This window comes from Rhodococcus sp. ACS1 (assembly GCF_002300155.1).
Taxonomy (GTDB): Bacteria; Actinomycetota; Actinomycetes; order Mycobacteriales; family Mycobacteriaceae; genus Rhodococcus_F; species Rhodococcus_F koreensis.
The window spans coordinates 574598-632268 of sequence record NZ_NSDZ01000004.1 but is presented as its reverse complement, the minus strand read 5'-3'; the positions used below and the strand labels follow the sequence as shown (position 1 = coordinate 632268).

Here is a 57671-nt window from a genome sequence, read left to right as displayed (position 1 = left end):
CCGAGTGTCTTGGCCGTGCTGTCCGATCTTGTGCAGGATTCGGCCGCGCTCGAAGCCGGGTAGGTCGGCGGTTTCGGCGACAAGCAGTGAGACGCCCTTCGCGTCGAGGCTCGGGTCGGTCTTGGCGACGATGATCAGCAGGTCGCAGTGGGAGCCGTTGGAGATGAAGGCCTTGGATCCGTTGACGACGTAGCTGTCGCCGTCGCGGATGGCGGTGGTGCGGATGTTCTGCAAGTCCGATCCGGTGCCTGGCTCGGTCATGGCGACCGCCAGTACTGCCTCACCTGTCGTGACCTGTGGTAGCCAGCGCTTCTTCTGCTCGTCTGTACCGAAGGTCGAAAGGTATGGCGCGCAAATTGTCGAGTGGATGTTGAAACCGAAGGCTGTGTCGTGCGCGTGGGCGAGCTCCTGCAGAATGACGGCTTCATGACCGAAATGACCACCGCCCCCGCCGTAATCCTCGCCGATTTCGAGGCCGAATAGGCCGGCGTCGCCTGCCTTTCGCCACAACGTTCTGTCGACCTGATGGTCGGCCGCCCACCGATCCTGGTGCGGGGTTACCTCCTTCGCGAAGAATTCTGCGGCGTGCTTACGCAGCGCGATGTGATCCTCGGTCTCCCACGCGCTGTGATAGTTGGGGAACAGTGTCGGCATAGTTCCACTTTCTGGCGATCTCGTATTCGATGTTGGGTTCGAACAGCGGGAGACTCGTCGTTCGGAATACTGCAGTGGGTTGCGATGCGACCGGCTCTCGACCCGTTCGAGTGTTGTTGTCGTGCAGCCGGCTTCTCGTTGAAGCCGGCTGCACAGGTCATCGCGCGCTACCGAGAGAGCGATCGCACGTGGCCCGACTACGAGGTACCGGCCCGCACACTCTGGGTCATACCGTCTGCGACTCCAGTGCGACCTCGTATGTGCCCGCTCGGCCTGGATCGGACTTGTCGAAGAACTGTGCGGAGCGCTCGCTGATGGCCGGGTTGTCGCCGCAGAGCGCGTATCCGAGCAGAGCCTCGAGCTTCAGCTGGTCGTCGAGTGGTCGGCCGATGACCTCGAAGATCGTTTCCTTGGCCGATTCCATTGCTTTCTGGTCGTTGCGGAGGATCTTGGCCACGAGGTCGTTGGTCGCGGACTCGAGGTCGTCGTGGGGAACGACGCGGGAGACCAGGTTCGCATGCAGCGCGCGCTGGGCGTCGATCGGCTCACCGGTCAACTCCATCTCCAGTGCGATCCCGACACCGGCGGTGTTGACCAGCCGCACGATCCCACCGTCTGCCGGGTGCATCCCGCGGCGGAGTTCGAACGAGCCGAACTGAGCCTTGTCCGAGGCGATCCGGATGTCACAGGCCAGGGCCAGCTCGAGTCCTCCGCCCAGGACCCAGCCGTTGAGCGCGGCGACGATCGGCTTGTAGATGCGGTGCTGTCCGCGGGTAATGCCCCCGGCAAACCCGTCGGGAAGCTTGTTGCGGGCGAGCATCGGGCCGCCGTCGCTCCACGTCGGCACGTGAGTCTTGAGGTCGGCGCCGGCGCAGAAGGCGTCGCCGGTTCCGGTGAGGACGGCAACGCGGAGGTTGTCGTCGGCGGCGAAGTCCGCCCAGATGGCGCGCAGCAGTTCGTGGGTTTCGACGTCGATAGCGTTCTTGACCTCGGGGCGGTTCAGCCGGATGTGGGCGACGGGACCGCGCTTGTCGTAGACGACCTTGGACATGATTGTTCTCCTTGCAGGAATTTAGGCCGAGACCGCGGTGAGGATCTCGGGGGCCGTCGAGCGGTGGAATCCGTCGAAGGGTTCGTTGTGGACAGCAGGCTGCAGTTGCCACCAGCCGCGGCGGGCGTTGGGGGCGCCGCCGTCGATGCGCAGGCAGGATCCGGTGACGAATCGGGACGCCGGGGAGAGCAGGTAGACGATCGCGGCGGATACTTCGGCTTCGGTGCCGAAGCGCTGCAACGGGATACCGGGAGTGACCTCGTTCTGAATGAACTCGCGGTCCTTCTCATCGTAGGTGTCCAGGCCGCTCGAGGCGATCGACCCTGGCGCGACGGTGTTGACCCGGACGCCGGCGGCGGCCCACTCGGTGGCGGCGCTCTCGCTCAGGGTGAACATGCCACCGCGCGCTGCCGCGGAGTGGGAGAAGTGGGGCCAGCCGTGCCAGATGTCGGCGATCATGTTCACGATCGACCCGCCGTGCTGGGACATCGAACGAGTGAACACCTCTCTCATGACGATGAAGCCGCCGGTCAGGTTGTTGCGGACGACTGCTTCGAAGCCCTTGGTGGAGATGTCCTCGAGCGGTGACCGGTACTGGCCGCCGGCGTTGTTGACCAGACCGTCGATGTGTCCATGATCTCCGATGATGGTGTCGATGACCGCGCCGACGCCGTCCTCGTCCCGGATGTCGGTGACATGTGTCGACACCGATCCCCCGTCCTCGGTGATCTCACGGCGCACATGGTCGAGCTTGTCCTGGTTGCGCCCGACAATGGCCACGTGCGCGCCGAGCGAGGCGAGTTCGTGCGCGGTGCAGCGCCCGATTCCGCTACCTCCACCGGTGACGACGATCGTCTGCCCGTCGAACAGACCTGGTGCATAAACAGATTGGTAAGGCATGGTGACTCCTCTTCAGGCGCGGTCGCTGTACTTGGCGCGCAGTGCAAACTTCTGGATCTTCCCGGTTGCCGTGCGGGGAAATTCCCCGACGTACTCGATGCGTTCGGGGACCTTCCACATGGCGATCTTGTGCTCGTCGGCGAGATGGTGGCGCAGGTCCTCGATCGTGAGACGGGTGTCGTCCCGCGCCACGACCACGGCGCACGCGCGTTCTCCGACCGCATCGTCGGGCAACCCGACCACGGCGACGTCCGCGATCGACGGGTGCAGCAGTAGGGCCTCCTCGACCTCACGGGCACTGATATTGAATCCGCCTCGGATGATGATGTCCTTGATCCTGCCCGTCACCCGCAGGTAACCGTGCTCATCGATCCGCCCGAGATCACCTGTCCGCCACCAGCCTGCGGAGTCCTGCCCCTCGGCCGTGAGCTCCGGGCGTCGCCAGTACTCGAGCATCCGGCCCGGCCCGCGGTATCGGATTTCGCCGTCGACCCCGGGATCGGCCTGCTGCTCGTCGAAATCGACGATTCGCAGTTCGACACCGGGTACCGGTGCGCCGTCCGAGGACGCAATCCGCTCGATGGAGTCCTCTGGCCGGCAGACCGTGGCCATCATGACCTCACTGGACCCGTAGGCACTCACCACCCGGCACCCTGACAGTCGTTCTTGGGCTTCCCCCACCAGCGAGGCGGGGATCGCGGCGCCCGCGGTGAGCCAGAACCGCAGCCGGGACACGTCGTGCACCGCCGGGTCGTAGGCGTCGAGCAACATTCGAATGAACGGCGCGGGACTGGCCGTTCCCGTGCACTTGTAGGCGTCGATGCGTTCGAGGGCAGCGACCGGGCTGAAGATGTCGAGTAGATGCGCCTGGGCTCCCGCGATTGTGGGGGCCATGACACCGAGGGTGAGCCCCAGAGTGTGGGCCACCGGTGAGGGCACGAACATCACATCCGACCGTGTCATTCCGAGAACGGGCACCGCCTGCTTGGGCAGGAAAGACGCGGTGTTCCAGGTGTGCAAGCACCCTTTGGGACGCGACTCCGTACCGGAGCTGTAGAGGATGATGTGTGCATCGTCCGCAGCCGATACCGGCGGGAGGGTGTTCGTATCATGCTCGGCGGCGAGCAGCGTGCCGAGGTCGACTCGGCCGTCGCCGTCTCCCGCACGGGCCGTCACGTGAAAAGACACACCGGGGACCGCGGCGGCGATCTTCTCCCCCATCGCCGCATGGTCGAACCCCCGGAACTCGCCGGCGGTGACAAGGCCGACGGCCTCGGAGTTCTCGACGATGAACTGCACCTCGTGCTCGCGGTAGACCGACACCACGGGGACCATGACAGCGCCGATTCGCGCGAGCGCCGCATAGACGAAAAAGAACTCGTTCCAGTTCGGTAGCTGGACGACGACCCGGTCCCCCGGCCGCACTCCAAGCCCGATCAGTCCCGCGGCGAGATTCCATGCTCTCTTGCGGAATTCGCCGTAGCTGTAGGTACTGGCGCCGTCGGAAATGTACGGGTGGCCGGGATCGACCTCGGCCCAATGGTCGATCGCTGTGACAAGCGTCGAGTGATCCCAGTAGCCGGCCTCGTAATAGGCACGCACCTGGTCCTCGAATCGCGGATCTGCGCTGACAGTCATTGATCAAGCCCCTTCGGCTCTGACGCGGCTCGCATCCGCCGCGTAGAAAAAGTTATACACGATTAACTATCGGACCAAAAGGGGTCACTTCGGAGCGCCTCGTACATGAGGCGATTTCTGACGTCAACGAGAGGTACGAGGCGTGCGTAGACAGGCGGGTAGTGACCGTCGACCGGGCAATTCGGCCGCTGTCACACCTACAAGTTAATTAGCGTTAACAATCGCCGCCAGGGGTCACGGCTCCATGGGGAGACCGACGACGGCGCATGCCGCTCGGCGGAGCATCGCCTTCAGGCGATCGTCCGGCATACCGACGTTGTGGACGAGCGCCGATTGGATCGCGCCGATCGTGGCATGGACGAGAACACGAGCAGAGGACTCGTCGAGCGCTGGGTCGAGTTCACGCACCACGTGCACCCACTCCTCCACGTACTGCCGCTGCTTGCGCCGCAGACGAACCTGGTCGTCGGGAGAGAGGTGCTCGACTTCCCGGTAGTAGACACGTGCGAACTCTCGCTCGTCGACCACGAAGTCGACCTGCCGGTCGATGAGAGCCCGCAGAGCATCGGGGATGGCTTCCCGACGGTCGACAATTGCACTCTCCTCGCGAAGCAGACCATCGAGAGACCGATCGAACAGCGCCAACAGGAGTGTGGCCTTGTTGTCGAAGTGCCGATAGACCGCGGCTCCACTGATTCCGACCTGGGCGCCGATGTCTGCCATCGACACCGCGTGGAACCCACGCTCCGCAACCAGTTCCGCCGCCGCCGCAAGGATCTTCTCCTTACGGTCAGGATCGCGGCGCCGTGCGAACGGTTCAATTTCGGTCATCGACTCCAGCTCTTCCAGATTCCTCGATCGTCGGAACAGTGCACTCGAAGCATATGACCGTGAGCCCGTCGACACTGCCCGGCCCCCTACCTGCAACGCTACTCGATGAGGAACCGCTCCTTGGCGTAGCGAACCAGCCCGGCGCGGTTGGATTCTCCGGTCTTCTTGAGCATCTTCCCGATGTGGAATTTCACCGTGTGGAACGTGAGGTTCATGCGCTCCGCGATGGCGTAGTTGTCCAGCCCGGCGGCGATCATGGTCACGATCGAGAGCTCGCGCTCGCTGAACGCCGGTTTCTCGGTGGTTACCCGGCGTGCGTCCACCCACTCCTTCAGGAGTGCGGGATCGATGTACTGGCCGGAGCGGACGACTGTTCTCAGCATGTCCGGGAGCGCCGACATGCTCGCCGCTTTGAGGATGTATCCCGATGCGCCCAACAGCATTGCCCGGTCCACGAGTTGGGCATTGCCGTATCCGGTGTAGAACACCACTTTGGTGGTGGGCGAGGCGGCGAGTAGGTCGCGGCACAACGACCACCCCTGCTCTTCGCCGATGAAGAGGTCCAGCATGACGATATCCGGGGAGCAGCGCAGGGCGTCCTTCTCCGCGCTCGCGACACTTGCCGCTGCTCCGAGGAAGACGAAGTCGGGTTCCCTCTCCGCCAACCGCTCGAGGCCGGCGTGGACTATCTCGTGGTCGTCGATCGAGAAGACACCGATCCGGCGCGGTTCCGGCACGTCGCTCAACTTGATACCGCCTGATCGGAGCCGATCGGGAAGCTGGCCGTGACGGACAGTCCTCCCGACGGGGTGCGATCGAACCTCACCTCGCCGCCGACCTTGCGCGCTTCACGTTTCATGAACTCGATTCCGTAGTGGCCCTCGAAGGGTTCGTGTGCGTCGAAGGATCGACCGTCATCGCTCACCGACATGACGCACACCCCGGGGTGGACCTCGAAGGACATCGAACATCGGTCTCCCTTCGAATGATTCTCGGCGTTGAAGACAGCTTCCTGGCCCACCTTGCACATCGCCTCGCCGATGTCTGCAGGCACCCGCACGTGCATGCCCGCCCCGCTGACACCGCCCGACGAGAAGTCGGCAGTTCGGCTCATGCCCGACACACTCGGCACAGCGAACACTCGCTCCGCGACGTCTTCGAGGGTGCACTCACTCGCCCGTTCGCTCTGCAGGAGGTGACGCAGTTCGTCACGCACCAACGACATGCACTCGTCGACACTCGCGCTGATGGACGCTGCACGCGATCGACTGTCACCGGTCGACTGGTATTCGAGTTCCTCTGCCGCGAAACCGATCTGGGTCAACCGGCGTACCAGATCGTCGTGGAGTGATTGCGCGAGCCGGGCACGTTCCTGGTCTCGAACGACCTCCCGCCGGCTCTCGTCCAGATTGGACCGGTCCAGACCCAGCAGTGCCGCGTTCGCGAAATCCGCCAGTACGCGTTCGTCGTCTTCGCTGTACGCGCGCGGCCGCCGGCTCGCGACGTAGAGCACCGCCTCGACGTTGCCGCCGTCACGGACGGGAACCGCCAGTGCCGAGTTGATTCCCTCGCCACGCGTCTCCTCGCGCATGGCGGCGCGAAGGTTGCGATCTTCCTCGTAGTTCAGCGAACGAATGGGGTGCCCGGTCTCACGCGCCGCCCCGCCGAGCCCCTCGCCCGACCCGACCCGGAGATCACGGAACGGGTCGGTGTTGATCCCCAGCGTTCGAGTAAAGACGAAGTAATTGTCATCGACCGGCAACGACAGATACGCGACATCTCCTTCGAGCAGATTGCGCGCGGCGGCGAGAGTGATGTCGAAAACGCGGTCCAGTGAGACGTCGGACGTTGCCGCGCGCGCGACAACCCGGTAGGCACGGTCGAGGTCGCGATGCCTGGTCTCGTGGACACGAGTACGGAGCGCGTCGATATCCCGAGCAAATCGCCGGACTGTCGCGAGCGTCTCCGCGTCCAGTGCGGCCGCCGACCCCAGGATCACCTCGCCGTGCCCGTGACCGTCCGCGAACGGGAGGATCAGTGCACGGTCGAAATCGAGTGAGACCGGGCGCATCAACGACGTGAGCCGCACGTGCCGGGCCGTGGCCGCGACAGGTGACCACTGGATGTTGCTGCGCACGGGTTCCTCCGACGTGAACACCGAGCCACCCAACGGCTCCGATGCAATCACCCGCAGGGGCCCGCCACTCGGTGCGTAGATGATGACGGCCTCGCGCGCCTTCATCGAGACACGGAGAAGCCGCAGCGGCTCGGCGAGCTCCTCCGCGAGCATCGAGAGCTTCCACCGAGGCGAATCTTCCGGGAGACCGACCATGTCATCGAATACTACGGAGATTTGCGTCGCTAGCCATATGGCTAGCCCAGGTCTAGCCGCCTTACGGCGCGTTCGTCGTTAGCGTGAATGCATCCGTAATGGTCGTCACAACCGAGGCAGGGTTCATGTCAGATTCGATCACAATTTCCGCCGCGAGCTTCGCGATCCGTCCGGTGAGTAGTTTCGACGAGTTCGCCGACCATTCACGGAGACTCCTCGACCAGGCGGCCGGCAGCGACCTGGTTCTCTTCCCGGAGTTGTTCACGCTGGAGTTGTTCACCATCGCCGATTCGTGGCAAGACGATCCGGTCACCGAATTGACGCGTATCGGTGATTACACCCGGGAATACCGTTCTTTGTTCAGCTCGGAAGCGCGCAAGCGCAATCAATTCATCGCGGCGGGATCGCACCTGGAATATCGCGAAGACGGATACTACAACATCGCATACATTTTCGGCCCCGACGGGGAACAGTACGAGCACCGCAAGACGCATATCTTTCCTGCGGAGGCGGATTGGTCGACGAGGGAGGGCGACGACATGGACGTCTTCGAACTTCCGTTCGCCACGGTCGGTTTCAACGTCTGCTACGAGACCGAAATTCCCGAATGTGCGTCGTCGCTCGCCGAACAGGGCGCGGAGATAATTCTCTGTCCGTCGTACACCTTCACCGAGTACGGGTACTGGCGGGTGCGGCACTGCGCGCAGGCCCGCGCCATCGAGAACCAGGTCTACTTCGCGCACTGCGCCACCGGCGGCGCACCCGGTGGCCCCATCCCCAGCGGGTGGACCCAGAGTTCGATTCTCTCGCCCTGCGACCTCCCGTGGACCCCCTCCGGGGTCGTGGCGCAAGCGCCCGTAGCGAACACCGAGAATGTCGTCACAGGCGTCGTCGATCTCGATGTCCTGCGCCAGAACCGTCTCGACGGTGCCGCGACCACGTTCCAGGATCGCCGCCGGCGCGTGGAGTCCTACCGCCGCTGGCCCTCCCACACCACCGCACGCCAGCTCGGCTAGGACGCTCCGCCGATCTCGACGAGCCTCACCCCACCACAAGCACGCAACCGATATCAGGAGAAGCGACAATGGGTCATCTCGAACTGCCCGCGGGCAAGAAGATTGCAGTCAATCTCGGAACCGACTTCGACGCACAGTCACTCTGGCTGGGCGGGTTCAACAAACCCAGCCCGTCCTTCATGTCGCGCGGCGAGTTCGGCGCCAAGGTCGGCGTCCCGCGCCTACTCGATCTCTACGCCCGCTACGACATCAAGACCACCTGGTTCACGCCCGGGCACACCGTCGACACGTTCACGAAGGAATGTGAACAGATCGCCGAGAAGGGTCACGAGTTCGGCCACCACGGGTATTTCCACGAGAACCCCACCCTGATCGATGCCGGGACCGAGGAGGAGCTGGTCGAGCGTGCCTTCGCCACCTTCGACAAGCAACTCGGTGTTCGTCCGACGGGGTACCGCTCGCCGTACTGGGACTACTCCGACAACACCCTGGACATCGTCGAGAAGATGGGGTTCAAGTACGACTCCTCCCTGATGGGCCGCGACCTCGAGGCATACCGTCCGCAGCGGTGGGCCATCGACTGGGAGAACGGCAACAAGCCCGGCAAGGCGAGCCACGTCCTCGAACTGCCGGTCAGCTGGTACCTCGACGACTTCCCGCCACTCGCCTGCATCACCGGAGTACAGGCCGGCCAGCAGGACAGTCGTACCGTCTTCGAACGCTGGCGCGACATCTTCGACTACGGCTATCAGAACGTCGAGGGTGCCGCGTTCGTCTCGTGTGTGCATCCGCAGATCGTCGGCCAGGCCCATCACATGATGTGGTACCAGAAGCTGATCGAGCACATGGTGTCCCACGACGGTGTCTGGTTCGCGACCACCGACGAGATCGCCGACTGCTGGGTCGATGACGAGGAGGACAAGCGGAACATGGAGCTTCCCGACATCCGGACCACGGCGCCGCGTCCGAGCTACTACCCCGACTTCTGATTCCGACCGAGAGTTCCGTGTGGCCCGCTCCCCGAGCGGGCCACACGGCGTTCCCGTGATGGCCACCGCTGATCATTCCTGCAGGTTGCACGCCTACCGACCACTGCGGCGCACGTCACCTTGTCAATTTTGTGATCACAGATTACATTCAGGTAAGAATCGCGTAACGGTCGGGTTCCCTCGCGCCGATGTACGCCGATTCGTGGTGCCCACGACAACTCGATCCACAGACCTCTCAGGTGTGCCGCGGGACGAACTCCCTCCTCGCCTGCACGTCACGGTGTTCGGGTTCGACAATCCCTGAGCTCAGCACGAAGGAGGATCATCTTGGCAAGAGTGGCGATGACTGGCCGGAACGCAACCTTGGCCGGCCTGGCAGCGATTGTGTTGTGGAGCACCATGGTCGGCATGATCCGACTGGTCACCGAGAGTCTCGGCGCCATCGGCGGCGCGGCCATGATCTACACGTGCTGCTCCGTTTTGTTGTTCCTCACCGTCGGGTGGCCCAAACTTCGCGAGTTCAACCGCGTCTATCTGCTGACCGGTGCGCTGATGTTCGCCGGATACGAAGTGTGCTTCGCTCTCGCGATCGGACTGGCAACCGACGCGCGCCAGGCGATCGAGGTCGGCATCGTGAACTACCTGTGGCCGTGCCTGACAGTCCTGTTCGCCATCCTGTTCACCGGTCAGAGATCCTCGCTCTTGTTCATCCCCGGCATCGGGTTGTCCATTGCCGGGATCGCACTGGTCCTCGGCGGTGACGCCGGACTCGACCTGCCCGGGACCATCGAGAACATTCGCACGAATCCCCTCAGTTACGCCCTCGCACTCCTGGGTGCCGTCATCTGGTCCGCGTATTGCACCGTGACAAAGCTGTTCGCCAAGGGCAACAACGGGATTACTCCGTTCTTCATGCTTACCGCAGCATCGTTCTGGGTCCTGTACCTGTTCAGTGACACCGAACCCCTCCACCTGACGCTGACCGGGGTGGTAGCGACACTGGTAGCGGCATGCGCCATCGGCTTCGGCTATGCCCTGTGGAATGTGGGCATTCTTCACGGAAACATGACCTTGCTCGCTGCCGCTTCCTACTTCACACCGGTACTGTCGGCTGCGTTCTCTTCGCTGATGTTGGCTACCGCGCTCGGAGTCACCTTCTGGGTCGGTACCGCGATCGTGTGCGTCGGAGCAACGGTGTGCTGGGTCGCAACGCGCGAACCGAAGAAGGCCGGCGAAATTACTCCTCCAGCACCGGCGACGTCCGACAGCACCGTCACAGAGAAACGACCGCGGGATCGTGCGTCAGTGCGCGTCAGCGGTCGACGTCACTCGTCGCGAGGCCCGAGCGCGCTGGAAATTCGCCGGCGCAAGCACGAAGCCGACGCGATCGACACCCACTGACTGTCGCTGACCTTTACGTCAGGGCGAAGCGATAGGCCTTCCCGACTGCTCGCAAGTTCACCGTCGGAGTGGTGCCATATGTCTGCCACCGCAGAGACACCGAATCCCGCAGCAAGCGTTCGCCGGTCGAGTGCCGGCCTGTACGGTTCGGCGCTGCCGGGAAAGTCCATGAGACACACGAGAACCGTGTCCTTCGAAGCGAAGGACACGGTTCTCGAATAGTGCCTGGGTTCTGCTACACGGAGATCGTCTCCGCGGGGGCGGGCGACTTGGCCGTCTGGCCGAGCCCGGCGCTCTCGGAGAGGGACAGCCCCCGGGTCTCGGGTGCCCACATCTGGGAGATCACGGCACCGAAGAGGGTGACGCCGGCGGCGATCAGCATGGTGACGCCGATCCCGAGGCTACTGAGGGACAGCGGCACCAGGAACGTGCCGATCGCAGCGCCGATGCGGCTGAGCGAGGACGCCAATCCGACTGCGGAACCGCGGACTTCGGTGGGGAACAGCTCGTTCGGGTACACCCACTGCAGGATCTGGGAGCCGCCGATGAGGACCGCGTAGGCGGCGAAGAGAACCATGATGATCGCGCTCGGCGCTCCGGGGAAGATTCCCAGCAGCAGCAGGGCCAGACCCGACCACACGAAGCTGTGGATCAGCAGCGGGCGCCGGCCCATCCGGTTGACCAGCAACAGCGCGAAGACACAACCGACCATGAACAGGATGGTGATGGCGGCGGATCCGATGTGTGCGGCGTCGCCCTCGAGTTTGAGGGCACCGAGGATGGCCGGGGCGAAGGCATAGACGGCGAACAACGGAACCACCGAGCAGGTCCAGAAGAGGGTGATGAAGGCCATCCGCTTGCCGTAGCCGGAGCGGAGGAGTTCCTTGACGCCGACGTTGGTCTCTTCGTCCGCAGGAAGGTCGGCGACGGTGACACCGGGACCGTAGACCTTGAGCAGTACTTCGTTGGCCTTGTCGATCTTCCCCTTGCTGACCAGCCACCTGGGCGACTCCGGTGTGCCGACCCGGGCCACGACGATCAATACTGCGGGGAATGCGGCACTGGCGAGCATCCAACGCCACGCGTCGTCTCCGGCGGTTCGCGCCAGGACCTCGCCGACGACGTACGCTGCCGCCGCGCCGACGAACCACATGGTGACGAAGGCACCCAGCAACGGACCACGATACTTACGCGGCGCGAACTCCGTCATCAGTGACGTGGCGATCGGGTAGTCCGCACCCACGGCCATGCCCAGGAGCAGCCTCAGAACAATCAACCAGACGACGCCCTCCACGAAGAACTGCGCCACGGAGCAGGCGATGATCGCAACCAGGTCGAGGGTGAACAGGACCTCCCGGCCGAAGCGGTCGGTCAGCCAACCGCCTGCAAAGGCGCCGAGCAGGATGCCGATCAGCGTGGACGCGGCGATCAGGCCCTGTTCGGCCGACGACAGGTTCCACTGGCCCGAGATCTGCACCATCGCGACACCGATGATCGAGAGGGCGTAACCGTCGAGGAACGGCCCTCCCGAGGAGAACACCGCTAACTTCTTGTGAAATGTGGACAGTGGCGCGTCGTCCAACGGGTTGGTCGTCGTCATCTCGGACTCCTTGTTGACATACTGTGCCGACCCGGACCTGATGCGGCATTCCTCGGTGGCGATATCGAGGTGGTCGGATGTTGATTCAATTCCTGTTGAGACACATAGCGATTCGAGAACACGTGATTCTCGATCCGAGGCCGTGCCGGCGACCCGGCGATACGAGCTGGCTTCGTTCACTACTTCCCGCACCCGCTGGTGTGATGTGCGTCTCGTCACAGAACAATAATATGTAATCACAGATCACACAACCCCCGGGCGTGCTTCCACCCCGATGACACAGCGGGACAGCCGATCGCTCACCCGGCCGCGGGCCCACCATCTTCGGCGGCGCGACCTTCCGGCCGTGGTTACTCGGGGGTCATACCGGCCCGAGGGTGCACTGCTCGACGGCGATTCGCGCCGACGGCGTAGAGGTGTGTTTCGCGCTAGCCGGCGTGTGCCGACGCGGCCTGCTCGGTCGCCAGGAGCGCTTTGATGCGGTCGGTCGCGTCGAGGAGCGATTCCTCGTTGACCGCGGCCGCGGATTCACCCGAGCGATCCCGGGCAGCAGCAACGAGGCGCTCCTGGAATCGCCACAGCGGGTCGTCTCCCCCGGAGTCCAGGCTTCCCTGCGCGCCCACGATCTTGTAGGCCCGGCAGTGGTTCCACAGGTTGCGGATCGTCTGCAGAAGAACAGGATTCGCGGCGGCCTCGTACAGGATCGACAACAGGGCCTCGTCGTGGTCGAGAAGGGCGACCACGCGTCCCTCGTCGACGGCGGCGCGCATCAGCGTGAACTCGGCCTGCATCCGGTCGCAGTCCTCGGCGCTGATCCGCTGTGCACCGAGCCGGGCGGCCTCCACCTCGAGCAGCCGGCGCACATCGTAGACGTGCACCAACTCGGCGAGGGTCAGGCCTTTGACCACCGCCCCCCGGTGGGGCACGCGTTCGGCCAGGCCGGCTTCCTCGAGTCGGCGGATCGCCTCGCGCACCGGCATCACGCTGGTTCCCACCTGCTCGGCGAGATCACGCACGCGCAGGCGGGCACCGGCAGGCAGATCACCGTTCATGATCGACTCGTGAATCATCGAGTAGACCTGATCGGTCAGAAGTGTCGGCTCGGCGCGCTTGGACATGACCACAGATCACATATTAACCGGCGATCGGACCTCCCCCGGCGGCCGGCGACCTCCGATCGGTAATACGCGCTGTCGGAGCAGCAACAGCACATGGCGCTTCCGGGTGTTTTCGGGCGACCGAAAACAGCCTCACCCTTGTGTGATCTGTGATTACATTTTAGTCTGGTGCGAGACGCAGACGCCGCAGCAGCACGCCCACCTCAGGCGATCCCCGAATACACGCCATTGCACCCGCACTATTCATGCCCGCCGTAATCGGCCCGGGATCCACAACGGACCGGGCCTGCAGCTCGAGTTCCACGATCATGGAGGTACCTCTGATGTCCATCTCTACTCCCGTCGAGGACGTGACGGTACGCCGTGCACCCGGCTCGGCGCCGCTGATCACGGCGGCCGATCTTCCCCCTACCTCGCATTTCGTCGACGGCGCCTTCGACGATGCTGCTCCCGGCGACGTGTTCGATGTGATCGACCCCAGCGCGGAGAACGTCATCGCCCAGATCCCGCAGGGCACCACCGCGGACGTCGACCGTGCGGTGAGCGCCGCCGCAGCGGCCGCGGAAGCCTGGGCACGCGTGGTACCCAAGGAGCGGTCGGAGGTGCTGCACAAGATCGCCGACCGGCTCGCAGCCAACGCCGACCTGCTCGCCCGGCTCGAATCCGCGAACGCAGGAAAGCCCCTGGCCGTCTCCCGTGACGACGTCGACGGCACCATCGACACCTTCCGCTTCATGGCCGGCGCTCTGCGCGCGACCACGTCCATGGCCGCCGGCGACTACGTCGAGAACCACCTGTCGGTGATCCTGCGCGAACCCCTCGGAGTGGTCGGAGTGGTCACCCCGTGGAACTACCCCCTGCTGATGGCCGCCTGGAAGATCGCCCCCATCCTCGCAGCCGGCAACACCCTGGTGATCAAGCCGTCGGAGCAGACCCCGCTGACAACCCTGAAGTTCGCCGAACTCGTCGCCGACCTGCTGCCCGCCGGGGTGCTGAACGTGGTCACAGGCCGCGGCTCGGTCGTCGGCGCCCGGCTCGCCGAGCACCCGGACGTGGACATGATCGCCCTCACCGGGTCGGTGGGCAGTGGCCGCGCCGTCGCCCGCGGCGCCGCCGAGACCCTCAAGCGGGTCCACCTCGAACTCGGCGGCAAGGCGCCGGTCGTGATCTTCGCCGACGCCAACCTCGAGGAGGCAGCTGAATCGCTGCGGGTCGCGAGCTTCTGGAATTCCGGGCAGGAATGCGGCGCGGCGTGCCGCGTCCTGGTCCACGAGTCGGTCGCCGACAAGTTCGTCGAACTCTTCGTCGCTCAGGTCCGCGAACTCGCCATCGGCGAACCCGGCTCCGGGGACGACATCGAGATCGGGCCCCTGGTCTCCAAGGCTCATTTCGATCGCGTCGTCGGATACCTCGATCGCGCCGCCCAGCAGGGCATCCGGGTCGCCATCGGCGGAACGGCACTGGCCGGTACCGGCTACTTCGTGGCACCGACGGTGCTCGTCGACGTCCCCGACGGCGCCGAGTGCTCCCGTGAGGAGATCTTCGGACCCGTCGTCACCGTCGAGACCTTCACCGACGAGGACGAGGCCGTGCGCCGCGCCAACGACGTACCCGTCGGCCTGTCCGCTTCGGTCTGGACCGAGAACGCGCGCCGCAGTCACGACATCGCTGCGCGGCTGGATTCCGGTACCGTCTGGGTCAATTCACACCTGGTGCTGGCCAACGAGGTCCCGTGGGGTGGATTCAAGGGTTCCGGTTACGGCCGCGACCTGTCGATCTACGCCCTCGACGACTACTCCCGCACCAAGCACGTCATGCACAACCACAGTCGCTGATTCGATCGCACCACGAACCGACGTCGACGGTGCCGATCGAGTCCTGCCATGCCGCCCATACGGTCATCCGTATGGGCGGCACGCTCGTTCCTGGATCCGGGTTCCAGCGGTGAAATCCAGTGGTGGTTCGTCGATGTGCTCGGAAAATCAGGTGGACAGCGGATCGAGAATTCCGCGCACGGTGGAGCGAGAAGTGCGGCACACGTGCTCGAGAATGCGGAATGCGCTGTCGCCGTCGCGGGTTTCGACTGCAGCGACGAGGTCGGCGAGATAGCTCCACCGGGACAGTCCGTGCCCGACGGCGTCGCGCACCCAGAGGTTCTTGTAGGGGCGGCAGGTGTCCCACATGCCCTGGATCAGCCCGGTGAGAACCGGGTTGTTTCCGGCGGAGAACAACGCCGACAGCAGCAGTTCGTCCTGAGCGACGGCTCCTGCGATGTCGCCGTGCGCAGCCGCGCTCTCCAGCAGCCGCCAGTGCTGTCTCATCGTCTCGACGGCCGCGTCGTCGGCCAGGACGGCGCCCCGGCGCGCGGCATCGGGCTCGAGCATGATGCGCACGTCGTACACGTATTCGAGTTCGTCGATACTCAACTCCCGCACCGACGCTCCCCGGTAGGGCTCCGTGACGATCAGACCCGCCTGCTCGAGCCGCCGGAACGCCTCCCGGACCGGCATCACGCTGGTGCCCACCAACGCGGCGACCTCCCGGATCCGCAGCTGCGTCCCCGGCGCCCAGTGACCCTGCGCGATGTGCCCGCGCAGGGTCTCGTATACCCGGTCCGCAAGCAAGTTCGACGAAGAACTGTGCGGTGGAGTCGTTTTCATCTCCCGCAGAACGAGAGTATTCGGCCTGCCCATGAGGACCTCCGAGTTGTGGCGAGATCGCCGGAGAGAGGTCACCGACGGTTACACCCACCCTAGCACTCCTTGTGATCACAGATCGAATCCATTGACGGGTGGGTGTGATCCCGGCTACGGTCATCGATAGCGTGAAAGACCGAATAGAAGCGGAGAAGTCATGAGCGCGTCTCTGACAGCGCACCCGTACGCACCCTCGACGGAAATGTGGGACTGGCAGTTGCATGCCCGCTGCCGAGACATGGACACCGACCTGTTCTTCTCCCCCGAGGGCGAAACACGGCAGGCTCGACGCTATCGCGAAGAGTTCGTCACCCAGATCTGTCACTCCTGCCCGGTCGTGTCCGAGTGCCACACGTACGCCCAGACAGTTCGTGAGCCGTACGGGATCTGGGGCGGCGCGACCGAGGCCGATCGCCGATTCTCGACCGCCCGCACGCCGCGGCAGCAGCCCGGAACGAGCACCGCAACCGGAAGCGCCGCACGACGTCTGACCGTTTCCTCCCGCCATCCGAGGCCCGGACGGCAAGAGCGTTCCGGGGACGCAGCAGACTAGGCGGGGTCACGTAGCGCATGTCTCTGGGCCGGAGCAGCGTGCTCCGGCCCAGAGGAATCCCGCGACTACCGGTCGCTCGGCAGCGCGTACGACGCCTCGGTGTCGAAGTCTGGTTCCTTATCGATGTTTCCGCCTTCGACGGAACCGGCCGGCGTACGCCCGGGGCCGAACTTGCGCCGAGCCTGGTATGCGATCAGGGTGACGGCGAGGGCACCCAGGCTGAGGGAGATCTGCGATCGCGTGGATTCGACGAAGAACATCGAGATCAAGACCGCGAGGATACCGACGACCCCGAGGATCGAGAGGTACGGGAAGAGCCACATCTTGAAGCGGAGTTCGCGGGCCTTCTCCCGGCCGAGCATTGACCGGAGTTTGATCTGGGAGAGCGCGATCATCAGGTAGACCATCAAGATGGTGGCGCCCGACGCGTTGACGATGAACGCGAACGCCGTCGTCGGCGAGAAGTAGTCGAGCGCAACGCAGCCCAGCCCGACGCACAACGCGGCCAGCAGCGCCCCGCGGGGAACTCCGTTCTTGTCCACCCGAGCGACCGAACGCGGTGCGTCGCCCTGATTGGCCAGCACGAACATCATGCGCGAGGCGGTGTAGAGACTCGAATTCAGGCAGGACAGCACCGCAACCAGGACCACCGCGTTCATGATGTCCGGGCCGCCCGGGATACCCATGACGTTCAAGGCGTCGACGAAGGGCGACTGGCCGACCTTGATGGAAGTCCAGGGGACGATGATCGCCAGGAGAAGCACGGAGCCGAGATAGAACACTCCGACACGGCCGATCACGGAGTTCGCGGCCTTGGCAACCGACTTCTCGGGTTCTTCGGACTCTGCCGCCGCGATCGTGGCGATCTCGGGACCGACCATGGAGAAGACCGCGACGACGACACCGGAGAGAACGACCGTCCATCCGTTCGGTGCGAATCCCCCGTGATCGGTCAGGTTGGAGACGTCCGCGCTGTGCCCCGGCCACAGGCCCACCACGAAGCACGCCCCGATTGCGAGGAACGCGATGATCGCGGCGACCTTGATGCCGGCGAACCAGTACTCGAACTCACCGAAATTGCGCACCGACCGAAGGTTGGTGGCGACCATGGCGAGCAGCAACGCCGCCGCCATGGGCCACGAGGGGAGATCTATCCACCGCTGCAGGAGTTTTCCGCCGATCACGGCCTCGGCCCCGGCGACGACTACCCAGAAGAACCAGTACAGCCACCCGGTGGTGAAACCCGCGCGGTGTCCGAACGCCTTACGCGCGTATCCGGCAAAGGATCCCGTCGACGGGTCTGCCACGGCCATTTCGCCGAGCATGCGCATGACCAGAATGACTACGAGACCGGTGATCGCGTAGGAGAAGATTGCGGCGGGGCCCGAGGAGTTCAGCAGCGCGCTGGAACCGACGAACAGTCCGGCGCCAATGACGCCGCCGATAGCAATCATCGTCAGGTGACGTTGTTTGAGGCTCTTCTGCAGGGCGGGTGACGGGTTCTTATCCAAATCAGACATCGGCAGCTCTCACGATCGATTCGACACACGTGGACGCGGGGAGGTCTGTCCGCATCCGCCGAGCGAGACTTCTACTCGCCCAACGACTTCGATCAAACCTGGCGGCAGCAACGCACCCGCCCAGGCGATGATCACGTCCCGTGTCTGGATGTGATCCATATAACACCCCCGAGGCGCTCCGCGACTATCGACAGATGCCAGAAGTATGCAGGTGTACGTCAGACATATGGATGATCAACAAACTGGCCGCATGTTAATATATTAGTTATGAATCAGATCGGCCGGGGTGCTGCCATTGCGAGCGTCGACGACTTCATGGCACGCACGCGCCGACACCTGGGGGCGTCCGTAGTGCTGCTCGACAGCGATTTCGAGATGATCGCGTACAGTGCCCGGTCGATCGCAATGTCACAAGATCACTCACAGTCGGTCGTCAGGCAAGCGACCGATGCGGACACCCGCAACTGGATCGTCGATTGCGGAATCACCTACGCCACCAGGCCGGTTCGAACACCGGCGAACAGGAATACCGGCTCGAAGGCACGAATCTGCCTCCCCGTCCGGCACGGAGGAAAAACGTACGGGTTCTTGTTCGTCCTGCCGGACGACGACGCATCGATCTCCGACCATGAACTCGAAGAATTGATGCCGCTCGCGGCCCAGGCGGGCGCGCTGCTCGCCGCCGACGCATCGGGGAACGGACACCTGGCAGGGGCGTTTGCGGACCTGCTGGAAGGCGATCCGGACAGGTCTTCGGCTGCCGCCGAGCATCTCCGGGCGTCGGGCGACGTGTCCGACGCCGAATTCACGATGCTCGCAACGGACCACGACGCGATCGATCGACGGCCGGGCGTCACCGCGGTGCCGATGGGACGACTCACGGCAGTATTTGTAACGCAACGTGATTCACCGTCTGCTGCACTTCGCTCAGCTGTCGACAGCTACTCCGCCGAGGGAAGCGTCGTCGGAGTCGGGGGAACCTACTCGGACCTTCGGGATGCCAGGAAGAGTTGGCGGCAGGCAAGGCTGTGCCTCGACGTCATCGCACTCGAGCCCTCCAAGGGGCCGGTGGCGTACTGGGATCAGCTCGGCGTGTATCGGCTGGCCGCAATCGCATCCGCGGAGCTCATCGCCGAAGCGGTCATCACCCCTGCGGTCAGGGCGCTGTTCGAGCACCGGAACCGAGACCTTCTCTCCACCGCGGAGACCTTCTTCGACAATGGTGGCGACATTGCCGCGACGACCGATGCTCTGAGCATTCATCGGCAGACCCTCTACTACCGGCTACGTCGAATTCAGGAACTCACGACGCTGGATCTGTCGATCGGCCAGGACCGCTTGGAGTTGCACGTCGGCCTCGCGCTGGGAAGGCTCGTCGGGGGTCCGGGAACGTCGAATCGCTCTTAGCCGTGAGGTACCCGGACGCTCGGTGAGCGCCCGGGTACCTGCGAATCGTATCTGCCCTGCCGGCTGGGAGTCAGGCGGTAGGTAGCGTCGTGCGTGTGGTGGTGCTCAGTGCGGCGCTTTCCGTCAGTGCCATTCCGCGGGTCTCCGGTGCCATGACCTGTGACAAGACCGCGCCGAGGAGGGTGATGGCGGCCGCGATGAGCATCGTGGGGCCGATGCCGATACCGCTGAGCGACAGCGGCACCAGGAACGTGCCGACCGCGGCGCCGATGCGACTGAGCGAGGAGGCCATTCCTACCGCGGAACCCCGGATCTCGGTGGGAAACAGCTCGTTCGGGTAGACCCACTGCAGGATCTGACTGCCGCCGATGACCACCGCGTAGATCGCGAACAGCGCCATGATGATCACGCTCGGTGCTTCGGGGAACAGTCCGAGGATCAGGAGAGCGAGTCCGGACCACAGGAAGCTGTGGATGAGGAGGGGTCGCCGGCCCATCCGATTCACCAGAAGCAGCGCGACGACGCATCCGACCAGGAACAGGATCGTGATCACGGCCGACCCGAAGTGTGCTGCATCGCCTTCGAGCTTCAGTGCCCCGAGGATGGCGGGTGCGAACGCGTAGACGGCGAACAGCGGCACGATCGAGCAGGTCCAGAACAGCGTGATGAAAGCCATCCGCTTTCCGTATCCCGATCGCAGGAGATCCTTGACGCTGACGGTGCCGTCTTCCCTCGGGAGGTCTGCGATGCTGACGGTGGGTCCGTAGACCTTCCGCATCACTTCGTTCGCTTCGTCGATCTTTCCCTTGTTCGCCAGCCAGCGGGGGGACTCGGGTGTTCCGACCCGGGCGAGGACGATCAGAGTCGCAGGCACTGCGGCGCTGGCCAGCATCCAACGCCATGCGTCTTCGTGTCCCGTTCGTGCCAGGAATTCTCCGACGACGTAAGCAGCTGCGGCGCCGACGAACCACATCGCGACGAACGCGCCGAGGAACGGACCCCGGTACTTGCGCGGCGTGAATTCGGTCAGCAGGGAGGTGGCGATCGGATAGTCCGCACCTACGGCCATACCGATCAGCAGGCGCAGAATGATCAGCCACACGACGTCTTGGACGAAGAATTGAGCCACGGAGAACACGATGATGGCGACCAGGTCGATCGTGAACAGAATCTCACGTCCGAACTTGTCGGTCAGCCATCCACCGGCATAGGCGCCCAGCAGGATTCCGATCAGCGACGAGGCACCGACCAGGCCCTGTTCGACGGACGACAGGCTCCACTGATCCGCGAACTGCACCATCGCGACACCGATGATCGACAAGACGTAGCCGTCGAGAAACGGTCCGCCCGAGGAGAACAGCGCTAGCTTCTTGTGGAATCTGGACAGTGGCGCATCGTCCAAAGGGTTGATCGTCGTCATAACGAGCTCCTCGTCAGTGATGGTGTTCTGAAGTCGGTGTCGGGCCGGCGAGCGTCGGTCAGTTGTTCGAGGAGGCAACGGAGGCCCGGATCAGGGAAGCGACACGTTCTGCTTCCGTGTACGCCCCGTGGGTCCCCGCGGTCTCGGACGTGTAGTCCCCGGCGAAGTGGATCGAGCCCACCGACCGCTGGAGTTCGGCCAGATTCGCGGCGCGATCGGGGCCGAGTAGTGCAAAGCAGTGTTCCCACGTACGTGCGTGAACGCCGGTGATCCTTCCTCTGAGCTGCGGTGCAACGGTCAAGAAGCTCTCCACCCAGTCGGCGACGCGGGCCTCGTCTTCGGCGAACCCCGGCTGGAACCCGGTGGAATTCCCGTAGCAGGTGAATTGCACTCTGCCCGCGGCCCAGTTGGGTCCTACCCGGCCCGGGGTCGGGTTGATGATCGCGTCGAACGGCATTCCGGCGGTCACGATGAACGCCCAGTCTTCGATGCCGGACAGGCCGTCGATATCGGCGACGATATTGAGCGTGGTGCTGCCGGGAGTGTCGAAGCTGCTGAGCGCGTCGGTCTTCCATGTCGGTAGATCACTGAAGACGGTGGGAACCAGAGGGGCAGGCAGCGTCGATACGACATGACGGGTCAGGAGTGTTCCCACTCCCTCCGGGCCGGTGAAGCTGACCTCGTAAGCGTCCTGCTCGTCCTTGAAGGCGACACCGGTGACCACGGTGTCGAACCGAACGGTGTCCGCAGGCAGGTGGCCGTGCATCGCCCTGGGGATGGCCTGCATGCCGCCGAGCGCGAAGGATCGGTTGCGCTTCTCTCGCGCGAGGTAGCTCGCGAAGTAGCGGAGGGCGTACTTCGCCGACAGCTTGGCCGGGTCTCCTACTGCCCCGCCGCGCAGAGCGGCATCGATGATCCGGCGCACGCCGGGTTGCAGTCCGCTGAGCCGGTCGGCGATCGTCTCGGTCGCCAGACCCTGATCGTCCTGGTCCAGCACACCGTTGCTCGTGTGCTCGTTGTATTCGAGCAGAGCACTGTCGAGGAATTCGCTCAGCTCCGCCTTTTCGGAGTCGGTCAGATCGAGACGCGCGACGAGATCTTCGTTGGTCTCGGCGACGATCGTCTTGCCGTTGACATGGATTCCGTACGTCGTGGGTTCGAACGGTACGACGTCGAGCGCGAGTTCGGTGGCAAGTTCTTCGGTCCGGGTGTTCCTGTAGATGAACAGTGCACCGGAGTTCGCACTCGCCCCCGCGAGATCTACCGTGTTCGACCTTCCTCCCACTTCACCGGTTGCCTCGAGCACGCAGATATCCAATTTCAGGTCTCGAAGAAAGTAGGCCGTGGCCACTCCCGCTGTACCGCCACCAACGACGATCACGTCGTACATGCATGTCTCCTGAAACCGAAGTAGTGAAGTTGACTGCTGCAGCGAAGGCCGAATTGCTCGACCTCGAAGTTGCGGACCCGACAACGGCGGCGGGTTTCCACAAAGCTGCATACGCCACAACGCCTTTGGCGATTGCCCAGGCGCGCTCCCACCGCCGGCGGTAGTCCCGCGCGCCGCAGGAGTTGTGACGCCCGCCACATCATCGTGACACAAGGAGAGTCTATAAGCAATAGAAGATATTTTCACTTTTTAAAGTTCTAACGCGAAGTGCCAGGTCAGGGGCTACCGGACACGGGCAACCGCGGATCCGACGGCCAAGCTCAGGGCAGAGGCGAGACCAACTGCCAGCTTCTGCCGTTCGGGAAGAGGTCCGCCGCCAGTTCCGACGTGGTCCATGACGTGACGTCGTCCGGTTGCAGAAGGTCCCCGGGCAGGTATCCGGACGTCGTGGAGGCGATGACGCGCAAGTCCGCATTCACCAGAACGACGGGACTTCGGCCCCGGTCCCCCGTGAACAGGAAACGCTCGAACCGATGCGCCAGAACATCGGCACCCGCGACGCCGGCGAAACCACCCGCAGTGATGACCGGCACCGAGATCGTGACCGTGTAGCTGTAGGAGTCGATACCGCCGAAGTCGACGTACGGTCCGATGATGGCAGGGGTGCCGCAGGTCTGAGGAATGGAGAACCAGCCCCGGCTGGAGTAGTCGTAGAAGGACACCTGTCCGGGGTTGACGCTGTGGCCGATGAACTCGAGATCCCCGTGGTCGTCGTAGCCCCACCACTCCATCCAGTACGGGCTGTCCGTCAGATAGTCCACGGCGGTGGCCACGCCGATGCGATCCACCGCGTACTCGGGGTTCCGTAGACACGCCTGCAGACTCTCGCGGATTCCGCCGAGATCGGAGCGGGCGGGTCGACGCCCGTCCCGCTCGACGCGATCGAGCAACTCGCGCATGTCGGCACGCACACGAGTGAGGCTGTCCAGTGTCACGCGCAGATAGTTGGTGATCTCTGCGGTCAGCCGATCCAAATCCGGAAGCTGCGCGGGCCGGCGGCCGTCCTCGTTCTTCACGTCGCCGCCAACGCGAGGTGACGATCGACCAGAACGCGGGTTTCTCGTGCACAATGCTCCAGCGCATGGCGATGTGCGGCGTCGGGATCACGATTGCGGATGGCCTCCACGATCAAACTGTGCTCGCGGATCGCATCGTGCGGATCCAGCACGTCCGTGTCCCACAGCAGCGGGGCCACCTGGGCCTGCGCCTGGACGATCAACGTCGTCAGATGCGACGACTGCGCCGCGGCGCCGAGTTCGATGTGGAAGCGGCTGTCCGCGCGGCGTCGAACGTCCGCACGAGTGGCCTCGGCAAAATTCCGTGCGAGATCCTCCAGCCGATCGACGTCCTCGGGCAAAGCGCGCAGGGCCGCAAGGCGGGTTGCCGCGCCCGTCAACGCCCCCACCAAGTCCCCGAGGTCCCGCAACTTCTCCGCACTCGTCGTGCGAAGTTGCGCGTCCGCCCGTTCGCGGTCGGCGGTGCCGAAGTCGCGGACGTAGCTCCCCCCGCCCCGGCCTCGCCGGGTTTCGATCAGACCGCGGTCCCTCAGTACGGTCAGAGCCTGCCGCAACGTCACCGTCGAAACCTGCAGTTTGGCGGCCAACTCGGCCTCCGTGGGTAGCCGTTCCCCGCCGGCCAGCAGGCCGACCGCGATCGTCATCTCCAGTTGATGCACGACGCCGTCGACCAACTTCGAGACGGAGTCGTCCCGCACTCGACCGAGATCGACAGAGAAGACGTCTTTCTCCACAGAATTCATATCCCCGCCAACGCACTTCAGGACGGATGAGAGTCTGACGAAGCCGGAGGGTGCGTCCGCCGAGGCTCCACCCCACGCTTAAACATCATAACTATACTTTATCTTCTCTCACCGTACCTGCTGCCCGGTTTCGACCGGGCTCGCCCCACCCAATGGGACGCCCAGCCGCACAGGAAGTCGATTCGGCTGTGCGGCTGAGCGAGTATCGAAGGCAGTGATTTACACGGGGTATTCCGCGCAGCCCGGCTGCCGTCCTAGGCGGGGGCGTCGACGATCTTCCAGTAGGAGTCCTTGCGGACGATCTTGTCGTCCCGGAACTCCCAGTGGTCGCATCCGCGCGCGCTCACCTGCTTGCCGTCGGTCGTCGTGCGGGTGACAAGTCAACTCCTCGTTCGAGCAGGGCTATCCGGAAGAGCTCGAGCAGCGCGTGCTGGCCCACTGGCCGGCCTGACGTGGGGCCGGCTGGGGTCTGATGTGCCCTCGGTGGGGCGGGGCAGGAGAACTCCGCCCTCGATGACATCCATCGTCCGCCACCGCAGCGGCGCCTCCACCCAGGAATTGAGACGTATCGACCTGCACGGCCGGTACGTTCCACACTGAAAACTCGATGTCAGTTGACCTGACGTGCGTGTCCGTCCCAATACGGGGAGCGCAGTTTGAACTTCTGCAGCTTGCCGGTGGCGGTGCGGGCCAGCTCACTGCGGAACTCCACCGAGGTCGGTGCCTTGTACCCGGCCAGATGCTGCTTACACCAGCCGATCAACTCCGCCTCCGTGCCGCTGTCGGACGGTGTGCCGGGGGTCAGGACCACCAGGGCCTTGATCGTCTCTCCCCACTTCTCGCTCGGCACCGCGATCACGGCCACCTCGGACACGGCCGGGTGGGAAAACAGGCAGTCCTCGACCTCGATCGAAGACACGTTCTCACCGCCGGTGATGATCACGTCCTTCTTCCGGTCGGCGATGGTCAGATATCCATCGTCGCCGACGACGCCACCGTCGCCGGTGTGGAACCAGCCACCGGCCAGCGCCTTCTCGGTCTCCTCCGGTTTGTTCCAGTAGCCCTCCATCACGACGTTGGAGCGGGCCAGCACCTCCCCCGCGCCTTCCTCGCCCTCCTCGATCTGCAGCCGGACACCGAGCGCCGGGGCGCCGGCCCGGATCAGTTTCGCCGCGCGGTCCTCGGGGTCGAGGTCGTCCCATTCAGCGCGGGTGCGGTTGACGGTCAGCAGCGGGGAGGTTTCGGTGAGACCGTAGATCTGGATGAACTCCCAGCCGAGTTCCTCCTCGACCCGCACGACGGTCGTCGTGGGCGGCGGCGCAGCGGCCATGATGATCCGCACCCGGTCCCGGCCGGGAATCTCGCCCTCCCAGGTCTGTGCGGCCTCGAGGACCGCGGACGCGACAGCCGGCGCCCCACAGAGCACCGTGACCCCGTGGTCGCGGACCCGCCTCAGGATCTCGGCGCCGTCGACCTTGCGCAGGACGATGTGCCGGGCGCCGACGCCGGTCAGCGCGAACGGTTGACCCCAGCCGTTGCAATGGAACATCGGCAGCGTGTGCAGGTACACGTCCCGGTCACCGATCCCGGCGTGCAGCCCGAACGTGACCGCGTTGACCCAGATGTTGCGGTGGGTGATCTCCACACCCTTCGGGCGGGCGGTGGTCCCGGAGGTGTAGTTGAGGGTGGCGATGGCCGACTCGTCCGGCTCCCACGGCTGCGGCACCGCCCCGGGAGCGGCGTAGAGGTCGGTGTCCGAGCCCAGGACGAACTTGTGCTCGCAGTCGACCTCCGCGAGCGCGTCCTCGAGTTCGGGATCGACGTAGAGGACGCGGGCACCGGAGTCCTCGACGATGTAACGGACCTCGTCGGGGCGCAGCCGGAAGTTGGCCGGGACCAGCACCCGGCCCGAACCGCTGACCCCGAAGAACGAGGTCATCAACCGGCTGGAGTTGTGGCTGACGATCGCGACCCGCTCACCGGCGCCGATGCCGAGTTCATCGAGCTTGGCGGTTTGGCGGCGGGCCAGGTCGGCGATCTCGGCGTAGGTCAGCGACCCCTGGGACGGGGCGGGTTGGTCAGGTTCGTCGACCACACCGATCCTGTCCCCGTACACGGTCTCCGCGCGGTCGAGAAAATCGTTGACACTGAACGGGACAAACACAACTCCTCCTACGGATGTTCGTACGCCGGTGATGCCAGGGTTCTGCCCTGGTGTCGCTACCGGACGAGGGCAGGTTCCTCTTTACGCATTCGAAGACCAGTGTCGACCTGTGGTGTCGGAGACGTACTGCATCCCCGCTGGGGGGGTTCCGGCCCGGCTCGGAGTCGGCATGGGCGCTTCCGCGGGGGTCGGGCACGCCGACGACGCCGCGAACTTCGCATGTTCTGCATGTGTCCTCCTCACACGAGGTCATTACATCTTTGCCTGTGCCGAGGTGTGCGTCGAGATGCGAGTCGTAGCCCTCGAGGTCGAAGCGCGCATCGCCGTGCGGGCGCGGGAGTCTTACTTCCCTGCCCGCACGGCGAATCCGGAACCCGACGTCAGTCCCCGATCCGATCCCCCGTCTCCGGGTGGAACAGGTGCACCGCTCCGTCTCGCTTGCGCAGTGAGACGGTGTCGGCGAGCCGGGCGGGGGTGCGGGTCAACGACCGGGCGACGAGTTGGGTGCCGTCCCCGGCGATGTGGGTGTGGACGTACGATTCGCTCCCGAGCTCCTCGACGAGGTCGACGATCACCTCGATGCCGCCCTCCCCGGTCGACAGTTCGAGCTGCTCGGGCCGCACGCCGACCGTCACGGTCTCCAGGCCGGCCGCGTGCAGCGTCGACAGCTGCTCGCGTTCGAGCGGGAGCGTCGAGTTCCCGAGGCGCACGCCGTCGCTGACGATGGGCATGGTCATCAGATTCATTGCAGGCGAACCGATGAAACCGGCGACGAAGGCGTTCTTCGGGCGATCGTACAGCTCGGTTGGAGCCGAGAACTGTTGCAGCTTGCCGTTCTTGAGGACGGCTACCCGGTCACCCATGGTCATGGCCTCGACCTGGTCGTGGGTGACGTACACGGTGGTGGTGCCGAGCCGGCGCTGCAGCGCCGCGATCTGGGTGCGGGTCTGGACGCGCAGCTTGGCGTCGAGGTTCGACAGCGGCTCGTCCATGCAGAACACCTGCGGCTCACGCACGATCGCGCGGCCCATCGCCACCCGCTGACGCTGACCTCCGGACAGCTTGCCGGGTTTACGGTCGAGATAGTCGGTGAGGTCGAGCAATTTGGCGGCATCGGCCACCTTCTTCTTCCGTTCCTCCACACCGACCCCGCGCATCTTCAGCGCGAATCCCATGTTCTCGCCCACCGTCTTGTTGGGGTAGAGGGCGTAGTTCTGGAACACCATCGCGATGTCGCGATCCTTCGACGGCACCCCCACCATGTCCTTGCCGCCGATCTCGATGGTGCCCTCGTCGATGTCCTCGAGGCCGGCGAGCATCCGCAACGCCGTGCTCTTGCCGGAACCCGACGGGCCGACGAGGACGATGAACTCGCCGTCTTCGATGTCGAGGTCGAGCGAATCGACCGCCAGCGTGTCGGCGTTCTCGTAGAGGCAGGAGGCGCCCTTGTACGCGATGTCAGCCATGATTGCTCCTCAGGTGGGTACGAACGGTGGGGGAAGTGGTTGCCGGGGTGATCATTTGATCGCGCCGAAGGACAGGCCGCGAACCAGTTTGTTCTGCGCGACCCAACCAGCCAGGATGACCGGGAGTGCCGCCAGCGTCGCCGCCGCCGACAGCCGGGCCCAGTACAGGCCCTCACCGGTGATGAATCCGACGAGGAACACCGGAATGGTCTGCGCCTGAACGGCAGTGAGGTTGACGGCGAAGAAGAATTCGTTCCACGAGAAGATCACGCAGATCAGCGCGGTCGCCGCGATACCGGGGGACACGAGCGGGAGGATCACCTCACGCACGGACGTCCACAGGCTCGCGCCGTCCATGCTGGCGGCCTCGAGCAGTTCGCCCGGAACCTCGAGGAAGAACGAACGCATCATCCACACCGCGATGGGTACGTTCATCGCCGTGTACAGGATGATCAGCGCCCAGATGTTGTCGAGCAGTCCGATGTCGTTGACGATCACGTACAGCGGGATGATCGCGGCGACGATCGGGAGCATCTTCGTGCTGATGAAGAAGAACAGGGCGTCCTTCGTCTTGCGGACCGGCCGCAGCGACAGCGCGAACGCCGCCGGCACCCCGAGCACCAGCACGAGGATCGTCGATATGGCGGTCGCGAACGCCGAATTCAGCAGTGCGGTGCCGATGCCGCTGTCGAGGACCGCCTTGAACTGGTCCAGGGTGGGGGTGAAGAACAGTTTCGGCGGGGTCGTGTAGGCGTCGCCCTCCTGCTTGAACGCGGTGAGCACCATCCACGCCACCGGGAAGAAGAAGCCGAGCGCCACGATCCACGCCACCACACTCCACGGGCTGAACTTGCGGTGCTTGCGCGCCCGCTTGGTCTCCGGAGCGGTGGAAGTGGACTCCACCGGCGCCGCCGCAGTGTCGGTACTCATTACGCTGCCTCCTCGTTACCGGTAAAGCTCTTGAAAATCAGGCGCAACGCCAGGGTCGCGACGACGATGGTCGCGATCACCACGATGACGCCCATCGCGGCGGCCTGCCCGATGTCGAAACCGAGGAATGCGCGCTGATAGATGTAGAAGGGCAGGTTGGCACTGGCGGTGCCGGGGCCACCCTGGGTCATCATGTAGATGGCGTCGAACGTGTTGATCAGGTAGATCGCACCCAGGACGGCACCGAGTTCGATGAACCGGCGCAGATGCGGGAGCGTCAGTTCGCGGAACATCGCGAACGGCTTGGCGCCGTCCACCCGGGCCGCCTCGAGGATGTCGCGCGGCATCGACTGCAGTCCGGCCAGGATCAGCAGCATCATGAACGGCGTCCACTGCCACACCAGGCTGACCATCACCGAGGCCAGCGGGAACTTGCTGACCCAGTCGACCTGCCCCACCCCGAACGGGGAGAGCACGAAGTTGACGATGCCGAACACCGGGTCGAACATCGTCGTCTTCCACAGCAGCGCGCCGGCGACGGGTGTCACCAGGAACGGCGTGATGAGCAGAGTACGCACGATGCCACGGCCCAGGAACGCTCGGTCCAGCAGCAGCGCGAGGAGCAGACCCAGCACCACCGAGATCAGCACGGTCCCGACGATCAGGATCACGGTGTTGACCGCGACCTCACGGAACTGGCTGTCCTTGAACACGTCCACGTAGTTCTGCAGCCCGACGAACTCGCGGGAACCGGGCCGCACCAGGTTCCAGGACTGCGTCGAGTAGTACAGCGTGAACAGGAACGGAATCTGCGTCACCACGATCATGAAGATCAGGGCGGGCAGCAATGGCCCCCGGCGACGCCAGCCCTCGGCCCGGGAGACGCTGTCGTCCTTGGCCTCCCGCAGTTCCCGCACCCGGTCGGCGGTGCCGTCCGCGGTGGGTTTCTCGGCGATGGTGGTCATCTTTCCTCCCGATAGGTCGCGCCGACGACCTCGGCGTACTGCTGTGCCTGGGCGAGTGCCTCGGGCACGGTCTGCTGGCCGGCGATCGCCGCGCTGATCTGCTGGCTGACGCGGGTTCCGAGATCCTGGAACTCGGGGATCGCCAGGAACTGCACGCCCGTGTACGGAACCGGTTGCACGGTGGGAGCTTCCGGGGTCGCGTTCTCGATCGCCTCGAGCGTCAGCGGTCCGTACGCCGCCGAGGCCTCCTTGTACTCGGGAATCTCGTAGGTCGAGAGTCTGCTGCCCGGAGGCACCCGCTCCCAGCCGAGATCCTCACCGACCGTGCGTATGTATTGCTTGTCGGTCATCCACGAAATGAACTTCCAGGCCGCATCGGGGTTCTCGCTGCTCTCGGGGATTCCGAGCGCCCAGCTGTACAGCCAGCCGGAGTTGTCCTTCACCTCGATGGGCGCGGGTGCATACCCGATCTTGCCGACGACGGCGCTCGAGGACGGATCCTCGAGCGTGGAGACGGCGGACGTCGAGTCGTACCACATCGCCACCTGACCCTGAGCGAGCTGCGTGGCGCACTCGCCGAAACCGCTCGTCGCGGCGCCGGGCTCGCCGTACTCGCGCACCAGGTCGACGTAGAACTGGACCGCGCGTTCCACCTCGGGGCTGGTCAGCTGAGCGTTCCAGTCCTCGTCGAACCAGCGGCCACCGAACGTGTTGATGACGGTGTCGAGGGGTGCGAGCAGTTCACCCCAGCCGGGCTTGCCGCGCAGGCAGATGCCGGCCATGTCCTCGGAGTCGAGTTGCTTCGCCGCCGCGGCGACCTCGGTCCAGGTCGGCTTCTCCGACAGGGTAATTCCGGCCTGCTCGAACAGGTCCTTGCGGTACATCAGGAACGAGGACTCGCCGTAGAACGGCACCGAGTACATGCTCCCGTCGTAGGACAGCGACTCGCGCAGGGTGGGGATGAAGTCGGCTTCGTCGTAGCCCTCCGTCGCCTGGGCGTACTCCGACAGGTTCTTCAGCCAGCCGTACTGCGCCCACTGCGGGGTCTCGTAGTTGCTGATCATCACGACGTCGAACTCCCCGCCGCCGGTCGCGGTGGATGCCGTGATCTTCGCGCGCGCCTGGTTCTCCGACAGCGTGACGAACTTCAGGTCGATGTCGGGATTCTCTTCCTCGAATTGCGAGGCGAGCTTCTGGGCATCCTGCATCTGTGAGTTGGAGACCATCGCGATGGTGATGGTCTGGTCCGACGCGCCCAGCGATCCGGCGCCCGCGCATCCGCTGAGCGTGAGGCAGAGCGCTCCTGCCCCCGCTACCAGCATCGTCGCCGGTTTCCTGTGTTTCTTCACCGATCTTCACCTCTCTTGCGTGGTGCTACTGATCGAGCAGCCAACGCGCGCATTCGATGTCGCAGACCAGCATCTTGGCCAGTCCGCCATGGAGGGCACCCAGTGCCGCTTGGTGTTTGGCGACGCCACCGGTGACGAGGATCGACCCCTCGCACGCGCGGATGTCGTCGAGAGGAACGGACATGGCCCGTTCGTCCAGTGGGCCGGAAACCTCGGTTCCGTCGAGCCGATAGAAGCGTCCACCGACCTCGCCGACCGCGCCGAGGCCGGTGAGCACGGACAGCATGTCCGTGTCGATGAAGCTGCCCTCGAACAACGTTGTCGACGTGGAGACGGCGCCCGTGCCGAACATCATCATCTCCGCAGTCCGGCCCGCCTCGAGCGCCTTGGAGATGACGGAGTCGCCCCGCATGGATACCACGGTCGATGCGTCCGCGTACAGGGGAACGGGAAGCCGAACGGTGTTGGCCTGCAGCTGCTCTGCGCATCTACCCAGGACGTACTCCGTTCCGGTCTGATAGTTGATCGCACTCACCGAGCCGTCGAGCTGGACGACTGATGCGCACGTGGCCGCACCGGACGGCAGCCCCTGCGCGACGGCGACCGTTTCGGGCCCCCACGTGAATCCGAGGGTGTCGCCTTCCCGGATCCGGCGGACGAGGAGGGATGCGGCGGCGCGCCCGACACCGGCGAAGCTGTTGTGGTCGTCGATCGCACCGGCGGCGTCGACGGAGTCGGCGACCACCACCGCCTCGACGAGGCCGTACTTCTCCTCGAGCGCGCGCTCCTCGTCCGAGCGCAGTGCATCCCGCAGATGCGCGGGTGCCTGCACCTCGATGCGCACCAGGCCCTGGGCACGGGCTCGCGCCACCAGCCGGCCCGCGGTCGGGCGGGAGACACCGAGTCGCGTGGCGACCTCGGCCTGGGTCATTCCGTCGAGGTAGTACAACGTTGCGGCGCGCAACGCGAGGCGCAGATCCTCCGTCGTGGACGGCGGTGGTGCCGCGATGGGAGACGGCGTCGGGGCCGTCGAGTTGGGGGACGTCACTGGTTCTCCTCGCCATGATCCCGAGCCCGTCGAGTGTGTCTTCGGAGCCTCGAGAAGCCGTGAGCAAATGATCACTATGCGTTCATCTGCTCAATACGCTAGCATCGAAGTGTGACCCACACAACACTCCCATCGGATATCCCCAGGACGATGCGTGCCAGCGTGCTCGTCGAGCCGGGCGCGATCGAAATCCGGGAACGGCCCGTGCCCACTCCAGGCCCCGGTGACGTCCTGATCCGCGTGGCCTCGGTCGGCGTCTGCGGATCGGACGCCCACTACTACCGCGAGGGCCGCATCGGCGAGTTCGTGGTCGATCAGCCGATCGTGCTGGGACACGAGGCGTCGGGCACCGTGGTGGGTGTCGGTGCCGGCGTCTCGGCGGAGCGCATCGGGCAGCGAGTCTCCATCGAACCGCAGCGCCCCGACCCGGACACCGACGAATCCCGGCGCGGTCTCTACAACCTGTGCCCGCACATGCAGTTCTATGCCACCCCGCCGATCGACGGGGCGCTGGCCGAGTACGTGACCATCGGCTCGGCGTTCGCGCATCCGATTCCCGACGAGATGTCCGAGGACGCGGCCGCACTGTGCGAGCCGTTGTCGGTGGCCATCGCCACCACCCGCAAGGCCGGCGTGACGGCGGGTTCGCGGGTTCTGATCGCAGGTGCGGGGCCGATCGGAATCGCACTGGTGCAGACGGTCCTCGCGTTCGGTGCCACCGAGGTGGTCGTCTCCGACCTCGATCCCCGGCGGCGCGACGTCGCAACGAAATTCGGTGCCACCGCAGTGCTCGACCCGCGCGAGCAGGACGTCGCGGGACTTCACGTGGACTCGTTCGTCGACGCGTCGGGCGCCCCGAGCGCGGTACTGGCCGGCATCCAGGCGGTCCGGCCTGCGGGAACCGTTGTCCTGGTGGGCATGGGCGCCCCCGAGATGACGCTGCCCGTCCAGACCATCCAGAACCGGGAGTTGGTTCTGACCGGGGTGTTTCGTTACGCCAACACCTGGCCGACCGCGATCGCCCTCGCACGGTCCGGGCGGGTCGACCTCGATTCGATGGTCACCGGAAGATTCCCGCTCGCCGAGGCGGAACAAGCACTGAACGCAGACCGGACGCCGGGCAGCCTCAAGGCCGTCGTACGCGTCCAGGAATGAGGAGAGACCGATGCAACTGAGCGCGCAGGCACTGCAGCAGTTCGACGACACCGTGCAGGTGCCGAAGTACGACCGAGGCGACATCACCGTGGGCATAGTGCATTTCGGTGTCGGCGGATTCCACCGGGCACACCAGGCGATGTACGTCGACCGCCTGTTGCGGCGTGGTCAGGCGCGCGACTGGGGCATCTGCGGAGTCGGGGTGCTGCCCGGTGACCGGCGCATGAAGGACGCCCTCGACGCCCAGGACGGCCTGTACACGCTGGCGCTGCGACACCCGGACGGCACCTGGGACGTGAGCGTCATCGGGTCCATCGTCGACTATCTTCTCGCCCCCGACGACCCCGAGGCGGTCATCGAGAAGATCGCCGCGGAGACCACCCGGATCGTCTCGCTGACGATCACGGAGGGCGGCTACAACTTCACCCACGACACGGGCGAGTTCGACGCCGAGAACCCCGACGTCGTGCACGATCTCACCGACGGGGCCGTCCCGCGGACCACGTTCGGACTCGTCGTCGAGGCCCTGTCCCGGCGCCGCGCGCGCGGGTTGCCGTCGCCGACCATCATGTCCTGCGACAACATTCAGGGCAACGGCGACGTGGCGCGCCGGATGTTCCTGGCGTACGCGGAGTTGAAGGACCCGGACCTCGCCGAGTGGATGCGCGCCGAGACGTCGTTCCCCAACTCCATGGTCGACCGCATCACACCCGTCACCACCCCCGAGGTGACGGAGGCGCTGTCGTCGCGCTTCGGCGTCGACGACCGGTGGCCCGTCGCAGCCGAACCGTTCACGTCGTGGGTGCTCGAGGACGCGTTCCCGCTCGGCCGCCCCGCGTTCGAGGACGTCGGCGTGCAGGTGGTCGACGACGTCGAACCGTACGAACTGATGAAACTGCGCCTGCTCAACGCCAGCCACCAGGGCCTCTGCTATTTCGGATACCTGGCCGGGTACCGGCTGGTGCACGACGTCGCACAGGATCCCCTGTTCGCCGACTTCCTGCTCGCATACATGGACGACGAGGCCACGCCCACCCTGGCGCCGGTGCCCGGGGTCGACCTCGACGACTACAAGCGCACGCTCATCGAACGCTTCTCCAATCCCGAGATCCGCGACACCGTCGCTCGCCTGTGTGCCGAATCGTCCGACCGCATCCCGAAGTGGCTGCTGCCGGTGATCCGCGAGAACCTGGTGGCCGACCGGCACATTCGACTGTCGGCCGCGATCGTGGCGAGCTGGGCCCGCTACGCCGAAGGAGTCGACGAGGACGGACAACCCATCGACGTCGTCGACCAGTTGAAGGACTCCCTCGTCCCGATCGCGCGCAGCCAGCACGAGAACCCCACGGCCTTCATCGAGAACCGATCCGTCTTCGGCGATCTGGCCGACAACCCGCGCTTCGTCACCGCCTACCTCTGGGCGCTGGACTCACTGCACGGCGTCGGCGCACGGAAGACACTCGAGGCTCTGCGTGAGAAGGTGCAGTCATGAGTCTGGTCATCGGTGAAGCCCTCATCGACATCGTCACGGCGAGCGACGGCGCCACCACCGAATACGTCGGCGGTAGCCCGCTCAACGTCGCGGTCGGCCTCGGCAGGCTCGGTCGTCCGGTCGAATTCGTCACCCGGATCGGCGACGACACACGGGGCCGGTCGATCATCCGGCACCTCGAGCAGTCGGGGGTGAGCGTCGCGCCCGGCAGCGTCACCGCGCAGCGAACCGCGACGGCCCACGCCACCCTCGACACTGCCGGATCCGCCACCTACGAGTTCGACATCGAGTGGGACCTCCCCTCCCCCAGCGGGGCATCCGCCCCGTCGCTCGTCCACACCGGTTCCATTGCCGCCGTGATGGAACCCGGCTGCGATGTGGTGGCAAACATGCTCGAACGCCGGCGCGCCGCCGCGACGATCAGCTACGACCCCAACGTGCGACCGGTGTTGATCACCGACAAAACGCGCGCCCGGGAGCGAATCGAGCACCTCGTGTCGATCTCCGACATCGTCAAGGTCAGCGACGAGGACCTCCGCTGGTACGACCCCGATCGGGACCCCGTCGACATCGCCCGCGCGTGGCTGTCGCGCGGTCCGGCGATGGTCGCGGTGACGAAGGGCGCCGAGGGCGCCTTCGCGGTCTGCGCGGCCGGACTCGTCGAGGTCGCGGCCCGCCACGTCGAGGTGGTCGACACCGTCGGAGCGGGCGACGCGTTCATGGCCGGACTCCTCGACGGATTCTGGTCGCACGGCTTCCTCGGCGCGGAGAGCCGCGCCGCCCTCCACGCGATCGAACCGGACGAACTGCGGAACGTGCTCGACAACGCCGTACTGATGTCGGGCCTCACGGTCGCGCGCGCCGGGGCGGACCTCCCTACCCGCGAGACACTGGACCGCGCGGCGGGTGTGCGGCAATGACACTCGTCGCGGGCATCGACTCGTCCACCCAGTCGTGCAAGGTGATGGTCTGCGACGCCGACACCGGCGCACTCGTCCGCGAGGGCAAGGCCTCGCACCCGGACGGCACCGAGGTCGATCCGCGCGAGTGGGCTTCGGCCCTCGACGACGCCGTCGCCGCCGCCGGCGGACTCGACGACGTCGCGGCGGTGTCGGTCGGAGCGCAACAGCACGGCATGGTCTGTCTCGACGACGCGGGCGCGGTCGTGCGTCCGGCGTTGCTGTGGAACGACACTCGCTCCGCGGGCGCCGCCACGCAACTGGTGGAGGACCTCGGCGGTCCGGACGCGTGGGCGGATGCGGTGGGTGTGGTGCCCCTCGCGGCGATCACCGTCAGCAAACTGCGCTGGCTCGCCGATTCCGAACCGGCGAACGCCGACCGGACGTCCGCGGTGTGCCTGCCCCACGACTGGCTCGCCTGGCAGCTCACCGGCAGATCGGACCTCGGCACCCTGGCCACCGACCGCGGCGACGCCAGCGGCACCGGATACTTCTCCGCCGCAACTGATTCCTACCGGACCGACCTGCTGTCGCTGGCGCTGCGGGGGCGGACGGCCGCCGTGCCGCGCGTCGCCGGGCCCGCCGAGCGGATCGGTGAGACCCGCTGGGGTGCCGCCGTCGGACCGGGCACGGGGGACAACGCCGCCGCAGCACTCGCCCTCGACGCCCAGGAGGGCGACGTCGTCGTCTCCGTGGGAACGTCGGGCGTCGTGTCCGCGGTGTCCGTGACACCGGCGAACGATCCGGGCGGGTTCGTCGCCGGCTTCGCCGACGCCACCGGACGCCAGCTGCCGCTCGTGTGCACGCTGAACGCCGCCCGGGTCCTCGACGCGACCGCCTCGCTACTGGGAGTCGATCACGACGAGCTGTCGCGGCTGGCGCTGTCGGCGCCGTCCGGCAGCGGCGGCCTGGTGATGGTGCCGTACTTCGAGGGCGAACGCACCCCCAACCGTCCCGACGCCACCGGCTCCGTTCACGGTCTGCGGCTGGCGAATTCGACGCCCGCCCACCTCGCTCGCGCGGCCGTCGAGGGGCTGCTGTGCGGCCTGGCGGAAGGCATCGACCACCTGATCGCCCAGGGCGTCACCGTGCGTCGGATCCTCTTGATCGGCGGCGGTGCCCGCTCACAGGCACTGTGTGAACTCGCGCCCGCCATCTTCGGGGCGCCGGTCCTCGTGCCGCAGCCGGCGGAATACGTCGCGATCGGCGCGTGCCGTCAAGCGGCCTGGACCCTCGCCGGGACCCCGGAGCCGCCGCAGTGGAGCCAGACGTCCACCCGGCGCTTCGAGGCCGACCCGGCACCCGACGTCCGCGAGCGGTACTCCTCCGTGAGGCGCTGACGCGCCTGTGCGCGGTTAACGAGTCTCTGGACTCCTTAGCCGCGCACGGGTGGCTACACCTTCACCAGCATCTTCCCGACGTTCGCGCCGCACATGAGCTGCAGGAACGCGTCGACCGAGTTCTCGATGCCGTCGACGACGGTCTCGTCGTGCACCACGTCGCCGGACGCGAGCCACGGTCCCATCTTGGCGGCGAACTCGGGGAACACGTGGGTGTAGTTGCCGAGGGTGAAGCCCTCGAGGGTGAGACCGCGGCTGATGATGTTCACCATGTTGTCGGGGCCGGGCGTGCGCTCGGTGGCGTTGTACGCCGCGATCGCGCCGCACAGTGCGGCCCGCCCGCCGGGGCGCATGACGTCGAGGGCGGCCTCGAGGTGATCGCCGCCGACATTGTCGAAGTAGACGTCGATGCCGTCGCCCGCGAGTCCGCGAAGCTGCTCGCGCACCGGCGCCTGCTTGTAGTCGAAGGCGGCGTCGTATCCGTACCGGTCGGTCAGCAGCGCGACCTTCTCCGCGGACCCGGCGGATCCGATGACCCGGGACGCGCCCTCGAGTCGCGCGATCTGTCCGGCGGCGGTCCCGACCGCTCCCGCGGCTCCGGAGATGAACACGGCGTCGCCGGCCTTCAGGTGGGCGATGTGCACGAGGCCGACGTAGGCGGTGAGCCCGGTCAGTCCGAGAATCCCGAGGTAGGCCGAGATCGGCACTCCCGGAATCTCTTCGACCACGCGGAACGCCGAGGCGTCACCCTGCGCGACGTCGCGCCACCCGAGGTCGTGGACGACCACCGAGCCGACCGGATGGGTGGCGGCGGTGGATTCGACGACGCGACCGACGGCCCCGCCGGTCATCGTCTCGCCCAGCACGAACGGCGGGATGTACGACTTCACATCGTTCATCCGGCCGCGCATGTAGGGGTCGACCGAGACGAACTCGTTATGCACGCGCACCTGCTCGGGCCCGAGTGCGGGCAACTCGACGGAGGCGGTGCGGAAGTCGTCCTGGGTGGGCCAGCCCACCGGCCGGTTGATCAGTTGAATCTGGGTGCTCGACGGCATGGTGTTCCTTTCGATACTTCTGAGGTCACAGCGCCAGTCCGAGCGCGAGGAGGACGACGGCGAGCAGCGGCAGCGTCCCCTGGGTGATCGCCGCGCGAGCCTTGTCGGGCGACGACAGCAGGAGTACGAGCGCCGCGAGCAGCATGGAGCCCGCGCCGGCGAAGATGAGGGCCGATCCGACGGCGGTGGCGCCGATGATCACGGCGACGATGCCGACTGCCGTCACGATCGCGAGGAAGAGGTTGTAGAAGCCCTGGTTGAAGGCAAGCTCCCGGGTGGCGGCGGCCTCTTCGGCGCTGGTCCCGAACGTCGCGCGGGTGCGCGGCGCCGTCCAGAGGACGGACTCGAGCACGAAGATGTATACGTGTAGCGCACTGGCGAGTGCGGCAAGAACAAGACCCGCGGCGACCATACGAAACCCCTCCTCGTTCTGAACTGACCATTTCAATATATACTGAAATGGTCGTTTCACAACCACGAGTGAGGATCGTCATGCCGCGCACGCAGGACTTCGACACGGCCGAGGTGGTCGGCCGCGCCCGCGACCTGTTCTGGGACAAGGGCTTCGAAGCCACGTCGATACCCGACCTCGAGCGCGTCACCGGTTTGAATCGGTCGAGCCTCTACAACGCCTTCACCAGCAAACGCGGACTCTACGACGCCGCAGTGCACGACTACTTGGACCGGGTGGTGCGCCCCCGGCTCCGCATCCTGACCGACGAGCCCACCCGCCCCGACGCCGCCTCGCGCTACTACCGCAGCCTCGCCGGCGCCCTCGCCTCCCTCCCCGACGAAACCCCCGGCCGCGGCTGCCTGCTGCTCAACAGTGCCGCCGGTTTCGCCGCGCACGACGACACGCAACGGTCCGTCGTCGAGAGCTACCAGCGTGAACTGTCCGGGGCGCTCACCCACGCACTCCGCGCCCACGACCCCGACGCCCCGGCCGCCACCCTGCAGCACCGAGCCCGGCTCCTGACGTCCCTGTCCGTCAGCGCCCTCCTGCTGTCGCGGGTCGACCGCGACGAGGCCGTCGCGGTCGCGAACACCGCCGTCGAACAGCTGGAGGAATGGCGCCCCTCCCGTACGTGAGTGGAAAAGAGTGCCCGAACACGCTTTGCCACTCACATGGGGGGTCACGGTGGCGCGCCGTGTCGTCGAGCGCGGCGACCTCACCGGGTGGCGGGCTCCGGTGGCAGCAGGAGATCGAGCGACCGGGCGAGGGCCTCGTCGAGGTCAACGCCCGGGTTGGTGAGCCAGAACTCGTGCGCGGTGTGAACAGCCGCCACCACCGCGTACCCGACCGCTGTCGGGAACAGTGCGGTCGCCGGCTCCCCCGATCGGACGCTGGCGAACTCGGTGGCCGCAGCACGCCACGCGGCGTGCCGGGCCGCGGCGTGCACCTGCACCGCCGGGACGCTGAGCACCAACTGAGCCCGGTGCCGCGCCCACTCGTGCTGGTCTTCGGGAACGTGCAGGGCCCCGATCACCGCGCGTGCGACGACCGTCCGGTACGGCTCGGCCGGCAGACCGGCCGAGAGTTGTTCGCACAGCCTGGCCAGTTCGGCGTCCGACTCGACCCAGAGGACATCGGCCTTGGACGGGAAGTAGCGGAAGAAGGTGCGGCGGCTGATGCCGACCTCCGCGGCGATGTCGTCGACGCTCGTCTGCTCGAACCCATGGGTGAGGAACAGCCGCTGCGCCACCGCTGCCAGCTCGTGCGCACTGGTCGCCGCGGGACGCCCACCGCGGTCGGAGGGTGCGGGGGTTCGGTCGCCGATCCTGGTCACGCGTCGATGATCTCAAAGGCCGAGTGCCCGGCGGACGACTTCCCAACCGAATCACCCAATTCGCGATGTTTTGTCACCGCATGACATAACCTGCTCGATACGACGCGATGCCGCTCGAATCGGCGCCGCATGTGCCGGAAGGTCAACTGTCATGGGACAACTCGAGAATCAGGTCGCATTCATCACAGGCGCCGCACGCGGCCAGGGCCGCAGTCACGCATTGCTCCTCGCCCGGGAAGGCGCGGACATCATCGCGGTGGACGTCTGCCGCCCGGTGGAGACCGTGCCGTATGCGACGGCCACCCCGGACGATCTCGCCGAGACCGCGCGCCAGGTCAAGGCCCTCGGCCGCCGGATCGTGACCGCCGAAGTCGACGTCCGGGACCTCGCCGCGCTCACTTCAGCCGTCGACGACGGGGTCGCTCAACTCGGCCGACTCGACATCGTGCTCGCCAACGCCGGAATCTCGGTACCCGCGCCCACGCTGGAAATGTCCGAACAGACGTGGTCGACGATGATCGACGTCAATCTCACCGGCGTCTGGAAGACCTGTGTTGCCGCGGTACCCCACATCATCGCCGGAGGACGCGGTGGCTCGGTAGTGATCACCAGTTCCCTCGCGGCCCTCAAAGCCAACGCGAACACCGCGCACTACTCGGCCGCCAAGGCGGGCCTGATCGGGTTCATGCGCGTGCTCGCGCAGGAACTCGCCCCGCAGAGCATCCGGGTCAACACCATTCATCCCACCACGGTGGCGACGGACATGATCCTCAACGAGCCCACCTACCAGCTCTTCCGACCGGATCTCGGACACCCCACGCGTGCCGACTTCGAGGAAGCTGCGCTCACGCTCAACGCGCTTCCCGTCCCCGCACTGGAGTCGATCGACATTTCGAATGCGGTGCTGTACCTGGTCGGTGACGCCGGCCGGTACATCACCGGCACCACGCACACCGTCGACGCCGGCGGACAACTCTGACAGCAGCGAAATCGTTCCATCAATCAGGAGGTAATCATGGGAATGCTGGACGGGAAGGTCGCATTCATCACCGGTGGAGCACGCGGCCAGGGGCGCGCGCACGCTGTAACCTCGGCGCGCGAGGGCGCGGACGTCGTGGTCATCGACATCGCCGCCCAGATGGGCACCGTGCCGTACAAGATGGCGGACGGATCCGACCTCGCCGAGACGGTTGCGCAGGTCGAGGCCCTCGGGCGCCGGGCGCTGTCGTTCGAGGTTGACGTGCGGTCGCAGGCTTCACTCGACGACGCAGTCACCCAGACCATCTCGACGTTCGGAAAGATCGACATCCTGATCGCCAATGCGGGTATCTGGACACAGGCACCGTTCTGGGAGCTCAGCGAAGACGACTGGGAAGAGATGATGGGCGTCAACCTGACCGGCGTGTGGAAGTCCGCGAAGGCCGTGGCACCACACATGATCGAGCGCCGAAGCGGGTCCATCGTCATCACGTCCTCGGTCAACGGACTGGAGCCGGGCATGAACTACGCGCACTACGTCACGGCCAAGCACGGCGTGATCGGATTGATGAAGAACATTGCGCTCGAGCTGGCGCCGTACGGGATCCGGTGCAACTCGATCAACCCGGGAGCGATCAAGACACCGATGACCGACCACCAGGGCGCCTGGGACATGTTCGCCGGCCACGAGGGCGGGACCGAGGCCGACATGATCGAGGGCGGCTATCACTTCCACGCCCTCAAGGGCACGACGTTCATGCCGCCGCAGGTCATCGCGGATACTGCGCTCTACCTGAACTCCGACCTCGCCGCGTCGGTGACAGGCGTGACCATCCCCGTCGACGCCGGCCACCTGCTGCTGACCGGCTCGAATCCCGCACCTGTCAGATAGCGAGCAGGATGATGCGAGAGGTGGCAAACCCCGCCACGCTCACCGCCGACAAAGGAAGGGTGCCGCGGCGCAGCCCGGCCGCCGTGGTCGGATAGCGTTCCGAATCGCCTACTGGTGCTGCACGTGCGGCACGTCCCTGACCCGAGGGGCGCGCCGCACGTGATGCTCCTATGAGTGTCAACCCGGGTTTGCGGGGTTGAGGAGGGCGAAGATTTCTCGGGCGACGGCTCGTTTGAGGCAGCGGATGATGTCGCGTTTGCTTTTGCTTTGGGCGAGTCGTTTGTCCCGGTAGGCGCGGGTGCGGTCGTCGTACTTGAGTCTGGAGAGCACGATCACGTGCAGTGCCCGGTTGGCTTGCCGGTCACCGCCCCGGTTGAGGCGGTGCCGGGTCGTCTGCCCGGACGACGCCGGGATCGGGGCGACCCCGCAGAGGTTCGCGAAGGCACCCTCGGAGGTGATGCGGCCCGGGTTGTCGCCGGCGGTGATCAGCAGCTGGGCGGCGGTCTCGACACCGACGCCGCACCGTTCGAGCAGCCGTGGTGCGGTGTGGGCGACCAGGGCCGCGATGTTCGTGCGCAGGGCCCGACCCTCGGCGGTGAGGGCGCGGATCCGGCGGGCGAGGGACCGCAACGCCGTCTTGGCGGCCGCGGTCAGGTCGCCGGGGACGATCGGGCCGGGACGCAGCGCGGCACAGGCGGCGAACAGGGCGGGGTCGGACAGCCCGCGCAGGGCGGCGCGGAGGGGTTCGGGTGCGTTCACGATCATCGCCTTGAGGGTGGTGATCGCCTCGGCCCGGGACTTGATCACGCTGCGGCGGGCGTTGTGCAGGAACCGGATTGCCTCGACGTCCCCGCCGTGGGTCTTGGGGACGGTGGTGGCGCGTCCGGTCAGGGCCGCGGTGGCGGCGGCGTAGGCGTCGAGCGGGTCGGATTTGCCGTGCCGCCGTCGGGAACGACGGTCGGGGCGGTCGACCTCGACGACGGTGAGGCCGGCGTCGTGCAACACGTGGGTGAGGCCGGCGCCGTAGCTGCCGGTGCCCTCGACACCGACGGAGGCGATGATGCCGGTGCCGGCGAGCCAGCTCAGGAGTTGGTGGTAGCCGGCGTCGGGGGCGGGGAACTCGCGGTCGGCGAGGGGGCGACCGAGGTGGTCGACGATCGCGGCGTGGTGGGTGTGTTTGTGGGTGTCGACGCCGGCGTGGATGGTCAGGCTGACATCCGGCGGGGTTTCGGTCATGCTGGTCATGGCTGTCCCTTTCATCTGGTGGCCACGCACCGGTCGGGAACGGCGGACAACTCAGTGATGGGACTTGTCGAAGTCAGGCTCCTATCAGGTCACTCCGCCCGACCGGCCGCGTGTGTTCGTCGACGCGGTCGGTCGACACATCACGTGAAGGACAGTCCTTGCGGGCGTCAGAGTGGCAACGAGTCAGACCGGCCGCGTCAACGAACCCAACCAGTATCACTGAGTGGCAAAGAGTGCCCCGGCACGCTTTGCCACTCACATGGGGGTCAGGTGGCGGTCACCCAGTCGGCCATCACGTCCGCCAGCGCCTCCGCGCCACGGTTGCAGTCGTCGGCTTCGGCGAACTCGTCGGGCGAGTGGGACACACCGGTCGGGTTGCGGACGAACATCATCGCGGTGGGTACCTTCGCCGACAGGATCCCCGCGTCGTGGCCGGCCGCGGTCGGGAGGACGGGGATGTCGCCTAGGTGAGCGAGGGACCGGCGCAGTCGCTCCCGGATGTCGTGCGGGAAGTCGACGATCGGTGTCACCGATTCGGCGTCGACCTCGAGACCGATGCCGTCGGCGGCCGCGTAGGCCTGCGCCTCGGCGGTGATCTGCTGCACCAGTTTCGTCAGCGTCTCCTCGTCGGCGGCCCGGGCGTCGAGCCACGCCCGCACCTCCGACGGAATGGCATTGGCACCGTTGGGAAGTACCCGCACCTTGCCGAACGTGGCGACCGCCTCGTGCAGCGCCGCGGCGGACCGTGCGGTGTGGACCGAGGACGCGAACGCGAGCATCGGGTCGCGGCGGTCGACCAACCGGGTGGCGCCTGCATGGTTGGCCTCCCCGGAGAACACGAACTGCCACCGGCCGTGCGGCCAGATCGACGAGGCCACGGCGATGGGGCTGTCGATCAGATCGAGGGCGCGCCCCTGCTCGACGTGCAGTTCGACGTACACGCCGACGCGGTCGACGAGGTCGGGATCCTCGCCGAGATGGTGTGGGTCGCGGCCGGCGGAGATCAGTGCCTCGCCGAGGCTGATGCCGTCGCTGTCCCGCAGAGCCAGGGCACGGGCGGGTGCCACCGCCCCGGTGGACAGTTGCGAGCCGACGCAGGCGACACCGAATCGCGCACCCTCCTCGTCGGAGAACGCCGTGACCGCCACCGGACGCGTCGGCACGATCCCCCGTTCCCGCACCAGGTCGATCGCCGCGAACGCCGACACGACCCCAAGGGGTCCGTCGTAGGCGCCGCCGTCAGGCACGGAGTCGAGGTGCGATCCGGTGACGAAACTGTCGCGTGGATCGCCGTCCCATCCCTCCGGCATCCACCAGGCCCACAGGTTGCCGTTGCGGTCTTCCTCGACGCTCATCCCCCGCTGCCGGGCGCAGTCGCCGAACCATTCGCGCAGCGTCATGTCGGAGTCGTTCCACGCGAAGCGGCGGTACCCGCGCGTCGACTTGTGCTGACCGACATCGAGAATGGTCGCCCACAGCGAATCGAACGAAGTCATGTATTGGGTCCTCTACTCGTAGGAATAGGCGCTTCGCGCCCGTGCGCCTTTCTGGTTGTTCCAGCTACCAAAAAGGCGCACGGGTGGCGGAGCCGCCTACAGGGCTCCCGGAATCCAGGTGGTTCCGGCGAGGGGCACGCGGGCCATGGCGGACGCCTCGACGGTGAGGGCGACGAGGTCCTCCGGTTCGAGGTTGCGCAGGTGCGACTTGCCGCAGGCGCGGGCCAGGGTCTGCGCTTCCATGGTGAGGACCCGCAGGTAGTTGGCGAGCCGCCGTCCGCCCTCGACGGGGTCGAGGTTCTTCGACAGTTCCGGGTCCTGGGTGGTGATCCCGGCGGGGTCCTTCCCGGCCTGGAAGTCGTCGTAGAACCCGGCGGCGGAGCCGAGTTCCTCGTACTGCTTCGCGTAGCGGGGACTGTTGTCTCCCAACGCGATCAGGGCGGCGGTGCCGATCGCGACGGCGTCCGCACCGAGGGCCATGGCCTTCGCGACGTCCGCGCCGCTGCGGATGCCGCCCGACACGATGAGTTGGACCTTGCGGTGCACCCCGAGTTCCTGCAGCGCCTGGACGGCCTGCGGGATCGCAGCGAGGGTGGGGATGCCGACGTGCTCGATGAACACGTCCTGGGTGGCGGCGGTGCCGCCCTGCATGCCGTCGACGACGACGACGTCGGCCCCGGCCTTCACGGCGAGCTTCACGTCGTAGTAGGTGCGGGTGGCACCGACCTTGATGTAGATCGGCTTCTCCCAGTTGGTGATCTCGCGCAGTTCGATGATCTTGATGGCGAGGTCGTCGGGACCGGTCCAGTCGGGGTGACGACACGCCGACCGCTGATCGACACCCATGGGGAGGGTGCGCATCCCGGCGACGCGTTCGGTGATCTTCTGCCCCAGCAGCATTCCGCCGCCACCCGGCTTGGCGCCTTGCCCGAGGACGATCTCGATGGCGTCGGCCTTGCGCAGGTCGTCAGGGTTCATCCCGTACCGCGACGGGAGGTACTGGTAGACGAGGTTCTTCGACTGTCCCCGCTCCTCCGGGGTCATGCCGCCGTCACCGGTGGTGGTGGACGTGCCGACCTCGCTGGCGCCGCGGCCGAGCGCTTCCTTCGCCTGCCCGGACAGCGCACCGAAGCTCATGCCGGCGATGGTGATCGGGATGTCGAGGTGCAGCGGGAACTTCGCGTTGCGGTCACCCAGCACGACGTCCGTGTCGCACTTTTCGCGGTACCCCTCGAGCGGGTACCGCGACATCGATGCCCCGAGGAACAGCAGGTCGTCGAAGTGGGGCAGCCTGCGCTTGGCGCCCCAGCCGCGGATGTCGTAGATGCCGGTCTCGGCGGCCCGCTGGATCTCGGAGATGACGCCGCGGTCGAAGGTCGCCGATTCGCGCAGGGCCGGGTTCGGGGTGTTCATGACGGGTCTCCTAGTACGCGCTGGCGTTGTCGACGTGGAAGTTGTAGAGCTTGCGGGCGGAGCCGTAGCGGGTGAACTCGGACGGGTCGGCGTCGAAACCGGCCTGATCCAGCAGATCCCGCAGTTCCGTCAGGTGCTCTTCGCGCATCTCCTTCTTGATGCAGTCGGCGCCGAGGGAGGCGACGGTGCCGCGCACATAGATCCGGGCCTCGTACAGCGAGTCGCCGAGGGCCTCGCCGGCGTCGCCGAGGACGACGAGACGTCCGGCCTGACCCATGAACGCGGACATGTGCCCGATGTTGCCGCCGACGACGATGTCGACGCCCTTCATCGAGATGCCGCAGCGGGCGGCGGCATTGCCGTCGATCACGAGCAACCCGCCGTGGGCGGTGGCGCCGGCGGACTGCGACGCGTCGCCCTTGACGTGCACCGTCCCCGACATCATGTTCTCGGCGACCCCGACGCCGGCGTTGCCGGTCACGGTCACGGTGGCCTGCTGGTTCATGCCGGCGCAGTAGTAGCCGACGTGGCCCTCGATCGTGACGTCGATGTCCGAGTCAAGGCCGCAGGCGAGAGCGTGCGCACCCTGGGGGCCGGTGACGGTGACCGTCCTCGGCGCCTCGGGCGAGGTGAGCCGCTCGTTGACGGCCCGGGTGCTCGACGACGCGAGGTCCAGGACAGTTGCTTCGGTGGTGGCTACCGGTGCCATACGTACACCTCTTCCGGTTCGGGCTCGAAGATTCGGGCGTTCTCGACGCCGGGCAGGTTCGCCAGGGCGCGGTATTCGGAGGCCATCGCGACCCACTGGTCGGTCTCGGCGATGACGGCGGGTTTGCAGGAGATGGCGTCGCGGACCACGGCGAACGAGTCGGCGGTCGAGACGAGGAGGGTGTAGAAGCCGTCGAACGTCTCGTTCAGCATCAGGAGCGCCTTCTCCAGATCGACGCCCTCGGCGAGCTGCTTGGCGACGAACCGCGCCCCGACCTCGGTGTCGTTGGCGCTGTCGAACACGACACCGTCGCGCTCGAGCTGGTGCTTGATGCTCATGTGGTTCGAGAAGGACCCGTTGTGCACCAGGCACTCGTCGGGGCCGACGGAGAACGGGTGCGAACCCTCGGCGGTGACGGCGGATTCGGTGGCCATCCGGGTATGGGCGACGCCCTGCCAGCCGGTGGCGGCGGGCAGCCCGAACCGGTTCGCCAGATCGACGGGGTTCCCGACGCCCTTGAGGACGGTGAGATCGTTTCCGAAGCCGATGACCCGTGCCGTGGGGACGACACTGCGCACAGCCGCCACGAGATCCTCCGCGCCGACGACCCCGTGCAGGATCGTGGTCGGATCCAGGTCGAGTCCGGTGATGGTCGTGTCGAGGGTGGACGACAGCGTCGCGGCGAGATCCGCTGCGGGGATGGGGCAGTCGAGCAGGGAGACCGTCGACTCCCCTTCCGGGGACCAGGTCCGGTCGCCGTAGATGGCCATGCCGGCGGAATCGGGGCCGCGGTCGCACATCTGCGCGAGCATGTCGGTGAGCAGGGCGCCTAGTTGTGGGTAGAGGGACGGCTCACGCAGGTGAAGTCCGACGATTCCACACATGGATGTCTCCTTTCGGGAGGTCTGTCAGAACGCTGTCAGGTAGTGGTCGAGTTCCCAGGGGGAGACGGTGTTGTGCCAGGCGAAGAATTCCTCGCGCTTGAGTTTCGCGAAGTACTCGGCGACGCCGGGGCCCGCGACGTCGAGGGCGCCCGTCACGATCGGATCCGATTCCAGTGCGTCCATGGCGTGCAGCAGCGTCATTGGCAGCATGTCGCTGGGGCTGTCGCCGGATCCGGGTGTGCCGGGGTCGAGGTCGCGGGCGATGCCGTCCAGGCCGGCGGCGATCGCGGTGGCGGCCGCGAGGTAGGGGTTGGCGGAGCCGTCGCCGCCGCGCAGTTCCACCCGATTCTTGTCCGGCACCCGCAGGTAGTGGGTGCGGTCGTTGCCACCGTACGTGGCGTACCGCGGCGACCAGGTGGCGCCGCTGCTCGTCGAGGTGGCACCGGTTCGCTTGTAGGAGTTGACCGTCGGGGCGATCACGCCCTGCAGAGCGCACGCATGCTCCAGAATGCCGGCGATGAACGCGTACGCGGTCTTCGACAGTCCGAGTCCCTTGGGGTCGTCACCGTCCGGGAACACCGAACCGCCGTCGTTCCACAGCGACAGGTGCAGGTGCATGCCCGACCCGGTGCGGTCGGAGAACGGTTTGGGCATGAACGTGGCCTTCATGCCCCGCTTCTCGGCGATCACCGACAACAGGTACCGGGCGGTGATCACCCGGTCCGAGGTGGTCATCGCGTCGGCGTAGTCGAAGTTCTGCTCGAACTGCCCGTTGCCGTCCTCGTGGTCGTTGGCGTAGTTGCCCCACCCGAGCGTGTTCATGGCCTGCGACACCTCGGTGAGATGGTCGTACATCCTGGTGACGTCGCGGGCGTCGTAACACGGCTGACGGCTGACGTCGTCGGTGTCCGCGGTGGTGAGGGGACCGTCGCCGGTGCGGTTGACGAGGAAGTACTCGATCTCCGCCCCGACGTTGACGGACAGACCGAGGTCGGCCGCCTTCTTCAGGGTCTCCTTCAGGATCACCCGCGGCGCATACGGCCACGGCGTGCCCTCCACGTGGGGGTCGCAGTGCACGATCGCGAGTCCGGGCTTCACGAACGGGATCGGCGTGAACGACGAGACATCGGGCACGGCAACGAGATCGGAATCCTTGGGTTCCTGCCCCATGTGCCCGGCCGCGTAGCCGGCGAAGCCCACGCCGTCGTCCTGAAGTTGCTCGACGGCCTCGATCGGGACGAGTTTGGCGCACGGCTTCCCGGACAGGGTGACGAACAGGGCGAGGATGAAGGTGGTTCCGGTGGCCCGGGCCACCTCGGACAAGGTCTGCGGTGGGGATGTCACGATGTTCTGCGCGGTGAACGCGTCAGCAGTGTCGACAGCCATGGGGAGCTCCTGAACTGGTGGTCTACGGGTGAGGTGGTCTGTGGGTCAGCGCATCTCGCCGGCACCCTCGTAGGGGTGCAGGCTGAAGAGGAGGTCGCCCTCCTCGAAGCGCGAGTAGCGGAAGTCGGACGGCTCGACGTTCGGGAGGGTGGTCTTGCCGTCGTCGAGCAGCATGTCGGCGACGAGGCGCCCGACCGCGGGTGAGATCTTGAAACCGTGACCGGAGAACCCGGTGGCCAGGAACAGCCCGTCGACGGGCGCGGGCCCGATGATCGGATTGTAGTCGGGGGTGACGTCGTACGCGCCGACGTACGAGGACGTGATGCGCGGGTCCGGCATGTCGGGCAGACGGTTGCCGAGCTTCATGATGTTCTTCTCGATCGTGCTGTCGTCTGCGCGGTTGCTGTACTTGTCGGGGTCGATGTACTCGGGCGCGGCGTGGTCGCTGTTCCCGACGAGAAGTTCGCCGTTGGGTTCACGGCAGATGTACTGCAGTCCGGCGAGGTCCGACAGCACCGGCACCTCCGGCGTCGGAACTCCCTGGTCGATCAGGACGAGTTGCGCGCGTTGGGCTTTCACCGGGATGTCGACGCCGACTCCGGCACCGAGTTCGGGCGCCCACGGGCCGGTCGCGAGGATCACGTGCTCGGCGTGCACCTCGTCGCCGTTACCCAGGGTCACGCCGTAGACGCGGCCGTCGGCATTCTGCAGCAGTGACGCCACCGGCGTGCTCTGGCGGATCGTGACGCCCAGCTTGCGGGCGGACGCGCCGAACGCCATGCCGGCCATGTACGCCTCGCCGCGGCCGCCGAGCGGCTCGTAGGCGAAGGCGGCGAAGTCGTCGAGGTGCAGCCCCGGCCACAGCTCGGCCATCTTGTCGTGGCCGATGTAGTCGACGTCGATGCCGAGGCCCTGCATCATCGCGACGTTCGCCTTGAGCGGGTCGATGTTGTTCTCGCCGACGCCGACCACGTAACCGCACTGACGGAACGCCATGTCGTCGCCGAAGATCTCGGTGGCCCGGGTGAAGATGTCGACGCCGTACCAGGACATCGCCGCCAGCGACGGCGTCCCGTAGTGGCACCGGACCACACCGGACGACTTGCCGGTCATGCCCGAGCACAAGGTGTCACGCTCGAGCACCAGGACGTCGGTCTCGCCTCGGTCCGCGAGCGACCACGCGATGGCGAGACCCTCGAGTCCTCCACCGACGATCACGAACTTTGCTGTCTCTGTCACGTTGCTTCCTTCATTCGGCCGGGGGGTCGGGCTCTGGTGGCTGCGATAGCGGTTCGTTTCATGTCATGAATCGCTGTTGTTCACTATGAAACAGTTCTACTATGTCCATCGCGTTACGGCAATGTTGTGGCCGAATCACCAAAATCTCCCGCGCAACTGAGGCTTCGGCAGAATAATGCGGTCCTGAACTGCACACTCTCCGGACCGCCGACGAGATTTACGCCGTGGAAATATGCGATGTGGTTTCCTGTTGCTACCCCGAGTTTCACGCAGGGGATTCGCTCTTCAGCACCCTCATCGCCTCTCACAGGAGACTCCATGACCACGACCGACAAGCCCACCGCCGTCCAGTTCCGCGTCACCGCCGGATTCCACGAGAACCTGCCGCAAATGCCGGTCGCGGAGTACCCGGGCACCAAGGGATACATCGACGACGTCTTCGCCAACCCGGACGGCTCCGAGATGTCGGCCGGCTACTTCGAACTTCAGCGCACCGACGCCCCGCTCGACTACTACTACGCGTACGACGAGATGAAGGTCGTCCTCGAAGGCGAATTCACCCTGGAGAACCTCGACACCGGCCAGGTCGAGGTGGCGAAGGCGAAGGATGCGATCTTCTTCCCCAAGGGGTCGCGCATCCGCTTCACCACCCCCGACCGCGCGCTGGCCTACTTCGTCGGCCACCGTTCCTTCGCGCCCTGATCTGCGATGGCCGTCTCGATGAGGTCGACGAGCGTCCCACGGTGGCGGTCCGACTACTCGGCCGTCGACGACCTGGCGGCCGGCGCTCTCGTCACCTGCTACGTGCTCGTCTCGGACGGTTCGGTCGGCGATCGAGTGCCGCGCGAGCTGTCCGAGCGGGTCGCCCCGGTACCGACTCGCATGCTGGCCGTCGAGAACGTCGACGGATCCGGGCTCGACGACCTGCTGTCCGAAGCGCGCATCGGGTGGCGATTCGTGGTGGCGGGTTCCGAGCGGACGGTGGGGGCGGTGCGCTCCCGCCTGATCTCCGCGGGCGCGTTGCCCGCGGAGATCGCCGCCGTGATCAGCGACGGGGACACCGGGGTGCGCGACGTGTACTGCGCGCACTGCCACACGACGTCGCCGAACGTTCCGGTGGCCGTGGGCGGGCAGACCCCGTGCACGGGGTGTTCCGAAGAGCTGACCGTCTACTACCACTTCTCCCGGCGCCACAGCGCGTACCTGGGTTACCGAGCCGATGCGGAGGAACTGCCATGACCATGGTGCTCGAAACGGCTGCGGGCGAGGGTGTTACCGGCGCGCTCACCCTGATGGTGCGCGAGGTCCGGCTACTGTGCCCGGGTGTCCGGCACGTCGTCCTCGCGGACCCGGGCGGCCGCGCGCTGCCGACGTTCACCCCGGGTAGCCATATCGCGGTGAACTGGTCCGAGGGCAGGCACAACTCGTACTCGCTGACGGGGCCGTCGATCGAGCCGGACCACTACGCGATCTCGGTCCGGCTCGACGAGAACGGGCGCGGCGGTTCGCGCTGGGTCCACGACCTCCAGCCGGGGCAGACCGTCCGGGTGAGCTGTCCGCGCAGCGCGTTCGCGCCGATCCTCAACGCCCGGCACCACATCCTGGTCGCGGGCGGGATCGGCGTCACCCCCATCCTGTCGCACGTGCGGGCTGCCCTCGAATGGGGTCGTTCGTTCGAGGTGATTTACTCATTCCGCGACCGTCAGGGGGCGCATGCCGACGAACTGGCGGCGCTGTGCGGCGACCGGCTCGTCACGGTGTCCACCCCCGGGGAACTCGCGGGCCGCCTCGTCCCGACGCTGGCCGATCAACCACTCGGCACCCACGTCTACACGTGCGGTCCCGCGCCGATGATCGCCGCGGTCGCCGAGTGGGCCCGCGAATGCGGCTGGCCGCCGGGCCGGGTGCACTCGGAGGCGTTCGGCGCGGGCCCGCTGCCCGATGGAAACCCGTTCGCCGCCAAGCTCGGACGCACCGGGATGATCGTCCCCGTCCCCGCGGGCACCAGCCTTCTCGAAGCCCTGCTGGACAAGGGAATCGCCGTCCCGAATTTGTGCCGCCAGGGGGTGTGCGGCGAATGCCGGCTGTCGGTCCGCGGCGGCGAGGTCGAGCACCGCGACCTGTACCTCACCGACGAGGAGAAGGCGTCCGGAGATTCGATCATGCCGTGCGTGTCACGGGCCGTAGGAGACCGATTGGAGCTGGAACTGTGACCTCGACCGACTCTCGTACCGCGCGTTTTCCCTTCCCCTTTCCCCGCGACCAGTACCGCTACAGCACCAACGTCGAGCCCGCCGGGAACTCCACCGACACCGTCGCCGGCAGCTGGGGTGACACCCGCATCACCATCGACGACCACTACCACCGCGAACTCGCCGAGCGCGAACGCATCCTCACCGCGGACCCGTCGCGGCACCAGTGCCTGCCGCACATGGTCCCCGCCGCGTGGGACGCCATGCTCACCCTGATGCGTACCCTCGCCGCCGAATACCCCGACACCATGACCCTCGAACGTCGCGGGGACACCTGGTTCTGGCGGAACGACCTCCTCGGGATCGAGCACAGCTTCGTGTTCGGCGACCTCACCACGCTGCCGGCGCCGCCGCTGGTGTACATCTGCGGCCAGATCCAGGAAGACGTCGTGCTCCTCGATCAGCGCGAGGGCGCATTGTGGGGCGATGCCGGACTGGTGACGTTCGCGGCGGACTGGTCCTTCGGATTCGACGTCGGGATGAGCTTCCTCGAGATCCACGGCCCCGTCCCGCGTGTCCACAGCGAGAAGATCATCACCCGCGCCCACAACTTCCTGATGCGGCTCGAACCCGGCCAGAGCTACCGGCGCACCAACTGGACGCTGACCGTCGACGGCAAACTCGACACGTCCACCGAGACCTATCCGGAGTGGGGGAAGGACCGTCGCACCCTCGCCGACGGACCGCTCGCCGAGGTAGGCGACCGACTGTTCCTGAGAACCGAAGTGCAGCACCTGATCCGGCTCGCCCACTCCGGCGCCGTCATGTTCCTCATCCGCACCTACCTGCTTCCGCTCCGCGACGTCGCGTCCGTCCCCGAGTGGGGTGCACGGCTGTACAAGGTCCTCGAGGACCTGCCGGTGGACATGGCCGAGTACAAGGGCATCAGCCGCACCCGGGAACCCGGCATGAGATGGCTTGCCGCCCACGGGGATGTGGAACTGTGACGCTGGCTGACGGGCGGCGGCGGGCAGTCCCCTGCAGCGATCAGGTGGCTCTCGACCTCGTCCTCGCGACAGTCGCCGTGATCGCCCGCGACGGTCTGCGCGGTCTGACGGTCCGGGCCGTCGCCGCGGAGGCGGGCATCACGGACGCGGAAGTCCGGCAGAGTTTCGCGTCGACGGATGCCCTCGTCGACGCCGCACTCCGGTACGCGCTGGACAAGAGCGCGAGCGTCTTCGCCGACATCGCCGACGGGTCGTCACTCGACCATTTCGTCGAGCACCTCACGGACCTCGTCGCCCGCGACCCCGACCTACAGGTCTTCCAGTACGAGCTGATGCTCGAATCCCGGCGAACGCCGCGCCTCGATCCACACGTGAAACTGCTGTACGCCACGTACATCGAGGCGACGTCCCAGGCACTGACCCGCCTGGGCATCACCGCCGACGAAGATCTGACCCTGCTGGTGTATTCGGCGATCGAGGGTTTCATCATGCACCAGCTGGTCGCGAAGGATCGTCCCGCGACCGAGCGCGCCATCGAGCGCCTGCGCCGGATTCTCTCGACCGCGAGGTGACCCCCAGGTGAGCGGCAAAGTGTGCCCCGGCACACTTTGCCGCTCACCTGTCGAGGATCTGGGCGAGAGCGACCGACGCCGGTCCGGACAGGTGGACGGACCCGTGTTCGACGAGCAGGCAGTCGCCGGGTTCGAGAGGCCCGAGGTCCGTCGTGAGGCCTCCGCTCAGGACCAGCAGGAGGACGGCCACCCGCCCGTCCGCGGCTGTCTCGTGCGCCGTCCCGATCTCGACGATCTCCACCGAGGCGGCAGTCGTGGACCGGTGGACCATCACGTTGAACGCCTCGGTCGCCCCGGCCGCCACGCAGACGGGGCCGTCCTCACCGGCGAAGGGGGTCGGGCCGAGACGGGCAATCATGGTCGGGCCACCGCCGAAGTCGAGGGACACCGGATGGTCGCCGATCACCGTGAAGATGCGGTCCACCTCGGGGAACGGCGAGAACGTCGAACTCCCGTCGAGCGTCGCGACGCTGAACCGCCACCGGGACGCGGCACCGGCGGCGATCTCCGCGGTGGTTCCTGCACCGTTGGCCCACCGCGTGACGCGACGATCCGCGCGACGGATGAGGCGTGCCTCGCGAGCTGTTGTCACCAATCCTCCTCACTCATCTAGTCCACTAACAAGATACATAGTTTCCTATGTCCATACTTAACGCATTCGTCACGCAACGCACCATACTCGCAATCTCAGCTTTGGTTCACTGACGCTAGACATTGATTCCCATAGGCGGACACTGCGAGTGTCCCGCCATCCTCGATCAAGGTGGACGACTATGAACGAAGCAGTCGCTGCGGCCGACACCGCCTGGATTCTGGCGGCCTTCACGGCGGTGAGCCTGATGGTGCCGGGCCTGGCCATGTTCTACGGCGGGATGGTCAGCGTGCGCAACACGCTCAACATGGCCATGATGACGTTCGGCGCGTTCGCCGTCGTCGGCGTGCTGTGGATCGTGTTCGGCTACTCGGCCGTGCTCGGCAATTCCCTCGGCGGCCTCGGCCTCCTGGGCGACCCCCTCGAGTTCTTCGGCTCCAGTGCGCTGCTGGACGCCCCCGCCGAACCCGGACTGCCACCCGCGCTGGTCTCCGGATTCCAGCTGTTGTTCGCCGGCATCACCGTGGCCCTCATCTCGGGCGCACTGGCCGACCGGATGAAGTTCGGCGCGTGGATGCTGTTCGCCGGACTGTGGGCCACGTTCGTCTACTTCCCCGTCGCCCACTGGGTCTTCGCGTTCGACTCGGAGGACGGATCGGTGATCGGTGGATGGATCGCCAACACCCTCGGCGCCATCGACTTCGCCGGAGGCACGGCGGTGCACATCAATGCCGGCGTTGCCGCCCTCGCCGTCGTCCTGGTTCTCGGGGCCCGCAAGACGTTCCCCGTCTCGCCGCGCCCGCACAGCCTTCCTCTGACGATGCTCGGCGCCGGCATCCTGCTGTTCGGCTGGTTCGGATTCAACGGCGGCTCGGCACTGTCCGCCGGCAACAGCGCGTCCGTCGTCATCCTCAACACCGTCGCCGCGGCATGCGCAGGCATTTGCGCGTGGCTGGCCGTCGAGAAGCTGCGAGAAGGCCGGGCCACGTCGCTCGGCGCGGCATCCGGACTGATCGCTGCCCTGGTCGCCATCACGCCCGCCTGCGGCGCCGTCTCGCCCCTCGGCGCACTGGTCGTCGGAGGCGCGGCCGGCGCGGTCTGCTGCTTCGCGGTCTCCTGGAAGTACCGGCTCGGCTACGACGACGCGCTCGACGTCGTCGGCGTGCACCTGGTCGGCGGCATCCTCGGCACCGTCCTGATCGGGTTCCTCGCGGATCCGGCCGCACCCAACGGCGCAGCGGGACTCCTCTACGGCGGCGGCTTCGACGTGCTGTGGCGCCAATGCGTCGCCGTGGCAGCCGTTCTCGCCTACTGCTTCGTCGTCACCCTGGTGATCGCCGCGGCACTGAAGAAGTTCATGGGCATCCGGGCCGACCAGGACAGCGAATACGACGGCCTCGACGTATCCGTCCACGGCGAGACGGCCTACGTGCTCGACGCCGTCGGCCTCACCGGCGCATCCAAGCACGGCGCAGACGCGGTGCTCGGCGCGGAAGCCATCACCGCGGAAGCGGTGGGAGACCCCGCGAAGGCCTGATCCAGCGCCACACAGACCAGGCCCTGTCCGCAGCATTCCGCGGGCAGGGCCCTGCCTTCGTCGCCGACTACGTCAGGCTCTGAGCCAGACTCCGAAGCCTGTCGCTGTAGTTGTTCGGCTGGGCGGACAGGAACTGGGTGAGCACGATTCGATCGAATTCCTCCATCGCGGCCGAATCGCCCGTGATCGCTGCATGATTCGCGACTTCGTGTTCGAGCAGTTCGACCGCCTCACGCCACCCGCGCACAGCGGGGCTTGCGAGTTCCATCTGCGGCTCGAATCGTAGGGGTTGATCGAGTGGACTCCCGAGAATTTCCTGCAGGTGCTCTTCGAGGGTGCCGCGCGACAGTCGGATGATCAGCTGAGACTGCCCCTCGTGCCACTCCATGCTTGCTGGGCGTCCCGGCGACAGAATCGACGCGACCGACATGCTCGAGTCGAACTCTTCTGCGCCACAGGTAATTCTGGCCGTTCCCGACAGCGGGATCTGAACGACGTAGAAGTCGCCGTGATCATCCGCGTTCATCCGCGCATCGGTGCCGTAATCGAAATAGTAGAGCCCGATCGCGCCCGCGGTGGCCAGGTAGACCGGCTCGGCAGGATCGAAGGGCAGCGCCGCTTTTCCACCGGACGCTATCTGAACTGTCGCCAACATTGCTACCACGACCTTTCGAACCACCCGCCACTCTACGCCCGGCACCCGGCGTGGAGGAAGGACGAAAACGCGGTCGGAGGAGTCACTCCTCGTGATGGTCCGGGTACGCGGTGACGGCGAGGAACCGGATGGGCAACCGCACGAGGTCGTTGGGACCGTGCAGGCCCTCGCCGTCGAGGAGCAGCGAGTCCCCCGGTCGCAGCGTGTACTCGGCCTCGCCGTGCCCGTAGACCATGACGCCCTCGAGCATGTAGAGCAGTTCGGTGCCCGCGTGCTGGAACAGCGGGAACGTCTCGCTGGCATCGGTGAGCGTGACCAGCACCGGTTCGAGTCGCTTGTGCTGCCCGCGCAGGGCGCCGAGGAGTTCGTAGTGGTGCCCCACCCGGGTGCCGCGTCCGACGATGACCGCGCCGTGGCCCGCCTCGACGTATACAGCGTCGCGGGCGGTGTCGGCACCCCGGAACAGGGAGGTCACCGGCACGTCGAGTCCGGCCGCGAGACGCGCCAGTGTCGACAGACTGCACGAGGTCTGCGAGTTCTCGATCTTCGACAGCATCGCCTTGGAGATCCCGACCTTGGCCGCCATGTCCCCGACGGACAGCCCGCTGGCCTTGCGGAGCGCCCGGACCTGCCTGGCGATCACCTTCTCGAGATCGGGCCCGGTCGGCGTGTCGGACGGCACCTCCCGCTCGACGGGCGCGGGGTCTCCCGTGTCGCGGTGAACCTCGGTCTCGGGTCGAGTCGTCACGTCCGCATCGTAACAGCGCTGTTTACTGTCAGGAAACTGCGACTCAGCGGCCCCGGACGCCGAATCGGTGCGCATACG

53 protein-coding genes (1 of these 53 cut by a window edge) are annotated in these 57671 nt (G+C 66.3%); 19 read left to right on the top strand and 34 right to left on the bottom strand.

Annotation, left to right across the window (positions count from 1 at the left end):
• The 7 genes from CJ179_RS15220 to CJ179_RS15190 form a co-directional block, all read right to left on the bottom strand.
• Positions 1-654 carry the 5' portion of an acyl-CoA dehydrogenase family protein gene (locus CJ179_RS15220; protein ID WP_095862114.1) on the bottom strand. It extends 507 nt beyond the left edge of the window, so 654 of the gene's 1161 nt are visible here — the first part of the coding sequence; the start codon lies at positions 652-654; its stop codon lies off the left edge, out of view.
• Positions 655-880: 226 nt separating this feature from the next.
• Positions 881-1705, bottom strand: coding sequence for an enoyl-CoA hydratase/isomerase family protein (locus tag CJ179_RS15215; protein WP_095862113.1), 825 nt, complete (start codon positions 1703-1705; stop codon positions 881-883).
• Between the two features lie 21 nt (positions 1706-1726).
• A complete protein-coding gene (locus CJ179_RS15210) occupies positions 1727-2605 on the bottom strand; it encodes an SDR family oxidoreductase (RefSeq protein ID WP_095862112.1) in 879 nt (292 codons plus the stop codon).
• A gap of 12 nt (positions 2606-2617) precedes the next feature.
• Positions 2618-4243, bottom strand: coding sequence for a class I adenylate-forming enzyme family protein (locus CJ179_RS15205; protein WP_095862111.1), 1626 nt, complete (start codon positions 4241-4243; stop codon positions 2618-2620).
• A 234-nt stretch (positions 4244-4477) separates the two neighbouring features.
• A complete protein-coding gene (locus CJ179_RS15200) occupies positions 4478-5074 on the bottom strand; it encodes a TetR/AcrR family transcriptional regulator (protein ID WP_095862110.1) in 597 nt (198 codons plus the stop codon).
• Positions 5075-5172: 98 nt separating this feature from the next.
• Positions 5173-5811, bottom strand: a complete 639-nt coding sequence (locus CJ179_RS15195; RefSeq protein ID WP_179377594.1) for a response regulator transcription factor — start codon at positions 5809-5811, stop codon at positions 5173-5175.
• A 5-nt stretch (positions 5812-5816) separates the two neighbouring features.
• Positions 5817-7406 (bottom strand): GAF domain-containing protein, encoded by a 1590-nt coding sequence (locus CJ179_RS15190; RefSeq protein ID WP_095862108.1) that lies wholly within the window; start codon positions 7404-7406, stop codon positions 5817-5819.
• A 125-nt stretch (positions 7407-7531) separates the two neighbouring features.
• On the opposite strand from CJ179_RS15190, the gene CJ179_RS15185 reads away from it, so the two are divergent.
• The 3 genes from CJ179_RS15185 (at position 7532) to yddG (ending at position 10812) form a co-directional block, all read left to right on the top strand.
• Positions 7532-8422, top strand: a complete 891-nt coding sequence (locus CJ179_RS15185; RefSeq protein WP_095862698.1) for a carbon-nitrogen hydrolase family protein — start codon at positions 7532-7534, stop codon at positions 8420-8422.
• A 68-nt stretch (positions 8423-8490) separates the two neighbouring features.
• A complete protein-coding gene (locus CJ179_RS15180) occupies positions 8491-9411 on the top strand; it encodes a polysaccharide deacetylase (protein WP_072937065.1) in 921 nt (306 codons plus the stop codon).
• Between the two features lie 342 nt (positions 9412-9753).
• Entirely contained in the window at positions 9754-10812 is a 1059-nt protein-coding gene (gene yddG / locus CJ179_RS15175; RefSeq protein ID WP_095862697.1) for an aromatic amino acid DMT transporter YddG, read from the top strand.
• Positions 10813-11047: 235 nt separating this feature from the next.
• On the opposite strand, the gene CJ179_RS15170 is transcribed toward yddG, so the two are convergent.
• On the bottom strand, positions 11048-12412 hold the full coding sequence (locus CJ179_RS15170) for an MFS transporter (protein ID WP_072937062.1): 1365 nt from the start codon (positions 12410-12412) through the stop codon (positions 11048-11050).
• Positions 12413-12840: 428 nt separating this feature from the next.
• Positions 12841-13530, bottom strand: a complete 690-nt coding sequence (locus CJ179_RS15165) for a GntR family transcriptional regulator (RefSeq protein ID WP_095862107.1) — start codon at positions 13528-13530, stop codon at positions 12841-12843.
• 323 nt (positions 13531-13853) lie between these two features.
• Between CJ179_RS15165 and CJ179_RS15160 the strand changes: the two genes are divergently transcribed.
• Complete coding sequence (locus CJ179_RS15160) at positions 13854-15365, top strand: aldehyde dehydrogenase family protein (protein ID WP_072937063.1); 1512 nt, start codon at positions 13854-13856, stop codon at positions 15363-15365.
• A 147-nt stretch (positions 15366-15512) separates the two neighbouring features.
• Here CJ179_RS15160 and CJ179_RS15155 read toward each other — a convergent pair whose 3' ends face one another.
• Entirely contained in the window at positions 15513-16223 is a 711-nt protein-coding gene (locus CJ179_RS15155; protein ID WP_083395746.1) for a GntR family transcriptional regulator, read from the bottom strand.
• A gap of 160 nt (positions 16224-16383) precedes the next feature.
• Between CJ179_RS15155 and CJ179_RS15150 the strand changes: the two genes are divergently transcribed.
• Positions 16384-16779, top strand: coding sequence for a WhiB family transcriptional regulator (locus CJ179_RS15150; protein WP_095862106.1), 396 nt, complete (start codon positions 16384-16386; stop codon positions 16777-16779).
• A 65-nt stretch (positions 16780-16844) separates the two neighbouring features.
• On the opposite strand, the gene CJ179_RS15145 is transcribed toward CJ179_RS15150, so the two are convergent.
• Positions 16845-18299: an amino acid permease gene (locus tag CJ179_RS15145; RefSeq protein ID WP_074933878.1), complete on the bottom strand. Its 1455-nt coding sequence runs from the start codon at positions 18297-18299 to the stop codon at positions 16845-16847.
• Positions 18300-18566: 267 nt separating this feature from the next.
• Between CJ179_RS15145 and CJ179_RS15140 the strand changes: the two genes are divergently transcribed.
• Positions 18567-19706 (top strand): CdaR family transcriptional regulator, encoded by a 1140-nt coding sequence (locus CJ179_RS15140; protein WP_095862105.1) that lies wholly within the window; start codon positions 18567-18569, stop codon positions 19704-19706.
• A 70-nt stretch (positions 19707-19776) separates the two neighbouring features.
• Here the strand turns inward: CJ179_RS15140 and CJ179_RS15135 are convergent, their stop codons facing one another.
• The 10 genes from CJ179_RS15135 to CJ179_RS15085 form a co-directional block, all read right to left on the bottom strand.
• Positions 19777-21126 (bottom strand): MFS transporter, encoded by a 1350-nt coding sequence (locus tag CJ179_RS15135; RefSeq protein WP_072937046.1) that lies wholly within the window; start codon positions 21124-21126, stop codon positions 19777-19779.
• Between the two features lie 58 nt (positions 21127-21184).
• Complete coding sequence (locus CJ179_RS15130) at positions 21185-22516, bottom strand: FAD-dependent oxidoreductase (RefSeq protein ID WP_179377592.1); 1332 nt, start codon at positions 22514-22516, stop codon at positions 21185-21187.
• Between the two features lie 320 nt (positions 22517-22836).
• Entirely contained in the window at positions 22837-23592 is a 756-nt protein-coding gene (locus tag CJ179_RS15125) for a hypothetical protein (RefSeq protein ID WP_095862103.1), read from the bottom strand.
• Positions 23589-24335: a FadR/GntR family transcriptional regulator gene (locus tag CJ179_RS15120; protein ID WP_095862102.1), complete on the bottom strand. Its 747-nt coding sequence runs from the start codon at positions 24333-24335 to the stop codon at positions 23589-23591. The genes CJ179_RS15125 and CJ179_RS15120 overlap by 4 nt, the downstream gene beginning before the upstream one ends.
• Positions 24336-24945: 610 nt before the next feature.
• Positions 24946-26499 carry an AMP-binding protein gene (locus CJ179_RS15110; protein ID WP_095862101.1) on the bottom strand — a complete coding sequence of 518 codons (1554 nt, stop codon included), beginning with the start codon at positions 26497-26499 and terminating at the stop codon, positions 24946-24948.
• Positions 26500-26879: 380 nt separating this feature from the next.
• Positions 26880-27965: an ABC transporter ATP-binding protein gene (locus CJ179_RS15105; protein ID WP_072937042.1), complete on the bottom strand. Its 1086-nt coding sequence runs from the start codon at positions 27963-27965 to the stop codon at positions 26880-26882.
• A gap of 51 nt (positions 27966-28016) precedes the next feature.
• Positions 28017-28895, bottom strand: coding sequence for a carbohydrate ABC transporter permease (locus CJ179_RS15100; RefSeq protein WP_072937041.1), 879 nt, complete (start codon positions 28893-28895; stop codon positions 28017-28019).
• Entirely contained in the window at positions 28895-29860 is a 966-nt protein-coding gene (locus tag CJ179_RS15095) for a carbohydrate ABC transporter permease (protein ID WP_072937040.1), read from the bottom strand. The genes CJ179_RS15100 and CJ179_RS15095 overlap by 1 nt, the downstream gene beginning before the upstream one ends.
• Positions 29857-31182 carry a sugar ABC transporter substrate-binding protein gene (locus tag CJ179_RS15090; protein ID WP_072937039.1) on the bottom strand — a complete coding sequence of 442 codons (1326 nt, stop codon included), beginning with the start codon at positions 31180-31182 and terminating at the stop codon, positions 29857-29859. Before CJ179_RS15090 ends, CJ179_RS15095 begins: the two co-directional genes overlap by 4 nt.
• Positions 31183-31234: 52 nt before the next feature.
• Positions 31235-32257 carry a sugar-binding transcriptional regulator gene (locus tag CJ179_RS15085; RefSeq protein WP_072937038.1) on the bottom strand — a complete coding sequence of 341 codons (1023 nt, stop codon included), beginning with the start codon at positions 32255-32257 and terminating at the stop codon, positions 31235-31237.
• 150 nt (positions 32258-32407) lie between these two features.
• Here CJ179_RS15085 and CJ179_RS15080 point away from each other — a divergent pair, with 150 nt between their 5' ends.
• The 4 genes from CJ179_RS15080 to xylB are packed head-to-tail and all read left to right on the top strand — an operon-like array spanning position 32408 to position 37203.
• Positions 32408-33412, top strand: coding sequence for an NAD(P)-dependent alcohol dehydrogenase (locus tag CJ179_RS15080; RefSeq protein ID WP_095862100.1), 1005 nt, complete (start codon positions 32408-32410; stop codon positions 33410-33412).
• A gap of 10 nt (positions 33413-33422) precedes the next feature.
• Positions 33423-34904 carry a mannitol dehydrogenase family protein gene (locus CJ179_RS15075; RefSeq protein ID WP_095862099.1) on the top strand — a complete coding sequence of 494 codons (1482 nt, stop codon included), beginning with the start codon at positions 33423-33425 and terminating at the stop codon, positions 34902-34904.
• On the top strand, positions 34901-35824 hold the full coding sequence (locus CJ179_RS15070; RefSeq protein ID WP_072937035.1) for a carbohydrate kinase: 924 nt from the start codon (positions 34901-34903) through the stop codon (positions 35822-35824). The genes CJ179_RS15075 and CJ179_RS15070 overlap by 4 nt, the downstream gene beginning before the upstream one ends.
• On the top strand, positions 35821-37203 hold the full coding sequence (gene xylB / locus CJ179_RS15065) for a xylulokinase (RefSeq protein ID WP_095862098.1): 1383 nt from the start codon (positions 35821-35823) through the stop codon (positions 37201-37203). The genes CJ179_RS15070 and xylB overlap by 4 nt, the downstream gene beginning before the upstream one ends.
• A gap of 53 nt (positions 37204-37256) precedes the next feature.
• On the opposite strand, the gene CJ179_RS15060 is transcribed toward xylB, so the two are convergent.
• Complete coding sequence (locus CJ179_RS15060; RefSeq protein ID WP_095862097.1) at positions 37257-38261, bottom strand: NADP-dependent oxidoreductase; 1005 nt, start codon at positions 38259-38261, stop codon at positions 37257-37259.
• Positions 38262-38286: 25 nt separating this feature from the next.
• Entirely contained in the window at positions 38287-38673 is a 387-nt protein-coding gene (locus CJ179_RS15055; protein ID WP_095862096.1) for a DUF1304 domain-containing protein, read from the bottom strand.
• Between the two features lie 80 nt (positions 38674-38753).
• On the opposite strand from CJ179_RS15055, the gene CJ179_RS15050 reads away from it, so the two are divergent.
• Complete coding sequence (locus CJ179_RS15050) at positions 38754-39350, top strand: TetR/AcrR family transcriptional regulator (protein ID WP_072937031.1); 597 nt, start codon at positions 38754-38756, stop codon at positions 39348-39350.
• Between the two features lie 80 nt (positions 39351-39430).
• On the opposite strand, the gene CJ179_RS15045 is transcribed toward CJ179_RS15050, so the two are convergent.
• On the bottom strand, positions 39431-40048 hold the full coding sequence (locus CJ179_RS15045; RefSeq protein ID WP_072937030.1) for a TetR family transcriptional regulator: 618 nt from the start codon (positions 40046-40048) through the stop codon (positions 39431-39433).
• Between the two features lie 151 nt (positions 40049-40199).
• Here CJ179_RS15045 and CJ179_RS15040 point away from each other — a divergent pair, with 151 nt between their 5' ends.
• Positions 40200-41027, top strand: coding sequence for a mycofactocin-coupled SDR family oxidoreductase (locus CJ179_RS15040; protein WP_072937029.1), 828 nt, complete (start codon positions 40200-40202; stop codon positions 41025-41027).
• 36 nt (positions 41028-41063) lie between these two features.
• Positions 41064-41918 (top strand): mycofactocin-coupled SDR family oxidoreductase, encoded by an 855-nt coding sequence (locus CJ179_RS15035; RefSeq protein WP_095862095.1) that lies wholly within the window; start codon positions 41064-41066, stop codon positions 41916-41918.
• A 177-nt stretch (positions 41919-42095) separates the two neighbouring features.
• On the opposite strand, the gene CJ179_RS15030 is transcribed toward CJ179_RS15035, so the two are convergent.
• The 7 genes from CJ179_RS15030 to CJ179_RS15000 all read right to left on the bottom strand — a co-directional run bounded on the left by CJ179_RS15030 (position 42096) and on the right by CJ179_RS15000 (position 50290).
• On the bottom strand, positions 42096-43163 hold the full coding sequence (locus tag CJ179_RS15030) for an IS110 family transposase (RefSeq protein WP_143548902.1): 1068 nt from the start codon (positions 43161-43163) through the stop codon (positions 42096-42098).
• A gap of 266 nt (positions 43164-43429) precedes the next feature.
• On the bottom strand, positions 43430-44659 hold the full coding sequence (locus tag CJ179_RS15025; protein ID WP_095862094.1) for an allantoate amidohydrolase: 1230 nt from the start codon (positions 44657-44659) through the stop codon (positions 43430-43432).
• Positions 44660-44755: 96 nt separating this feature from the next.
• A complete protein-coding gene (locus tag CJ179_RS15020) occupies positions 44756-46072 on the bottom strand; it encodes an FMN-binding glutamate synthase family protein (protein ID WP_072937026.1) in 1317 nt (438 codons plus the stop codon).
• Between the two features lie 10 nt (positions 46073-46082).
• Entirely contained in the window at positions 46083-46781 is a 699-nt protein-coding gene (locus CJ179_RS15015; protein ID WP_072937025.1) for a protein glxC, read from the bottom strand.
• A complete protein-coding gene (locus tag CJ179_RS15010) occupies positions 46769-47665 on the bottom strand; it encodes a glutamine amidotransferase family protein (RefSeq protein ID WP_095862093.1) in 897 nt (298 codons plus the stop codon). The genes CJ179_RS15015 and CJ179_RS15010 overlap by 13 nt, the downstream gene beginning before the upstream one ends.
• Positions 47666-47689: 24 nt before the next feature.
• The gene (gene glnT / locus CJ179_RS15005) at positions 47690-49051 is read right to left on the bottom strand and encodes a type III glutamate--ammonia ligase (RefSeq protein WP_095862092.1); all 1362 of its coding nucleotides are present in this window, start codon (positions 49049-49051) and stop codon (positions 47690-47692) included.
• Positions 49052-49096: 45 nt separating this feature from the next.
• On the bottom strand, positions 49097-50290 hold the full coding sequence (locus CJ179_RS15000; protein ID WP_095862091.1) for an FAD-binding oxidoreductase: 1194 nt from the start codon (positions 50288-50290) through the stop codon (positions 49097-49099).
• A gap of 318 nt (positions 50291-50608) precedes the next feature.
• On the opposite strand from CJ179_RS15000, the gene CJ179_RS14995 reads away from it, so the two are divergent.
• From CJ179_RS14995 to CJ179_RS14975, 5 genes are read left to right on the top strand one after another with little or no spacing between them, the layout of a single operon-like run.
• Positions 50609-50992 (top strand): ethanolamine utilization protein, encoded by a 384-nt coding sequence (locus CJ179_RS14995; RefSeq protein ID WP_095862090.1) that lies wholly within the window; start codon positions 50609-50611, stop codon positions 50990-50992.
• 18 nt (positions 50993-51010) lie between these two features.
• Complete coding sequence (locus CJ179_RS14990) at positions 51011-51529, top strand: dimethylamine monooxygenase subunit DmmA family protein (RefSeq protein ID WP_241031344.1); 519 nt, start codon at positions 51011-51013, stop codon at positions 51527-51529.
• The gene (locus CJ179_RS14985; protein ID WP_095862089.1) at positions 51526-52503 is read left to right on the top strand and encodes a PDR/VanB family oxidoreductase; all 978 of its coding nucleotides are present in this window, start codon (positions 51526-51528) and stop codon (positions 52501-52503) included. The genes CJ179_RS14990 and CJ179_RS14985 overlap by 4 nt, the downstream gene beginning before the upstream one ends.
• Positions 52500-53489, top strand: coding sequence for a DUF3445 domain-containing protein (locus tag CJ179_RS14980; protein ID WP_095862088.1), 990 nt, complete (start codon positions 52500-52502; stop codon positions 53487-53489). The genes CJ179_RS14985 and CJ179_RS14980 overlap by 4 nt, the downstream gene beginning before the upstream one ends.
• Positions 53486-54061 carry a TetR/AcrR family transcriptional regulator gene (locus CJ179_RS14975; RefSeq protein WP_095862087.1) on the top strand — a complete coding sequence of 192 codons (576 nt, stop codon included), beginning with the start codon at positions 53486-53488 and terminating at the stop codon, positions 54059-54061. Before CJ179_RS14980 ends, CJ179_RS14975 begins: the two co-directional genes overlap by 4 nt.
• 43 nt (positions 54062-54104) lie before the next feature.
• Here CJ179_RS14975 and CJ179_RS14970 read toward each other — a convergent pair whose 3' ends face one another.
• Entirely contained in the window at positions 54105-54653 is a 549-nt protein-coding gene (locus tag CJ179_RS14970; protein ID WP_072937016.1) for a HutD family protein, read from the bottom strand.
• Between the two features lie 181 nt (positions 54654-54834).
• On the opposite strand from CJ179_RS14970, the gene CJ179_RS14965 reads away from it, so the two are divergent.
• Positions 54835-56190 carry an ammonium transporter gene (locus CJ179_RS14965; RefSeq protein ID WP_095862086.1) on the top strand — a complete coding sequence of 452 codons (1356 nt, stop codon included), beginning with the start codon at positions 54835-54837 and terminating at the stop codon, positions 56188-56190.
• Positions 56191-56257: 67 nt separating this feature from the next.
• On the opposite strand, the gene CJ179_RS14960 is transcribed toward CJ179_RS14965, so the two are convergent.
• Together CJ179_RS14960 and CJ179_RS14955 are read right to left on the bottom strand one after the other, a co-directional pair.
• Positions 56258-56845, bottom strand: coding sequence for a transcriptional regulator (locus CJ179_RS14960; protein ID WP_072937014.1), 588 nt, complete (start codon positions 56843-56845; stop codon positions 56258-56260).
• A gap of 82 nt (positions 56846-56927) precedes the next feature.
• Positions 56928-57593, bottom strand: a complete 666-nt coding sequence (locus CJ179_RS14955; RefSeq protein WP_012689757.1) for an XRE family transcriptional regulator — start codon at positions 57591-57593, stop codon at positions 56928-56930.
• Positions 57594-57671: the final 78 nt, after the last annotated feature.

Coding starts and splice junctions, on each gene's coding strand:
- CJ179_RS14985 (WP_095862089.1), top strand. CDS start 51,526: ATGACCATGGTGCTCGAAACGGCTGCGGGCGAGGGTGTTACCGGCGCG.
- CJ179_RS15200 (WP_095862110.1), bottom strand. CDS start 5,074: ATGACCGAAATTGAACCGTTCGCACGGCGCCGCGATCCTGACCGTAAG.
- CJ179_RS15050 (WP_072937031.1), top strand. CDS start 38,754: ATGCCGCGCACGCAGGACTTCGACACGGCCGAGGTGGTCGGCCGCGCC.
- CJ179_RS14995 (WP_095862090.1), top strand. CDS start 50,609: ATGACCACGACCGACAAGCCCACCGCCGTCCAGTTCCGCGTCACCGCC.
- CJ179_RS15120 (WP_095862102.1), bottom strand. CDS start 24,335: ATGAATTCTGTGGAGAAAGACGTCTTCTCTGTCGATCTCGGTCGAGTG.
- CJ179_RS15060 (WP_095862097.1), bottom strand. CDS start 38,261: ATGCCGTCGAGCACCCAGATTCAACTGATCAACCGGCCGGTGGGCTGG.
- CJ179_RS15180 (WP_072937065.1), top strand. CDS start 8,491: ATGGGTCATCTCGAACTGCCCGCGGGCAAGAAGATTGCAGTCAATCTC.
- CJ179_RS15165 (WP_095862107.1), bottom strand. CDS start 13,530: ATGTCCAAGCGCGCCGAGCCGACACTTCTGACCGATCAGGTCTACTCG.
- CJ179_RS15080 (WP_095862100.1), top strand. CDS start 32,408: ATGCGTGCCAGCGTGCTCGTCGAGCCGGGCGCGATCGAAATCCGGGAA.
- CJ179_RS15095 (WP_072937040.1), bottom strand. CDS start 29,860: ATGACCACCATCGCCGAGAAACCCACCGCGGACGGCACCGCCGACCGG.
- CJ179_RS14960 (WP_072937014.1), bottom strand. CDS start 56,845: ATGTTGGCGACAGTTCAGATAGCGTCCGGTGGAAAAGCGGCGCTGCCC.
- CJ179_RS15100 (WP_072937041.1), bottom strand. CDS start 28,895: ATGAGTACCGACACTGCGGCGGCGCCGGTGGAGTCCACTTCCACCGCT.
- CJ179_RS15185 (WP_095862698.1), top strand. CDS start 7,532: ATGTCAGATTCGATCACAATTTCCGCCGCGAGCTTCGCGATCCGTCCG.
- CJ179_RS14965 (WP_095862086.1), top strand. CDS start 54,835: ATGAACGAAGCAGTCGCTGCGGCCGACACCGCCTGGATTCTGGCGGCC.
- CJ179_RS15035 (WP_095862095.1), top strand. CDS start 41,064: ATGGGAATGCTGGACGGGAAGGTCGCATTCATCACCGGTGGAGCACGC.
- CJ179_RS15130 (WP_179377592.1), bottom strand. CDS start 22,516: ATGTACGACGTGATCGTCGTTGGTGGCGGTACAGCGGGAGTGGCCACG.
- CJ179_RS15160 (WP_072937063.1), top strand. CDS start 13,854: ATGTCCATCTCTACTCCCGTCGAGGACGTGACGGTACGCCGTGCACCC.
- CJ179_RS15030 (WP_143548902.1), bottom strand. CDS start 43,163: ATGACCAGCATGACCGAAACCCCGCCGGATGTCAGCCTGACCATCCAC.
- CJ179_RS15025 (WP_095862094.1), bottom strand. CDS start 44,659: ATGACTTCGTTCGATTCGCTGTGGGCGACCATTCTCGATGTCGGTCAG.
- CJ179_RS15170 (WP_072937062.1), bottom strand. CDS start 12,412: ATGACGACGACCAACCCGTTGGACGACGCGCCACTGTCCACATTTCAC.
- CJ179_RS15070 (WP_072937035.1), top strand. CDS start 34,901: ATGAGTCTGGTCATCGGTGAAGCCCTCATCGACATCGTCACGGCGAGC.
- CJ179_RS15105 (WP_072937042.1), bottom strand. CDS start 27,965: ATGGCTGACATCGCGTACAAGGGCGCCTCCTGCCTCTACGAGAACGCC.
- CJ179_RS15205 (WP_095862111.1), bottom strand. CDS start 4,243: ATGACTGTCAGCGCAGATCCGCGATTCGAGGACCAGGTGCGTGCCTAT.
- CJ179_RS15020 (WP_072937026.1), bottom strand. CDS start 46,072: ATGAACACCCCGAACCCGGCCCTGCGCGAATCGGCGACCTTCGACCGC.
- CJ179_RS15015 (WP_072937025.1), bottom strand. CDS start 46,781: ATGGCACCGGTAGCCACCACCGAAGCAACTGTCCTGGACCTCGCGTCG.
- glnT (WP_095862092.1), bottom strand. CDS start 49,051: ATGGCTGTCGACACTGCTGACGCGTTCACCGCGCAGAACATCGTGACA.
- CJ179_RS15135 (WP_072937046.1), bottom strand. CDS start 21,126: ATGACGACGATCAACCCTTTGGACGATGCGCCACTGTCCAGATTCCAC.
- CJ179_RS15055 (WP_095862096.1), bottom strand. CDS start 38,673: ATGGTCGCCGCGGGTCTTGTTCTTGCCGCACTCGCCAGTGCGCTACAC.
- CJ179_RS15090 (WP_072937039.1), bottom strand. CDS start 31,182: ATGCTGGTAGCGGGGGCAGGAGCGCTCTGCCTCACGCTCAGCGGATGC.
- CJ179_RS15040 (WP_072937029.1), top strand. CDS start 40,200: ATGGGACAACTCGAGAATCAGGTCGCATTCATCACAGGCGCCGCACGC.
- CJ179_RS15075 (WP_095862099.1), top strand. CDS start 33,423: ATGCAACTGAGCGCGCAGGCACTGCAGCAGTTCGACGACACCGTGCAG.
- CJ179_RS15010 (WP_095862093.1), bottom strand. CDS start 47,665: ATGTGTGGAATCGTCGGACTTCACCTGCGTGAGCCGTCCCTCTACCCA.
- yddG (WP_095862697.1), top strand. CDS start 9,754: ATGACTGGCCGGAACGCAACCTTGGCCGGCCTGGCAGCGATTGTGTTG.
- CJ179_RS15145 (WP_074933878.1), bottom strand. CDS start 18,299: ATGTCTGATTTGGATAAGAACCCGTCACCCGCCCTGCAGAAGAGCCTC.
- CJ179_RS15140 (WP_095862105.1), top strand. CDS start 18,567: ATGAATCAGATCGGCCGGGGTGCTGCCATTGCGAGCGTCGACGACTTC.
- xylB (WP_095862098.1), top strand. CDS start 35,821: ATGACACTCGTCGCGGGCATCGACTCGTCCACCCAGTCGTGCAAGGTG.
- CJ179_RS15215 (WP_095862113.1), bottom strand. CDS start 1,705: ATGTCCAAGGTCGTCTACGACAAGCGCGGTCCCGTCGCCCACATCCGG.
- CJ179_RS14990 (WP_241031344.1), top strand. CDS start 51,011: ATGAGGTCGACGAGCGTCCCACGGTGGCGGTCCGACTACTCGGCCGTC.
- CJ179_RS15155 (WP_083395746.1), bottom strand. CDS start 16,223: ATGGGCAGGCCGAATACTCTCGTTCTGCGGGAGATGAAAACGACTCCA.
- CJ179_RS15190 (WP_095862108.1), bottom strand. CDS start 7,406: ATGGTCGGTCTCCCGGAAGATTCGCCTCGGTGGAAGCTCTCGATGCTC.
- CJ179_RS15150 (WP_095862106.1), top strand. CDS start 16,384: ATGAGCGCGTCTCTGACAGCGCACCCGTACGCACCCTCGACGGAAATG.
- CJ179_RS15210 (WP_095862112.1), bottom strand. CDS start 2,605: ATGCCTTACCAATCTGTTTATGCACCAGGTCTGTTCGACGGGCAGACG.